This is a genomic window from Tistrella sp., assembly GCF_002684955.1.
GTDB lineage: Bacteria > Pseudomonadota > Alphaproteobacteria > Tistrellales > Tistrellaceae > Tistrella > Tistrella mobilis.
This window is the reverse complement of sequence record NZ_NYWI01000068.1, coordinates 1-56,698: the sequence shown is the minus strand read 5'-3', so window position 1 is coordinate 56,698 and position 56,698 is coordinate 1. Positions and strand designations below refer to the sequence as shown.

The window sequence follows — 56,698 nt, the reverse complement described above, 5'->3', positions numbered from 1 at the left end:
CCGCCCCCCTCGGCAACACCGGCGCCTCATGGTAGAATGCGCCCCACGACCCGCGCGCCAGGGCCTCGTCAAGAAGCCGCCCGGCGCGCCGCGAGAGGGAGGTTCCGCAGCCCATGCCCCCCACCGATCAGCCGCAGCACTACGCCGAATTCTGGCCCTATTACCTGCGAGAACATGCCGACCCGCGCTGCCGGGCGCTGCATTACGTCGGCAGCACGGCGGCCCTGCTCTGCCTTCTGGCCCTGATCGTTACCGGATCCTGGTGGTGGCTGGCCGGCGCGCTCGTCTCCGGCTACGGCTTTGCCTGGATCGGGCATTTCTTCATCGAGAAGAACCGCCCCGCCACCTTCAGCTACCCGCTCTGGTCGCTGGCCAGTGACTGGCGGATGTACGGGCTGTGGCTGGCGGGGCGGCTTCGCCCGGAACTCCGGGGTGCCGGCCTGACCGTCTGACCGCAGCTGTCACCGTCCGACCACACCCGGTCGTCAAAGCCTCATATGCGAATGCGACGCCTTCGCAATTGAACTGTGACAGCCCGTCCGGGGCCGGCTATGCTGGCCCGGCCGGGCGGCTCCGCCCGTCTCCACCCCGCCGGGCCGCGGTTGCGGCCTCGCGGATGCGCGAACGGGTAAGCCACCGCGGATGACCACCACCCTCACCGAGATCTTCCTGCACAGCCGGCAGACCCTGATCCGGCGGGTGCGGCGCATCGTCTGGGATCCGCAGGTCGCAGAGGATCTTGCTCAGGAGACCTATATCCGCGCGGCCCACGCCGCCCGGACCGGAACGGTGGAGCAGATGGAGGCCTATCTGCACCGCACCGCCCGCAATCTGGCGCTGGATCATCTCCGCCGGCGGCAGACCCGGTCGGCGGTCGAACGGCCTGAGACGGCGGACCACGACATCCGCGACGTTGCCGCCGATCAGCCGGCAGCGGATGACCGTCTGGCGGCACGGGAAGAGCTGGATCATGTCCGCGCCGCCCTCTCCCGCCTGCCCGAGCGCACACAGAAGGTGGTGGTGCTGGCGCGGATCGAAGGCTGGAGCAATGCCCGCATCGCCCGCCATCTCGACATCTCGGAACGCACCGTCTTCAACGATCTGAAACTCGCCCTCGGCCATTGCCGCGATGCGCTCGCACGGCTGGAGCGAAAATGAAGCTGACCGATGGCGATCTTTTTTCCAGAATTGGGCCGCTCGAACGTCTCATCAAAAGGGACGGCGAAAGACGGCAGACTGGAACCCCCGCGTGAGACGAGACCCCCCTTCCCCGGACGCGACCGGTCCGGAGCCCCATGACGACCCGGCGGCCGATCAGGCGCTCGACTGGTTCCTGACCCTGCGCGACGGCACCGCCGATGCCGCGACGCGGGCGGAATTCGCCCGCTGGCGGGCCCGGGATCCGCGCCATGCGGCCGAATTCCGGCGGGTCACGGCCGCATGGGGTGCCGAGAGTTTCGCAGCCGCCGTGCAGGAGCTGCCGGCCGCAGCGACTGCCGCTGCACCACGCCGCCGGCCGATGCTGCGCCGGATGGCGGGCCTTGCCATGGCCGCCGGCTTCGCCGCCCTCGCCCTCTGGCAGGGACCGGCGCTGATGATAAGGCTGGAGGCCGATCACCGCACGGCGACGGGGGAGCGCGCCACCATCACCCTGCCCGACGGCTCGACCATGATGCTCGACACGGCCTCTGCCGTGACGGTGGATTTCGACGGCGGCCGGCGCCTGGTCACCCTGCTCAAGGGCGAAGCCTGGTTCGATGTCCGCCACGACCCGGATCATCCGTTCAGGGTGACCGGCCGCTTCACGACCGTCACCGTGCTCGGCACCGCCTTTGCAGTCGAGGCCCGTGATGATCGCGACGAGATCGTGCTTGAGCGCGGCCGGGTGGAGGTCGCCCGGCGCGACGGGCTGGGCGCGCCGGTGGTGATGGTGCCGGGCCAGCAGGTCATCGCCTCGGCGGCCGGTCTCGATCCCGCCCGCCCGATCGATACAAGCCGCGCCCTGGCCTGGCGCGAGGGCCGGCTGGTCTTCCACGACCGCCCGCTGGGAGAGGTGGTCGACAGCCTGGCCCGCTATCACCCGGGCTATGTGGTCCTGGCCGACCGCGAGGCCGCCGGTCTCGCCGTCTCGGGCAGCTATCGGCTCGACGATGTCGGCGCCGGCTTCGCCGGGCTGGCCGATGCCGCCGGTCTCTCGCTGCGCACATTGCCCGGCGGGATTCTCGTCCTGGAGTGAAAACGCCACTTTTTTTGCCGGATCCCGATCCCTGCCGCGTCCAACCGGTCAGAAGGCCCGCAACACGAAACGCCGGGCCGCTGACCAGCGACGAAGAAAGGGTTGGGCATGGCACTCCGGATGGCGGCATCGCCTGTGGCATCACGACGGCGCGGGGTCGCCGGTCTTACCCGGCTGCTGCTGACCACCAGCATGCTCGGCTGTGCGGTGCTGGTGCCGGCTGGCGCCGGCGCGCAGCAGACGGCACCCGCCGCGGCGGCCGAGACCCGGGCGTTCGCGATCCCCGCCCAACCCCTCGCCGCCGCGATCGACGCCTTCATCGGCGCCTCAGGCTGGCAGATCAGCTATTCCTCGGCCCTGGTGGCCGGCAAGACCTCGGCCGCGGTCTCGGGCCGCATGACGGCCGAAGAGGCCCTGCGCCGCCTGGTTTCGGGCAGCGGAATTTCGGTGCGGATCAGCGCCCCCGGCTCCGCCGCCCTCTTCGCCGGGACCGGCGCCGCTGCCGGCGAAACGGTGCTCGACCCGCTGATGGTGGAGGCGGGGCGGCGGGGTGGCCGCAATGATCCGGCGACCGCCACCACCGGCTATGTCGCCCGCAACGGCTCGGTTGCAACCAAGACCGACACGCCGGTGATCGAGGTGCCGCAATCGCTCAGCATCGTGACCCGCCAGGAGATGGACGATCGCGGCGTCACCGACCTGAACGATGCCATCGCCTATGCCCCCGGCATCCGCGCGATCGACTATCCGGGCGGCCAGGGCATGCCGCTCATGTATCTGCGCGGCTTCCGGGCCCAGAGCCAGCGCGACTTCTATCGCGACGGGCTGCGCAACGGTTACAACCCCTATGACTCCTTCGTCGAGCCCTATGGGCTGGAAAGCGTCGCCGTGCTGCGCGGCCCCTCGTCGGTGCTCTATGGCGATGCCGCCCCCGGCGGCCTGGTCTCGATGACCACCAAGCGGCCGACCGAGGATCCCTTCGGCGAAATCCGGCTCGAATACGGCAGCTTCGACCGCAAGCAGGTCGCGATCGATCTGGGCGGACCGCTGGACGAGGATCGCCATATCCTCTACCGGCTGACTGCGCTCAAGCGCGATGCCGACACCCAGATCGATCACTCCAAGGATGATTCGGTCTATATCGCCCCCGCCCTCCCCCTCGACAGCCGCGAAGGTACCCGGCTCACTTTGCTCGCCCAATACCAGAACTGGACCCAGGGCGGATCGGAACAGAGCCTGCCGCTCGACGACAGCGTCTATTCGAACGGCATCAAGATCCCGAGCGACTTCTATATGGGCATTCCAGGGCTCACGGACTGGAACGTCGAATCGAGCACGATCGGCTATGTCTTCGAGCAGGAGATCGACGACACCTGGACTTTCCGCAACAACCTTCGCTACACCCATGCGGAGCTTGACTATGTCAGCGCCTTCAATTGGGAGTGGCCGATCGCGGTGGTCGATGGCCACTATGTGAATGTCGGTGTGCAGAATCGGCCGCGGACCTCGGACACTCTGGTTGCCGACGCCAATGTCAACGGCGTCGTCGAAACCGGCCCGCTTGCCCATGATCTGACCTTCGGCGTGAACTACGGCTATTCACGCATCCGCGAGACCCGGACGAATTCGACCAACAACGCCCATATCGACATCCTGAACCCCAACTATGATTTCGACCCCGTCTATGGCCTGCCGTGGTCTGATGATAAATCACTGATCAGCCAGATCGGTGTCTATGCGCAGGATCAGATCCGCTGGGACAAGTGGATCGTCACGCTGAGCGGCCGCCAGGACTGGGCCGACATCTCAGAGTACGATTACTATTCGAATACGCTCTATGCTGCCTACGGGTACGACGACACGGTCACCAAGCGGCGGCAGAACGCGTTCTCCGGCCGCGTCGGGCTTGGCTATCTGTTCGATAACGGCTTCGCCCCCTATCTGTCCTATTCCACGTCGTTCGAACCTGTCTCCGGTTCCTATTCCGACGGCCGGCCCTTCGATCCGACCACGGGTGAACAGTACGAGGCAGGCCTGCGCTACCAGCCGCCCGGCACCGGGCTGATGTTCAGCGCATCGGTGTTCCAGCTGACCCAGCAGAATGTCGTCACGCCTGACGCGCAGCGGCCGACCCTGTCGACCCAGGAAGGCGAAGTCCGCTCCCGCGGCCTTGAACTTGAAGCCAAGGGTGACCTTGGCGATGGCTGGAGCCTGGTCGCCAGCTATGCCTATACCGATTCCGAAGTCACCAAGGACAATCCGAACGCATCGGGCATCAGCAAGGTCGGCACCCGCACCCAGGCGGTGCCCTATCACACCGCTGGTCTCTGGGTGAACCACGACTTCCAGACCGCCACACTCGCCGGGCTGCGCATCGACGCGGGGCTGCGCTATGTCGGCAGTTCCCTGACTGCAATGGACACGGGGACGGGCACTCAGGCCAACATCGACGGCTACACACTGTTCGATGCCTCGGCGAGCTATGACCTGTCGCAGGTCCATCCCGGTCTTGCCGGCCTGTCGCTGGGGGTGAGCGGCACCAACCTGACCGACGAGGAATATTACACCCCCGGCTTCTATTCGAACTCGGTGCTCGCCGGTAAGCGGCGGACGATCAAGGGCAATCTCACCTACCGGTGGTGAGCATGACGGCCCGCACGCCAAGCCGCCGCACCGTGCTGGGCGGCCTCGTCGCCACCGCGCTTACCGCCCCGGTTCCGGCTTTTGCCGGGGCCGGGGTGCCGCGCATCGTGGCGCTCGACTGGGTGAGTGCCGCCAGCCTGGCGGCGCTGGGCGTGATGCCGGTCGCCGCCCCGGAACTGCCGCGCTACGCCCAGATCGTGGTCGAACCGGCGCTGGCGCCCGGGGTGCAGGAGCTTGGCCTGCGTGCCGAGCCCAATCTGGAACGCATCGCGCGGCTCAGGCCGGATGCCATCCTGACCGATGGCGAACTGGCACCGCTGGAGGCCCGGCTCAACCGGATCGCGCCGGTCCACCGCTTTCAGCCCCATGCCTTCGACGGCCGCGACCAGATCGCGACCGGCATGGCGGCGCTCGACGGTCTGGGGCGCACGGTCGGGCTGGAGCGGCAGGTGAACGACTATCTGGCCCGGGCGCAAGCCGCCTTCGATGGCGCAGCCCGCCTGCCGGCTATCGATCGGCGGCCGGCCTATGTGATCAGCCTGATCGATGGCCGCCGCTGCCTGGTCTTCACGGCCGACGGCCTGTTCCAGGCGGTGCTGGACCGGCTGGGCATCGCCAATGCCTGGACGGGCACGGGATCGGCCTTCGGCCATCTGACCGTCACGCTCGACCAGCTGACCGCCCGGCCCGAGGCGCGGCTGATCAATATCGGCCATGTGCCGCTGGTGCGCGCGGCACTGGCCATGCGCCAGCCGGTGCTGTCCAGCCTGCCCGCCATCCGGGCCGGCCGCGTCACCCTGCTGCCCGAGGTGCTGTTCTATGGCGGCATCCCGGCGGCGCTGCGCTTCCTGCATCTGCTGACCGATGCCCTGCAGGCGGAGCATGCCGCATGACCGCCCCCTTCCGCCGGCCGCCGATCCTGCTTCCACTCGCCATCGCCGGCTTTGCGGTCGCGGCGCTGCTGCTGGTCAGAACCAATCTTGCCGCCCTGGTGCCGCCCGCCCTCTGGCCCGATGCGCTGCTCGCCCCCGACCCTGCCGACACGATGCAGGTTCTGGCCCATTACGCCTTTCTGCCGCGGGTCAGCGTGGCGCTGCTCTCAGGCGCCGGACTGGCGCTGGCGGGGGCGATGCTGCAATACGTGTTGCGCAACCCGCTGGCGGAACCCGCCACCCTCGGCATTTCCGCCGGGGCGCAGCTGGCGCTCACCCTCGCCACGCTTCAGGCGCCCTGGGCCTTTGCGATCGGGCGCGAGGGCGTGGCCCTGCTCGGCGCCGCCCTCGCCTTCTGCCTGGTGCTGGTGCTGTCCGCCGCACGCGGGCTTTCCCCCGTTTCGGTCACGCTTGCCGGGCTGATCGTCAGCCTGTTCTGCGGCATGGCCGCAGCCGTGGTCACGCTGTTCAACCACGATCTGCTGATCGGGCTGTTCCTCTGGGGCGCCGGCTATCTGGATCAGGGCGACTGGCAGACGACACGAAGCCTGGTCGGCCAGACGCTGCCGCTGGCCCTGCTCACCCTGCTGCTGATCCGGCCGATCACCCTGCTTGGGCTGGATGATCGTGCCGCGCGCGGGTTGGGCTTGAATGTCGCCTGGTTCCGGCTGGCGGCGATGGGGGCTGCCGTCGCGCTGACCGCGGTGATCGTGGCCGCGGTCGGCATCATCAGCTTCATCGGGCTCGCCGCCCCGGCGATCGCCCGGCTGGCCGGGGCGCGGCGCCCGGTCGCCCAGCTGGTGGCGGCCCCGGTGATCGGCGCCCTGCTGCTGCTGATCACCGATCAGCTGGTGCTGCTGCTGCCCACCACCTATCGCGCCTTCCCGACCGGCGCCATGACCGCGATCCTGGGCGCGCCGCTGCTGCTGATCCTGCTGCCCCGGCTGGCGGCGGCCGAGCCGCCGGTGCTGCGCCGGCATGCGCCCGTCCACCGGGCCGCCCACCCCTGGCGTCTGGTCGCCCTGATCGCCGGCCTCAGCCTGATCGTCTTTGCCGGCGCACTGCTGATCACCGGCGATACGACAGGGCCGGTCGCCGGCCATGTCGGCGAGATCATCGCCTACCGCCTGCCGCGGGCGCTCGCCGCCTTCGCCGGCGGGCTGTCACTGGCCATTGCCGGCACCATCCTGCAGCGCATGACCGGCAACCCGCTCGCCGCCCCGGAAGTGCTCGGCATCTCCTCGGGCGCCATGCTCGGCATCATCGCGGTGATGTTCCTGGCGGCAAGCCCCACCCGGCCTTTGCAGATCGCCGGCGGGGCCGCGGGCGCCGTCCTGATGCTGGGGACGATCCTGGCACTCACCCGACGTCAGGCCTTTTCGGGGCTGCGCCTGCTGCTGGCCGGCATTGCCATGGGCTCGATCACCGGGCTGGTCGTCGCCGTGCTCAAGACCTTTCAGGATCCGCGTCTCGGCCAGCTGCTCGCCTGGCTGTCGGGCTCGACCTATGCCACCTCGCTGACCGAAGCCGTGCTGGCGCTGGGCCTCGGCCTCGCGGCGCTGGCCCTCACCCCCCTGATGCTGCGCTGGCTGCACCTGCTGCCGCTGGGCGGCCGGTTCGCCCGCACGCTCGGCATGTCCGTCGCCCGGGTGAATGCCGGGCTGCTGCTTCTGGTCGCCCTGCTCTCCGCCAGTGCCACCATCCTGGTCGGCCCGCTCGCCTTCGTCGGCATCATGGGGCCGCATTTCGCCCGTCTGGCCGGGCTGGTCCGGCCGGCGGAACAGCTGGTCGGCGCCGCACTCTTCGGCGGGCTCACCCTGCTTGCCGCCGACTGGGCCGGGCGGGTGGTCATCTTCCCCTACCAGATCCCCGCAGGCCTGCTCGCCGCCCTGATCGGCGGGCCGGTGCTGCTGCTGCTGATCGGACGCCGCGCATGACCGATACCCCCGATGACGGTTACCGTCTGCTCCGGGTGACCGCGATCGCCGATCCCGGGCCGCATCTGCGCCGCCTCCGGCTGGAAGGGCCGGATCTCGCCCGCTTCGCGACGGATGACGATCTCCATGTCCGGCTCTGGCTTCCGGCCGAAGCCGGTGCCGCACCGCCGCGCCCGACGCTCGGCCCCGACGGCCGGCCGCTGGGGGTGGCCCGCGGCATGGCCGGCGCCATGCGCTACTACACCATCCGCCGGATCGACGCGGCAGCCGGCTGGCTGGAGGTCGATGTCGTGCTGCACGACGCCGCCGGCCCGGGCGCGGATTTCGCCCGCCGGGCGGTGCCCGGTGCCATCTGCGGCATGTCGGGCCCCTGCGGCCACGGCGTGCCGTCCGCCCGCCGCCTGCTGCTGGCGGGGGACGAAACCGCCCTGCCCGCCATCGCCCGCATCGCCGAAGGGCTCGGGCCCGATGTCGCCGGCATCGCCCTGATCGAGGTGGATGGCCCCCGGGACGTGCTGCCCTTCGATCATCCGCCGGGGCTGGCCGTCAGCTGGATCTTCCGCCGCGATGCCGGCCGCCATCCGCTGGCCGCGGCCCTCGGGCCCCTGCTGCCCGGTTTCGGCGGCGCCGATGATTTCGTCTGGATCGCCGGCGAATTCGATCAGCTCCAGACCCTCAAACCCGGGCTCGCCGCCCTGCCGCGGGCCCGTCAGCTCTGCGTGCCCTATTGGCGCCGATCCGAAGCCGGGACGCCCCGCTCATGACCTCCGCAAGCCTGTTCGCCAGCCTCGTCGCCAGCCACTGGCGCCGCCTGGCCCTCGCCATCCTGGCCGGCGGCCTGTCCGCGGCGGGGACCATCCTGCTGCTTCACCGGGTGAACGACGCCATCGCGCGGGATTTCGCGCTGCCCGCGGGCTTCGTCGCCGGCTTCCTGGCCATCGCCGCCGTCACCTTCGCGGCCCGTGCCGCATCCGATCTCGCAACCAACGCCGCCGGTCAGGCGGTGGTGGCGGATCTGCGCGCCCGGCTTGCCCGACGGATCATCGACGCCCCGGTGCCGGCGCTGGAAGGCTGGGGCCGCAACCGGATCCTGCCGGTGCTGAACCACGATGTCGACATGATCAGCGATGTCGCCTTCGTCGCGGCCCCGCTCGCGATTTCGGCGATCACCGTGATCGGCGCCTTCGCCTATCTGATCTGGCTGTCGCCCGCGCTCTCCGCCGCGGTGATCCTGGTGCTGGCCGCCGGCGGCTGGCTGCAGTACCGCGCCCGCCGCCGGGCGGTGCGCGGTTTCGACGAGGCGCGCGAGGGCGAGGACCGGCTGCATGCCGCCTATGCCACCATCACCGGCGGCGCCAAAGAGCTGAAGATCTACAAGCCCCGGCGCGAGAAGATCCATGGCGACATCCTGGCGACCATCGCCGATATCCGCCGGATCAACGGCCGGGCGATCGCGATTTTCGTCATCGCCAATGCGCTGGGCTCGGCCCTGGTCTTCGCGGTGATCGGCGTGCTGCTCGCCTGGGCCGCCTTCAGCCCCGAAGATCCCGCCGTCTATTCGGGCTTCCTGATCCTGCTTCTGTTCCTGCGCGGGCCGGTGGAGCAGATCATGACCTCGATGCCGGCGATCACCCGGATGCAGATCGCGCTCCGCCGGATCGACGAGCTGTCGGGCCGCTTCGCGACCGCAGAACCCGCCGCCGCCGCATCGGCGGCGATGCCGGCGGAACCGGCCGAAATCCGCCTCGACGGTCTCGCTTTCGCCTTCCCCGCCACAGAAGACGGTCCCGGTTTCCGGCTGGGACCGCTCGATCTCGGCTTCGCACCCGGCCGGATCACCATGATCGTGGGCGATAACGGATCGGGCAAGACTACGCTGATCAAGCTGCTGCTCGGTCTCTATCGCCCGGATGCCGGCCGGATCATCGTCGGCGGCCAGGCGGTGGACGATGTGACACGCGATGCCTATCGGCAGATGTTCTCGGCCATCCTCACCGATTATCACCTCTTCGACGAGGTGATGCCCGGCGCCGGGATCGGCGATGACGAGCTCCACGCCCATCTCGACCGCCTGCGCCTCGGGACCAAAGTCGATGTCGCGAATGGCCGGTTCTCGACCACCGATCTCTCCACCGGCCAGCGCAAGCGGCTGGCGCTGATCCATGCCTGGGTCGACCGCCGCCCGGTGGTGGTGTTCGACGAATGGACCGCCGATCAGGATCCGGGCTTCCGCCATGTCTTCCATACCGAACTGCTGCCGGCGCTGAAGGCCGAGGGCCGGACCCTGATCGTGATCTCCCATGACGACCGCTATTTCGACACCGCCGACCGGATCATCCGCATGAAGGACGGCCGGGTGACCGAAATGGTCGACCTCACCACGCCCCGGAGGGATGGTTGATGGCAGCCGGGACCAGCGGCTTCACCCTGGACGGGGTCGGCCTCACCGTCGGCGGCCGGCCGATCCTGGCCGATATCACCCTCGATCTGGCATGCGAGGGGCTGACCGCGCTGATCGGCCATAACGGATCCGGCAAATCCACCCTGCTCGACATCCTGTCGGGCCAGACGGCACCGACCACCGGGCAGGTGCAGTTCGCGGGCCGGCCGATCGGCCGCTGGCCGGCCCGCGACCTCGCCCGACATCTCGCCCTGTTGCCGCAGGCGACCCCGGCCGCACCGGGCATGCTGGTGCACGAACTGGTCGCCCTCGGCCGCTTCCCCTGGCACGGTGCCCTCGGCCGCTTCTCCGCCGCCGATCGCCGGGCGGTGGACGAGGCGATCGCGCTCACCGGCATCGGGGGCTTCGTCGATCGCCAGGTCGACACGCTGTCGGGGGGTGAGCGTCAGCGGGTCTGGATGGCAATGATGATCGCCCAGGATGCAAGCTGCTGGCTGCTCGACGAGCCGACCTCGGCGCTCGACATCGCCCATCAGGCGGAGGTGCTGGGGCTGATCCGCGATCTGGCCCGCACGCGTGGCTTCGCGGCGGTGCTGGTGCTGCACGACATCAACATGGCCGCCGACCATGCCGACCGGATCGTCGCACTCCGGTCCGGCCGGGTGATCGCCGACGACACGCCGGCGCGGATCATGACCCCGGCGCAGCTGCGGGCGATCTATGGCATCGAGATGGAGGTCACCCGATCGGCTGCCGGCAGGATCCGGGCCTTCGCGGCCTGACCGCACCCGGCTATCCTGTCCCCCCCACTCATCCGCGGAGGCAAGATGACCGACGCCGCGATCTGCATCCCCGTCCTGGCCTCGCTCGACATCGCCGAAAGCCAGGCCTTCTACCAGGACCAGCTGGGCTTTGCCGCGGAACGCCATGGCGACTATCTGCTCATCCGCCGCAACCGGATGGAAATCCATTTCTGGCTGGCCGACGACCGCCGCTATCCGGAAAACACTTCCTGCTATATCCGCGGCGGCGAGATCCTGGACCTGCATGCCGAATTCAGCGCCCGCGGCGTGCCGGGCCTGTCCGCCATCGAGGACAAGCCCTGGGGGATGACCGAATTCCACATCCACGATCCCCATGGCAACCTGCTGCGCTTCGGCGGCTCGACCCGCGAGCTGCGCGGCTGATCAGCGCTCCAGCATGTCCCGCACCCGGTATGCCTCGATCATCGCGGTGGCATAAAGCGGGTGCAGGCCGTGCACCGGCATCGGCCTGATGGCCGAGAGCGCCAGCGGCAGCGGGTTGGCACCATCCAGCAGATGGGCGCCGATCGCCCGGCCCATGGCGCTCGCCAGCGCCACGCCCCGGCCGTTATAGCCGAGCGCCATGGTCACACCCGCCGCCGGCTGGTGGATATGCGGCAGGTGATCACGGGTCATCGCCACCCGTCCGGCCCAGCGAAAATCCACGGGCAGGCGCGCGGCTTCGGGATAGAAAGCGGCGAGCGCCGCTTCGATCCGGCGGTAGTCGGCGGCATCCCGCGGCTCGCGGAAGGCGCCGCGGCCGCCCATCATCAGCCGGCCTTCCGGGCCGATGCGGAAATAATTCGCGATCCGCCGGCTGTCGGAGACCACCGGCCGGCCCGGCAGGATGCGGGCCCGCAGATCCTCGGGCAGCGGCGCCGTCGCCACCTGGATGCTGTTGGCGGGGATCACCGTCGCCTTCAGCCCGGGCCAGAGCCGGCCGGTATAGCCATTGGTTGCGATCACCACCTGATCCGCGGTCAGCCGGCCGCCATTGGCGAAACCCAGCACCCAGCCGCCGGTGCCTCTGGTGATCGACACCGCCTCGGCGTCGCGGAAAATCTCCGCCCCGGCCTCTAGCGCCGCCCGGGCCAGCCCACGGGCATAGGCGAGCGGATGCACGCTGCCGCCGCGGCGATCGATCCAGCCGCCGACGAAACCCCGCCCGCCGGTCGCAGCCGCCATGCCCGCGGCATCGAGCATCTCGACGGCGGCCCCGCGCGCCCGCCACTGCGCCATCCGGCTTTCCAGCCGCGGCAGGTGCAGATGTTTCACGCTGGCCTGGATCCAGCCGCCGCGCACCGGGTCGCAGTCGATACCAAGCTCGTCTATCAGCGAAAACACCAGATCGGCGGTGCCGCCGGCAAAGGCGGTGGTCGCCTCGCCGAACACCCGGTCGAGCGTATCGGGATCGTCCTTGAGCCCGGGGATCACCTGGCCGCCATTGCGGCCGCTGGCCCCGAAGCCCGGCTCGACCATGTCGACCACGATCACCGAGGCCCCGCCCCGGGCAAGGGTCAACGCCGCGACCAGCCCGGTGAACCCGGCACCTACGATCGCGACATCGGCCCGCCGCTCGCCGGTAAAGGCAGGCAGATCAGGCCCCGGCGCCGCAGTTGCAGCCCAGACGGAAGCGGCAGGAGAGAAGGATGGCATGGATGCCCCCGATGCTCAGACAACAATCCCGTCCCGCACCCCGGTGCGGGACCAAGCCGCCATTGCGGCGGCGGCCAAGGGTGCGGTAGCACCCGCCCGGCGAGGGCCAAACAGACTCCCAGCGCGCAGCGCCAGGCCGCCATTGCGGCGGCGGCCAAGGGTGCGGTAGCACCCGCCCGGCGAGGGCCATACAGACTCTCAAACAGGATGGGTTACGCGGCGGAGGAAGTCCTGCGTGCGTTCGTGGCGCGGATTGCGCAGCACCTCGGCCGCCGGGCCCTGTTCGACGATGCGGCCTCCATCCAGGAACAGCACCGCATCGGCGACCTCGCGGGCGAACTGGATCTCGTGGGTCACGACCAGCATGGTCATGTCCTCGTCGGCCAGAGAGCGCATCACCTGCAGCACCTCGCCCACCATTTCGGGGTCGAGTGCCGAGGTCGGCTCGTCGAACAGGATCGCGTCGGGCCGCATGGCCAGCGAGCGGGCAATGGCCACACGCTGCTGCTGCCCGCCCGACAGCGCGCCCGGATAGGCGTGGAACTTGTCGGCCAGCCCCACCCGCGCCAGCAGCGCCTCGGCCCGGGCGCGGACCTCGGTTGCAGGCTCCCGCAGCACGTGGATCGGGCCTTCCATCACATTTTCCAGCGCCGTGCGATGGGGAAACAGGTTGAAGCGCTGGAAGACCATCGACACCCGGGTGCGCAGCCCGTGAATGGCGGGCCCCTCGGCATCGACCAGGGCGCCGTCGATGGTGATCCGGCCACGCTGATAGGTCTCGAGCCCGTTCACGCAGCGCAAGAGGGTCGATTTGCCGGAGCCGGACGGGCCGATCAGGCAGACCACCTGGCCCTTGGCGACCTCGGCATCGATGCCCTTCAGCACCTCGTGGCTGCCATAGGATTTATGCACGTCCTCGAAGCGGATCATCGCGCCTTCCCCATCCGAAGTTCGACCCGGCGCATGACCATGTTCAGCGGAATGGTCAGGCACAGATAGAGCAGCGCCACCAGGGTGAAGACCGTCATGTTGTCGAAGGTCGACGAGGCCAGCATCTTGCCCTGCATGGTCAACTCCGCCACCGAGATGACCGAGACCTGCGAGCTGTCCTTCAGCAGCATGACCAGATTGTTGGCATAGGGCGGCACCACGATCCGGAAGGCCTGGGGCAGCACCACCCGGCGCATCATCAGCGGCCGGCGCATGCCGATCGATTTCGCAGCCTCGATCTGGCCCTTGTCCACCGCCTCGATACCGGCGCGGAAGGTCTCGCCGATATAGCAGGAATAGGTGAGCGCCAGACCGATCACCCCGGCCTGAAAGGCGGTGAGATCCAGGCCGATCTCGGGCATCACGAAATAGATGTAGAACAGGATGACCAGGATCGGGATGCCGCGCACGAACTCGACCAGGATCCGGGTCGGCACCGCCAGGGCCCGGACGCCCGAGGTGCGCAGCAGCGCCCAGACCAGGCCCAGCAGGGTGGCGAGGCACAGCGCCAGCAGGGTCACCGCCACGGTCCGCCACATGCCTTCGAACAGCAGCGGCATGTAGTCGGCGGATCGGCTGAGGAAGTCGCTCATCGAAGATCCCTGGGTGGTGGGGAGTGGCGTGCCGGAGCGGGAGGAAGGTCAGGCGGAGAGCCGCCCTGCCGCACCGCCCGACGCCCGTCCGGATCGCGTTTGCGAAGATCTTCGCAACGCCTGGCGCTTACAGCCCGTATTTTGCGAAGATCTTCGCAAGCTCACCGCTCTCCTTGAGCTTCGCGATCGCGGCGTTGACCTTCTCCAGCAGGGCCGGGTTCTCCTTCGAGACCGCCAGCGCAACGTCGCCGGCCTTCAGCGGCTGATAGCCATCGACCAGGCGCAGGCCGATCTTGGGGTTCTGCGCGATCTGATAGGCCACGATCGGCTTGTCGCCGAAGCCGGCCTTGATCCGGCCGAGTTTCACATCGCGCATGATGTCGGCGATGCTGTCATAGAGCTTCACCTCGCCGAAGGTGCCGCGGGCGTTGAGCGCGTCGGCGAAGGTGGTGCCGACCTGGGCGCCGATGGTGGCGCCCTTCAGATCGTCGAGCGTGTAGTTCGCCGGCTCGTCCGCCGGCACGAACATCGTCTCGCCATAGGTGTAGACCGGGGCCGAGAAATCCACGACCTCGCGCCGCTTGTCGGTGGCGAGCATGCCGGCCGAGATCAGGTCGATCTTGCCCGTGGTCAGCGACGGGATCAGCGCCGAGAAGGCGACCACCTCGAATTCGGTGGCAAGCCCCGCCTCGGCCCCGATCGCCTGGGCCAGATCGACCATCGCGCCGGTCGGCTTCTGGCTCGACGTGTCGACGAAGGTGAAGGGCACGCCCGTGGTGGTCACGCCCACCTTCACCGTCTCCGCCGCGAAAGCCGGCGCCACCGCACCGATGGCCAGTGCCGTGATTGCGGCGGCAAGCGTCTTCAGCCTCATGAAATGTCCCCTGTTCGTTGTCCTGCCGACCATCGCAGGGCACCGCGGCGCCGGGCTCCCCCCGGCAACCACGCACACCACCGGCAGTCCCGTGCTGGTGGCGCAGACCCCCGCCCTGCGATGCGGATCGGCTTCGGCGTTGACTGATTTTCATGGTAGTGAAATTATCGAGAGGCGCAATGAAATTGGTCAGCCGATTTCATTTTCGTGAAAAGGCCTGCACGACAGGCGATTCCGTTCGCCTGCCGCGGTGGCTACCGGCGGTCGGGGCGTTGCGGAACGCATGGTCGGGCTGGAAATTCGTGAAAAAATATGGCCCTCCTTTCAACAGAGTGAACCTGAAGGTATCCACCACCGATGACACCCCCTGAGTCGCCTCCGGCCTCCATCCCAGAGACGCCCGTCGTCGAGCCACTGACCGAAGAGGACGATCTCAGCCTCGGCCTCGCCGTGCGGCGGGCACGTCAGGCGCGGGGGCTGTCGCTGAAACAGGTGGCCGATGCCGCGAATGTGTCGGTGGGCTTTCTCAGCCAGATCGAGCGCGGGATCTCCTCGCCCTCGGTTCGCGCGCTCAGGGCGATCTGCGCCATTCTGGACGTGCCGGTGCTGGAACTGCTGGGTGGCGGCGAAAGCGATCCGAACAACGAGGCCCGGCGCATCGTCCGCGCCGGCCAGCGCCGCCGGGTCGATTTCGGCGCCAAGGGCATGGTGAAGGAATTCCTGACCGTCCACGACCAGGGCATGCTGCAGGTGATGGAGCTGACGCTCGATCCCGATGGCGGATCGGGCGAGGACGCCTACAACCATGAAGGCGAGGAATGCGGCGTGGTGCTGGAAGGCCGGCTGGAGCTGTATGTCGACGGCGCGGTCTACCGCCTGGGCGAGGGCGACGCCTTCCATTTCGAAAGCGCCTCGCCGCACAAATTCCGCAACCTCGCCAATGGCCGCACCCGGATTCTGTGGATCACCACCCCGCCGGTCTGGTGACGGGGGACGGGGCGCGCGCACGGGGTTCACGTCACGGACCGCCGGTTTGCGATGGTCTGCGGCCACGCCTATGATCGCCCGACCATCCCGTCAGGAGCCGCCATGTCCCCCGCCCCTATCCAATCCCCCGCCCGCATCCAGTCGCGCCGCAGCTTCATCTTCACCCCCGGCACCCGGCCGGACATGTTCCCCAAGGCGCTGGCCTCGGGCACCGATATCGTCTGCGTCGATCTTGAGGATGCGGTGGCGCCGAAGGACAAGCCCGAGGCGCGCGACAGGGCCTTCGCCTATGTGCCGGTGACCGAAGGCGACCCGCGGGTGGAGCGGATGATCCGCATCAACTGCCTGCGCACGCCCGAAGGCATGGCCGACGTCAAGGCGCTGATCGAGGCGGAACACCCGGCGCCGGCCGTGATGCTGCCCAAGGTGAAGGGGCCGGAAGAGGTCCGCAACCTCGCCGACCTGCTGGACGACTACCAGCGCCCCACCCGGCTGCATGTGATCATCGAGACCAATGAGGGCCTGGAAGCCGCGGTCGAGATCGCGACCTCCAGCGAGCGGATCGAGGCGCTGTTTTTCGGCGGCGTCGACATGGCCGCCGATCTGCGCTGCCGCAATGTCTGGAACGCCCTGCTCTATGCCCGCTCGCGCGTCGTCCACGCGGCGGCCACGGCTGGCGTCGACGTGATCGACGTGCCCTGGCTCGACCTGGAAGACGAGGCCGGCATGATCCGCGAGGCCGAGACCGCGGCCGACCTCGGCTTCTCGGGCAAGGGCACCATCCACCCGAAGCAGATCCCGCATATCAACCGGGTCTTCACCCCCGACGACGCCACCGTCGCCCATGCCCGCAAGGTGCTGGATGCCTTCGCCGCCGCCGATAGCGGGCTGCTGGTGGTCGACGGCAAGCTGATCGAAAAGCCGGTGCTGCGCAGCATGACCCGGATCGTCAACACCTGGGAGGCGGCGCAGCGGGGTTGATACACATCCCCGGACCCGCCATACTCTGCCGATCCTTCAACCGTCCGAGGGGGCGACCGATCATGACCGCCATCGTGCCGCACATGATGTCCTGCGTCGTCCCCCCGCCGGCCATTGCCCGGGCCGGCACCCCGCCGCCGCCCGCCGGCCGCGCCGCCGCCTGACCGGCGGCCGCCTTTTCACGACCCCGCCCCTCGGATCCTGAACCATACGGTTCGATCGGTCCCGGCTGACGGCTGATGCAGCCGGGCCGGCAGGGTCGTCGTGACATCCGGCAAAGACGGTTTTTCCAGATCCGATGACCGGTTTCCTTCGTGCCGCGGGCCGTTTCGGCCCGACGGCGGCGTTCGTCTGCCTGTGGAGCAGCGGCGCCATCTTCATCCGGCTCGGGCTCGATCATGCGAGCCCGCTTGCCTTCCTCAGCCTGCGCTTTGCGCTGGCCCTGCTCGCCATCACGGTGATCCTGCGCCTTCAGGGGCGCCGCTGGCCGCAGCTCCGGGCCTGGCCGCGGCTGCTCGCCACCGGCCTGCTGCTGGTCGGCGCCTATGCCGTCTGCTACATGGCCGCGATGGACCAGGGCATGACGCCCGGTGCCGTCGCCACCGTCATGGGGCTGCAGCCGGTGCTGACCCTGGTGGTCAGCGGTGGCGCGCGCAGTCGGCGCCGGGTTGCGGGGCTCGCACTCGCCCTCGCGGGGCTCGTCGCCGTGGTCTGGCAGAGCCTGGCCGCCGCCAGCCTCACCCCGGCAGGCGCCGGCCTCGCTCTCGCAGCACTGGCCGCGATGACCGCAGGTGCCCTGCTCCATAAGCGTTCCACCATCGACCCGCTCACGGCCATGCCGGTGCAGTATCTGGCCGCTCTCGCACTCTGCCTGATCGTCCTGCCGACAGAAGCGGTGCGGTTCGACGCCGTGCCGGCCGTGGTACTGCCGCTGCTCTGGCTCGCTCTGGTGATCTCGGTCGGTGCCCAGCTGCTGTTCTACCGGCTGATCCGGGCGGGCGATCTCGTCAACGTCACCAGCCTGTTCTATCTGGTGCCGGCCGGGACCGTGCTGCTCGATTTCGCGGTCTTCGGCACGGTGCCGGCCCCGCTCGCGCTTTGCGGCATGGCGGCGATCCTGGGCGGGATCGGGCTGGTCTTCGGTCGCGGTCAGCCGGCGGCGGCAAAAGCCTGAACCGCCGCGCGCGCCGCATCGAAGCGCGCGCGCAGACCGGGCGGCAGCGGCCGGGGGTCGATCCTCCGGCCGCGGCGCGGGGTGGCGATCGCGCCCCCCACCGCCTCGCCGGCCAGTGCCGCAGTGCCGACCGCGGTCAGCTCCGGCTCGTCGGAGACGATCACCGGCCGTTCCAGACAATCGGCCAGCATCCGGCAGAAATAGGCATTGGCCGCCATGCCGCCATCGATCGGCACCGGGTCGGTGAGCGGCTGATGGCGGCCGATCACCGCCACCACTTCGGCCATGCGGAGCGCGATGCCTTCAAGCAGCGCCTGCATCATCCGGCCCGGCCCGGTATCGAGCCCCAGCCCCAGCCAGGCGCCGCGCGCCCGCCGGTCCCAATGCGGACAGGCGAGCCCCGCCAGCGCCGGCACGAAGACCGGACCGTCGAGTGTGGCCGGGGCGCCGTCGAAGGCCCCGATATCGTCATGGCCGGCAAACAGCCCCAGCCCCTGTGCCCAGTTCACCGCCGAGGCGGCACAATAGACCCCGCCTTCCAGCGCATGCACCGGCGCCTCCCCCGCCTTCTGCCAGGCGATGGTGGGCAAGGGCCCGTCACGTCCGGCCGCCATCCGCCGGCCGGTCACGACCAGGGCGAAGCCGCCGGTGCCGAAGGTGATCTTGGCATCGCCCGCACGCCTGCAGCCATGGCCGTAGAGCGAGGCCTGCTGGTCGACCAGGCTTGCGGTCAGACGAAGGCCGGTGCCGGCCAGGGTGCCGAAATCGCCGGTGCTGGGCCCGATCGGCGGCAGCGCCTCGATCGGCACGCCGAACAGCCGGCACAGCTCAGGGTCCCAGTCGCAGCTGTCGAGGTTCATGAGCGCGGTGCGCGAGGCGGTGGTGACGTCGGTTTCGAACCGCCCGGTCAGCCGGTCGCGAAAGAAGGCATCGGTGGTGCCGAGCCGGAGCCGCCCCTGCCCCGCCAGACGCCGTGCGGCGGGGATCTCGCGCAGGATCCAGGCGAGTTTGGAGGCCGAGAAATAGGGATCGAGCGGCAGGCCGGCCCGCGCCAGCACCATGTCCCCGGCCCCGTCGGCGCGCAGCCGGTCAACGACGTCGCGGGTCCGGTCATCCTGCCAGACCAGCACCGGAGAGATGGCCTCGCCGGTGGCCGCATCCCAGGCGAGGCAGCTTTCCCCCTGATTGTCGATGCCGACCGCAAGCGGCGCGCCCGCCGCGCGGGCCGCATCCAGGCAACTGCGGAGGTTCCGGATCAGCTCTTCCGGGTCGTGCTCGACATGGCCGGGGGCCGGGTGGATCTGGCGATGGGGCAGGCTCGCCACGATCCGGGTGCCGCCATCGGGCCCGACCAGCACGGCGCGGGTGGTGGTGGTGCCCTGGTCGATGGCAAGGATGGTCATCACCGCGCGTCCCAGCCGAAGGTGTAGCGGCCCGACCGCACCGCCGGCAGGGCGTCGATCGGCACCAGGATCCGCCGTTCCGGCCGGCTGCGCAGGCGCTGCGACCAGATCTCCCGGCCATCATCGGTCAGGACCAGCCGTCCCGCCACCCGGCTGTCGACCCGGAACTGAATATGGTCGTGAACGCGCAGGCCCGGCCTGCCACCGGCGATCAGCTGCGGCAGGGCGAAGCGGAGCGGCGCCCCCGCGACGCGGACCTCAAGCCCGCCGGCCGCCGGCAGCCGGCCGGCCAGGTCGAGCGCGATCGCCCGGCCGGTGCGGCGGCCTTCCTTCCAGCTCCAGCCCGCGGTTTCCACCGGACGCAGCAGATTGCCGGCGGCAAAGACGGTGGGGTCCGAGCAGCGGCCGAACTCGTCGATCACCGGGCCGCCGGTCGCCGGATCGCGGGCCAGATGGCTGCCGGCGAAGAGCGTCGCCTCGGGCCGGAAGCCGCCGGTCACGACGACGCCGTCGGTCTCGATCACCCGCTCGGCGCCGTCGGCATCGCGCAGGGTGACGGCGGTGACCCCGTCCCGCCCCTCGATGGTCCGAAGCCCGGTCCCGGTCAACAGTTTCACCCCCAGCAGCCGTGGCAGCAGACCGGCCGGCCAGCGGGCGACGGTGCCCTGGCCGGGCTCGATCATCGCCACCGGCCGGATGCCCGCCTGGATGCAGGTGATCAGGGCCGAGAACGAGACCAGTTCGGTGCCCAGCACCACCGGCCGGCTGAAGGGTTTCAGATGGTCCAGATGCACCAGCCCCTGAAGCGCGCCGGTCGAGAGCACGCCGCCGGGCTTCGTGCCGCCGATCAGCCGCTGGGCGCGGCTGGTCTCGCGCACGCCGGTTGCCACCAGCACACGCCGGGCATGGATCACCCCCAGCCCAGCGTCCGGGGTGGAGACGTCGAGCTCAGGGCCGGACGCCCCGGAACCCGGACGGATCGCGGCCACGGTCACGCGGGTGCGGATCTCGCCCCCGGCGGCCGCGGCGGTGCGCACCAGCCGGCGGGCATAGGCGGGACCGGTCATCAGGCGGCGGAATTCGCGCAGGCCGAAGGGCGAATGGGCGCAATGGCGGGGGATGCCGCCGGCCTCGGCCTCGCGGTCCAGCACCAGCACCCGGGCGATACCCTGGCGGCGCAGCTCGGTCGCGGCGGCGAGCCCGGCGGGGCCCGCGCCGATCACCACCACATCCCAATGCTCCGCGGTCATGGCTCTCCTCCCGCAGTTGCCGATGGGGCGGTCCTCGGATCGGCCGTCATCGGCACCGCCAGCCGGCCGGCGGTGATCGCCGCCAGGGCCGCTGAACAGTAGAACCCCTGACAGCGGCCCATGGTCACGCGGGTGCGCCGCTTCAGCCCCGCCAGGCTGCGGGCGCCGGTCGGGCCGTCGAGCGCGGCCTCGATCTCGCGCCGCGTCACCCGCTCGCAATGACAGACCACGCCGCCATTGCCGGGGCATTGCCAGTCACGGGTCTCGTGCTCGGCCAGCATCGGCATGCGCGGCCAGACCGGATCGGCGATCGCCTGGTGGCCCGCCAGCAGGCCGGCCACCAGGCGATGGACATGGGCGGCGGTGCCGAGCGCCGAACTCAGGCCCGTGGAGCGGATGCCGCCGACGGTCACATAGCGCCGTGCCGCCTCCACCCGGATCCGGTAGTCCTTGAATTCGGTGGCGGGGCGGAGCCCGGCATAGATCGCGGTCACCTCGTGATCCTTCAGCGCCGGCAGGATCTCGGTGCCGCGGCGGATCAGCGCCTCCAGGGTTTCGGGCACCAGCCCGGCACGTTCGCGATCCTCCTGCTCCTCGGCGGTCGGGCCGACCAGAAGATTGCCGAAGGCGGTGCGGCAGACGACGATGCCCTTGGTCACCTTGTTCGGCACCGGCAGCAGGATATGGCCGGCAAGGGCCGCCGCCGGCTTGTCATAGACCACGAACTGGCCCTTGCGCGGCCGGATGGTGAAATCGGTGGTGCCGGTCAGCAGATCGTCCACCCGGTCGCCCCAGAGGCCTGCGGCATTGATCACCAGCCCGGCCCGCACGGTGCCCCGCGGGGTTTCCAGGCACCAGAGGCTGCCATCGAACACCCCGGCGGTGACGGGGGCCGCAGTCATCAGCCGGGCGCCGTTCTCCACCGCCTGGCGCAGATAGGCATGGGGGGCAGACCAGGGGTCGATCACATATTCCCGCGGCACCCGGAAAGCGGCGCGCACCCCCGGCCCCAGCGCCGGCTCCAGCCGGCGGGCCTCGGCCTCGGTCAGCGGCTCGACATCGTCGACGCCGTTCGCCCGGGCCTGGGCGATCAGATCGGGCAGGGTCGCCGCCTCTTCATCCGTCCAGGCGACGACCAGGGCGCCGGTCTTCAGCAGCGGCAGGTTCAGCCGCGCGCGGATCTCAAGATATTCCCGATAGCCCGCGGCGATGCAGGCCGCCTCTACCGATCCGGGCGGGGCGTCGAAGCCGGTATGCAGGATGGCGCTGTTGCCCTTCGACGCGCCGTCGAGAACATCGGCCGCCTTTTCGATCAGCACCACCCGGGCGCCTTCCAGCGTGAAACGGCGGGCGAGCGCGCAGCCGATCACCCCGGCGCCGATGATCGCGACGTCGAAGGTGCCGTCGCCGCTTCCGTGGCGGGATGCGTCACCAGCCGGGGCCATGCCTGTCCTCCTGCGGTTCAGGGTTTCCTCCTGCGGTTCAGGGCGGTCTACCCTGCGATCAGCCTGCCCTAAAATGCCCGAATGGTCAACTTATCCACAAAATTATGACCGTTCGGGCATTCATGCCGGCACATGCACCTTGACTCGGGCATTGGCCGATGTCCTACTTTGATGAACGGAGGACGGGAATGCGACGCAGGGAACGGCAGGCGCGGATCGCGGACATGATCTGGCAGCAGGGCGAGATGTCGGTCGACGCGCTCGCCCAGGCCTTCGAGGTTTCGGCGGAAACGATCCGCCGCGATCTGGCCGGGCTCGCCAGTGACGGCGTGCTTCAGAAGGTCCATGGCGGCGCCCGCCGGCCCAAGCTTCATGCCGAGGGCAGCTTCAAGGACCGCATGGCCGAAGAGGCCGAGGCGAAGCAGGTGATCGCGGGCCGGCTGGTGCCGCTGATCGAGCCCGGCGACACGCTGTTCATCGACACCGGCTCCACCACCCTCGCCTGTGCCGAGGCGCTGGCGGGCATCGGCGGGCTGACGGTGATCACCAATTCGCTGCGCATCGCCCGGGTCTTCGGCGCGGCGCCGCAGCCGGGCCGGGTCTATCTGCTGGGCGGCACCTTCATGGGCGACAACGACCAGACGGTCGGCCCGCTGGTGATCGAGCAGATTCGCGACTTCCAGGCCGATCACGCCATCCTGACGGTGGCGGCGATCGATGCCGAGGTGGGGGCGATGGATTCCAATTTCGACGAAGCCCAGGTGGCGCGCGCCATGATCGGCAATGCGCGCAGCCTGATCCTGGTGGCGGCGCGGCCCAAATTCGGCCGCAAGGCGGCGTTCCGGGTCTGCGGCCTGGACGAGGTGGATGTGGTCGTCACCGATGCGCCGCCCGGCGCGATACATGAAGCCGCCCTGAGAGCGGCGGGAGCCGAGCTGATCTAGGCAAAACCGGGCGGCCGGCCACTGGGGAGGGGCAGGCCGCCTGACGAGACGGGGGACGGACTGGCCGATGCCGGCTGCAATCAGATGGTATGTGCGGGTCGTCGACCGATTGTCCGATTATGTCGGCATCGTGGCGATGGCTCTGGTCTTCGTGATGATCGGCGTCCTGCTGCTGGACGCGGTCACCCGCAACGCGCTCGACATCCCGCTGCACTGGTGTGTCGAGGTCGCCCAGTTCACGCTGCTCGCCTATTTCTTCATGGGCGGCGCGATGACGCTGAAGAATGACGATCACGTCCGCATGGACCTGATCTATCAGCATCTTTCCACGCGCGGCAAGGCGATCCTGGACCTGATCACCTCCGCCTGCCTGATGTTCTACCTGGTGGTCATGACCATCGGCTCGGTGTCGAGCCTGCAATATGCCATAGAGACCAATGAGCGCCGGTTCTCGATGTGGAACCCGTCGATGATCCCGATCAAGGCGCTGCTTGTGGTCTGCCTGGTGATCATGCTGCTCCAGACACTGTCGCTGGTGTTCAAACACATCGCGACGATCCGCCGGGTGGACGTAGCATGAGTTATGAACTGATCGCGATCCTGATGTTCGCGACGATGGCCCTGATGCTGCTCACCGGGCAGCGGGTCTTCGGCGCGATCGGCTTCGTGGCGGCGGGCGCCGCCCTGCTGCTCTACGGCAACGGCGCCGTCGAGATGCCATTCAATGCCACGTTGAAGCTGTTCAACTGGTTCCCGATGCTCACGCTGCCCCTGTTCATCTACATGGGCTACATCCTGTCGGAAGCGGGCATCGCAGAGGATCTCTACAAAGCCTTCCACGTCTGGTTCGGCCGGCTGCGGGGCGGGCTCGCCATCGGCACGATCGTGCTGATGGTGGTCATTTCGGCTATGAACGGGCTTTCCGTAGCCGGACTGGCTATCGGTGCCACCATCGCCCTGCCTGAAATGCTCCGCCGGGGCTATGACAAGGTGCTGATCACCGGCGTCATCCAGGGCGGATCCTCGCTCGGCATCCTGATCCCGCCGAGCGTGGTGCTGGTGCTCTACGGCATGATCGCCCGGGCGCCGGTGGGCCAGCTCTGGCTGGCGGGCATGGTGCCGGGGCTGATGATGGCGGCGATGTTCACCGCCTATGTCGTGGTGCGCTGCCGGCTGAACCCCGCACTCGCCCCCACCGTCACCGACGACGAGCTGAATATGCCGATCGGGCAGAAGCTGAAGCTGCTGCGCGCCGGCCTCATCCCCTTCGTGATCTTCTTCACGATGATGGGGCTGTTCGTGATGGGCTATACCAGCCTGGTCGAAAGCTCGGCGATCGGCGCCACCGGGGCGACCATCGCCGCCGCCCTGAAGGGCCGGCTGAACTGGCGCCTGATCAAGGAGACGTCGAAGAAGACGCTGTCGATCTCGTGCATGTTCATGTGGCTGATCCTGGCCGCCCTCGCCTTCGGCGCGGTGTTCGACGGCATCGGCGCGGCGCGGGCGATCGAATCGCTGTTCATCACCAACTGGGAACTGACCCGCTGGCAGGTGATGGCGATGATGATGGCCTCCTTCATCCTGATGGGCATGTTCCTGGACGACACCGCCATGCTGGTGATCGTGGCGCCGCTTTATGTGCCCCTGGTCAAGGCGCTGGAATTCAACGTCATCTGGTTCGGCGTGCTCTACACCATCACCTGCCAGATCGCCTATATCACCCCGCCCTTCGGCTACAACCTGTTCCTGATGCGGGCGATGGCACCGAAGGAAATCACCCTGATCGACATCTACAAGTCGATCATCCCCTTCGTGATCATGATGGTGATCACCATCGCCCTGCTGATGGTCTTCCCCGGGATCGCGCTCTGGCTGCCGAACCTCGTCTACGGAAAGTAGTCTTCACCCACACCCCCGACACGGCCATGGCGGGCGCATGGGGAGACATGCGTACCGCTTCCAGGAGACGAACGACATGAGCGACATCGAGAAGAAGACGTCCTCGGCCGATCCGGTCGCGGGAAGCCGGCGACAGTTCCTGAAGACCGCCGGCATCGGCGGCGCGGCGCTGGCGGCCAGCACCACCTTCGCCGCCCCGGCGGTGCATGCCCAGTCCAAGATCCGCTGGCGGCTGCAGACCTATTCGGGCGCGCCCCTTGGCGCCCATGTGATCAAGCCGCAGATCGAGGCCTTCAATGCGGCGGCCAATGGCGAGATGGAGATCGAGCTCTATTACGCCGATCAGCTGGTGCCGACCGCCGAGCTGTTCCGCGCCCTGCAGAACGGCACCATCGATGCGGTGCAGTCGGATGATGCGACCATGGCCTCGCCCGCCGATGTGGCGGTGTTCGGCGGCTATTTCCCCTTCTCCTGCCGCTTCAGCCTGGACCTGCCGGTGCTGTTCCAGCGCTATGGGCTGAACGAGATCTGGAAAGAAGCCTATGACGAGATCGACGGCGTGGAATGGCTGTCGGCCGGCGCCTGGGATCCGCTGCATGTCTTCACCAAGGAGCCGATCCGCTCGCTGGCCGATATGCGCGGCAAGCGCGTCTTCGGCGTGCCGACCGCCGGCAAGTTCCTGTCGCGCTACGGCCTGATCCCGGTGACCGTGCCCTGGGACGATGTCGAGGTGGCGATCCAGACCGGCCAGCTGGACGGCGTCGCCTGGTGCGGCTTCACCGAGGCCTATGAGGTGGGCTGGGCGGATGTCTGCAATTACGCGCTGACCAACAATATCTGCGGCGCCTGGTGCGGGTCCTATTTCGCCAACAGCAAGAGCTGGGAGAAGGTGCCGCCGCATCTGAAGCAGCTGTTCCTGACCACGATCGACCAGTCGCATTACTATCGCCAGGTCTGGTACTGGGGCGGCGAGGCCGATCTGCGCGTCAACGGCAAGAAGATGGAGCTGACCTCGATCCCGCGCGAGGAATGGTCGCAGGTCGAAAAGGATGCCGAACAGTTCTGGGACGAGATCGCCGCGACCAGCCCGCGCGCCGGCAAGGTGGTGCAGATCCTGAAGGATTATTCGGCCCTGATGGAGAAGGCCGGCTTCCCCTATCGCTGATCGTTCCGCCGACCGGGGGAGGAAACCTCGCCTCCCCCCTCATCCCCTGCGCCGGAGCCCGCCCAGGGCTTCGGCCAGGCCCATGACCGCACAGCAGACCGCCATCAGCACCACCGAAGCCGCGGCCGCCGCCGGCAGATCGGCGCCGGTTTCCGAGATCTTCGAGAACAGCAGCAGCGGCAGGATCTGCACCTGGGTGCCGACCAGGGCGAGCGCCGTGCCATAGGCACCGATCGCCACCGCCGCGGTCAGGCAGAAGGCGGCGATCAGCGCCGGGGTCACCTGGGGCAGCAGCACGTCGCGGAAGGCGGCGAAGCGGCCCGCCCCCAGGCTTTCGGCCGCATCCATCTGGCGCGTGTCGAAATTGACCAGCACCGGCAGCATCACCAGCACCACGCGCGGGATCAGGTAATAGCAATAGGCGAAGCCGAGCCCCGCGGGCGTGAAGATCATCGCCCCCACCACCGCCGGATCGGCGCCCAGTTCGGCCAGCAGCAGGGTGAAAAAGCCCGCGCGGCCGAAGACCAGGATGAAGCCGTAGGCGACGATGAGCCCTGAGAAGGTGAGCGGCAGGGACAGCAGGAACAGCAGCCCCTGGCGCCGGCCCTCGGGCAGCCGCGCCAGATGCAGCGCCACGCAGAAGCCGACCACCACCGACAGCGCCGGGGCCACCGTGCCCAGGACCAGCGTGCCCTTCAGCCCCTGCCAGAACACCGGGTCGTCGACGAGCCTGAGATAGGCGGCACCGCCCCCCTCGCCCGTTTCCCCCACCAGCACGGCGAGCGGCAGCACGAAAAACACCGCCATCGTGACGAGCGCCGGCAGCGACAGCAGAATCAGGAGCCGGGGCGGCAGGGTCATGGGGGCTGGTCCTGGAGAAGAGAGACGGTTGAAAACGCCGGCGGGCACGGCACCGGATCGGCCGGCACCGTGCCGCAACAGGCGTGAGGACGTGGGCGGATTACTGGCCGAGCACGGCCTTGGCCCAGCCGGCATCGATGGCGGGCTTGGCATCACGCGCCTTGGCGACATCCACCGGGCGGATCTGCGGCGCCTCGGGCAGCTTGGCCAGCACCTCGTCGGGCAGCTTCACACCCGGCACCGACGGGCGCACGAAACCCTCGGCAAAGGTGGTCTGGCCCTTGTCGGTCATGATGTAGTTCAGCCAGAGCTTGCCGGCATTCGGGTTCGGGCCGTCCTTGACCAGGCTGATCGCATAGGGTGCCGCGGCCGAGGCTTCGGCGGGGATCACCACCGCGACGTCGTCGCCCATGCCGTCGACATATTTGGCCTTCAGACCGTCATTCTCATAGCCGATCCAGATCGGGATCTCGCCCTTCACGAACTGGGCGTAAGGCGTGGTGCCCACGGTGCGCAGCACGTTGCCGGCCTTGTGCAACCGGCCCAGATAGTCGATGCCCGGCTGGACGTCGTCCATGCTGCCGCCATTGCCGAAGGCGGCGGCGATGGTCACCACCTGGCCCTGACCGGCCGTGCGCGGATCCAGATAGACCACCGAATTGCGATAGGCCTCGCCCAGCAGATCGGCCCAGCTCTGGGGGACCTGCTTGACCAGCTTCGTATTCACCAGGAAGGCCACGTTCAGGGTGTGAATGGTGAACCACTGGCCGGCCGGATGACGGAAGGGTTCGGGCAGACGGTCGAAATTCACCGGCGTGAAATCGGCGACCACGCCCTTCTCGGCGGCATCGAGGGCCGAACCCGCGAAGTAATAGGCGGTGTCCGCCTGCGGTCGGTTGCGCGACTTGTCGAGTGCCACCACGGTCGCGGCCGAGCCGAGATCGTTATAGACGATCTCCACACCCGGATAGCGGGCCTTGAAGGCCTTGAACTGCGCGGCCCAGTTCGCCCAGGTCGGGCCGGTGTCGAACGAGACCACCAGCCCCTCGTCGCGCGCGGCGTCGTAGAGGGCCTGCTCGCCCTGATAAAGCTCGCCGCCATCCAGCGGCTGGGCGAGGGCCGGGGTTGCGGCGGTGGTGGCGGCGAAGGTGCCGGCCGCCATCATCAGGGCGGCGGCCGTCTTTTTCCAGAGGCTCATGGTCATCGGATCGGTCCCGTTCGACTGGTGCTGTGGTCGGGTGCTGGGGGATCAGCGTGCAGGGAGACGGTGACGGTCAGAAACCGGCCGGCAACAGCCGGACGGCCTCGGGCGCGATGGCGACCGCATCGATCGCATCGCGACGGCGGGTCTCGACCTTCACCAGCCCGCCCGGAACCTCGAGGTCCAGGCGGCGGAGATTGCCGAGGAAACGATCGGCCGCGATCCGGCCGGCGAAGCGGTTGGCGGCATCTGCGGCGGGCTCGGCCGAGACCTCTTCCGGGCGGACCATCACGGTGACGGCATCGCCCGGGGCGAAACCGCCCGTGGCCGTGCGGATCGGCCCGATCGCGGTCTCGACCAGCCCGTCGGCCGCCACCCGGCCCGGCCAGAGATTGGCGTGGCCGACGAAGCCCGCCACGGTCGCATCCACCGGCCGCTCGTAAAGCCCGCGGGGCGTGTCGACCTGAAGCAGGCGGCCATCCTTCAGGACGGCGACCCGGTCGGCCATCGACAGCGCCTCTTCCTGGTCATGGGTCACGAACAGGGTGGCGATGCCGGCCGCGCGCTGGACGCGCAGGATCTCGTCGCGCATGCCGGCCCGAAGCCCGGCATCCAGCGCCGAGAGCGGCTCGTCAAGCAGCAGGGCCCGCGGCCCGAAGACCAGCGCCCGGGCCAGGGCCACGCGCTGCTGCTGCCCGCCCGACAGCGACGCCGGCTGGCGGTTCGCGAAACCGCCGAGTCCGACCTTCTCCAGCGCCTCACTTGCGCGGGCCATGCGGTTGGCACGGTCCACCCCGCGCAGCTTCAGCGGATAGGCGACGTTCTCGGCCGCGGTCATGTGCGGGAACAGCGCGTAGGCCTGGAAGACCACGCCCAGCGCCCGGTCCTTGACCGGCACCCGGGCGACGTCGCGACCGTCGATCAGGATCCGGCCCCGATCGGGCACCACGAAGCCCGAGAGCAGGCGCAGCAAGGTGGTCTTGCCCGAACCCGACGGCCCGATCACCGCCAGCAGCTCGCCATCGCCGATCTCCAGATCGATGTCGGAGACACCGGCACCGCCCGAGGGATAGCGGAAGGAGACGGCGTCGAAATGCACGCTCATGGGATCACCCTCCCGCCCGGGCGCGCCGGCCGCCGGCGGCGGCAAGCGCGGAAGCACCGGCCGCCAGCGTCGCCAGCGCCAGCAGCACGACGGTCGCGGCACAGACAAATCCGGTGGCGCCGTAGAAGGCCTGGAGCAGCACGATCGGATAGGTCCGGTCCAGGAAGCCGGCGACCAGGTTGGAGAGCTGGAATTCGCCGATCGAGAGGGCGGCGACCATCACCAGCCCCGAGGTCAGGCTGTGGCGCAGCGACGGCAGCACGATGTCGACGAAGCGATGGCGGAAGCCGGCGCCGAGCGTTGCCGCCGCCGCCTCGATCCGGGCGAGGCCGAGCGTCTGCATATCGGCGAGAAGCGTGTTCATGAGGTAAGGCAGGGTCAGGACCACATGGGCCGCCACCAGCAGCTCAAAGGTGCCGAGCCATGGCAGGGTCGAAGAGGAGAACACCAGGATGAAGCCGAAGCCCAGCACCAGTTCCGGCACCGCCACCGGCATCAGCGAAGCGATGCGCGCCGCGGTGCGCACGCCGCGGCTGGCGGCGGAATGGATGGCATAGGCTGCGGGCACGGCGATCAGCGCATCGATCACGGCCGTGGCCGCCAGCACCTTCAGGCTGGTGAAGAAGGCGCGGCGGAAGCTGGCATCGGCGAGCAGATCTTCATACCAGCGGGTGGTGAAACCCGAGGGCAGCAGCGTGCCGGTCCAGCTGTCGCCGAACGAGCCCAGCACCAGCAGCGCGATCGGCGCCGCCAGATAGAGCAGATAGCATGCGGTGACGAGCGCCATGGAAACCGTCCGGTGCCGGGAAACCCCGCCACGCCCGGGTCACCGGACATGAGACCGGCGGGGCGAGACCGGCGTATTATCGTTTTCTTCCATTCCAGCCGCCAATGATCGTTTGATTACAGATCTGGCGACGGAACGACGACGGGAGGAGCGATGCCCGGGCAGGGCCGGTCAGAGCGGCCCGTCGAGGGCGAGCATGCGCCGGGCGATGCGGGCGCGGATGTCGGCCACATCGCGGCAGATGACGGCGCCGTCCACCACCGGCGCGTCGGCGATGGTCAGCACCAGCTTGTCGAAATGCAGGCCATAGGCGATTTCGGACAGCGTGCCATAGCCGCCACCGACCGCGATCAGCACCGGGCAGGCGCGGGCGATCAACGCATTGCGCACGGGGCCGATGCCGGTGGCGAGCGGCACGGTGACATGGGGGTTGGCCATCCGCCAGTCTTCATCCGGCACGTAACCCAGCACCAGGCCGCCATTTTCCGCGGCACCGCGGCTGGCCGCGGCCATCACGCCGCCCTTGCCGCCGGTGAGCAGAACCAGGCCCAGAGAGGCGATCGCCGCACCGACGGCGGCGGCGGTGGCTTCCTGGTCGCCCACCGGTTCGCGCGGGCCGATCACCGCGACCGGCAGGCGGCGGATGCGGTTGGCGGCAGCCAGTTCGGCAAGCGCCGCCTCGGCCGCGATCGCACGGGCCCCTGCCGGCAGGGCATCGGCCGGCTGCCAGATCAGGGACCAGGGGTCGAACACCCGGCATTGCGCATCATCATTGCGCCACAGCCTGCCTTCTGCCACGAAGAGCGACGGTTCCATGAAGATCTCCGGTCGGAACGGAACCGGGCTCGCGGCCCGGCGGGGGTCGGTGTAAATTATCTTCCAATTCTGTCGCCGTCCAGTGCGGCGACGCCATCGGTGACGAAGGATGCACGGCAGGTGCCGACCGGAGAGAACGTGATCCTGGACAGCGGCGAGGCGGTGAGCCAGCGCCAGTACGACATCCTGCGTATCGTGCGCGAGCAGGGCTTCGCGACCATCGATGCACTGGCGCGGCAGTTCGACGTCTCGGCCCAGACCATACGGCGCGAGATCATCCGGCTGGATGCGCTGAAACTGCTGCAACGCTTTCATGGCGGCGCGGGTGTGGTGGAGCCGGCGATCCGCCCCGCCTATGCCGAAAAGCGCCTGAGCCAGACCGACGCCAAGCACGCGATCGGCCGGCGCGCGGCCGAGCTGGTGCCCGACGGCGCCGCGGTTTTCCTGGATGTCGGCACGACGGTCGAAGCGGTGGCGCGCGCGCTGGCGCCACGCAGCGGGCTGACCATCGTGACCAACAGCCTGCCCGCGGCGATGCTGCTGGCGGCGGGCCGGCCGGAGAACGGCCCCCGGTCCGAAATCTTCGTCACCGGCGGCAGCATCCACGGCCCCGACGGATCGCTGATCGGCGACACCACCCAGACGGGGCTTGCGCGCTTCCGCTGCGATGTCGCGATCATCGGCTTCTCAGGGATAGATGAAACCGGCGCGCTGATGGATTTCGACCTGCACAAGGTGGCCGCCAAACAGGCGATGATCCGCGCCGCCCGCATGGTGGTGGCGGTGGGGGCGGCGTCCAAATTCACCCGCAGTGCCCCGGTGCGGATCGCGGATCTGCCCGAGATCGACCGGCTGGTCACCGACCGCGCCCCGCCGCGGCATCTGAGCGAGGCGGCGGAACAGGCGGGAACCCGGATCGTGCTCGCCTGAAGAACGGAACCCCGGCTGACCGTATCGTCAGGCCGCCGCCGCCCGCTGGCGGACCACCAGCCCCTGCATGGCGATGCCGATCTCACCCAGTTCATCGACCAGGCGCGAGGTGGTCAGCCCCACGCCGTGGGGCTGCATGACGGTGGTCGCATCCACCCCCACCCATTCGCCCACCGGCGCGCGGTGGAGATGGACGGTCAGATCGGTGTTCACGAAGGTGAACCGGTCGGGCGGCAGCACCCAGCTGATGCCGTTGCCGAAATCGGCCGCCGCCATCACCCGCATGGCTGGCGAGTTCTCCACCCCTTCGACCAGCGGCACCGCCAGACGAAACCAGACCGCCGCAGGGCCGGGACGGACAACCGAACCTGCCGCCACCCGCGATTCCATGGCCGTGTAATGAAATGAACGGGTGTCCGGCATCCCCGGGATCCGCACAGGCTCCGTACAGCTGGCCGGCAGTGGCAGCCCCGGACCGCCAACGGCCGGATCCCCCAGGTCTATGGCTTCCTCGCGCATCAGCACCGCCACGCCCTGTGCAACCTCGGACCCGTCGGCGATCAACGCCATGTCGGCGCGACGCACCGACCGGCCGCGCCGGCTGCGGATCACCAGACGCAGGGGGGCCACCGGCACCGGGCGCAGCAGTTCCAGCGTCATGCGGCTGAGCAGCCACCCCGGCTCCCCGAGGGCCCTTTCCGCAGCATGAACCAGCAGGGCCGCCGGTGCGCCCCCATGCTGAGCCATCTCGCTCCATGGACCACGGGCGAGGATGGTGGGCAGCACCTCGCCTTTCCCACGCCACAGGAAGACACTGTCCCCATCGACTGATTCGAGCATGTCGGCGATGTCCATGACTTTGGCGACGGCATGTCAGACCCGGCCCCGGGGGCTTCGCGAGCCTGACCGGGATAGCGGGAGATGCTCCCTCCCCCCCCGCAATCGCGTCGGGCGGATGCCCTCGACGATCATCAGATGGGACGGCGAGGCACGTCTCCCGCCCGACACACCATCCGTACATACCGGATTCGACTTGATTGCATACGAACGCGATCGTTTCGTCAACTCGTATGCATTTCTTCTTTTCGTTATAATTTCAGCAACCATAGGGCACGGCCTCAGGCGCTTGCAATAAGAAATGAAAGGTGGTTCAATTTTTAAGAATGGCATACCGACGCACAAAAATGATGGAGGAGCGGCTTGCCCGCACCCGGGAGGAGATCGTGACCGCAGCCCTCGCGCTGGTCGCGTCGGGCGGCTATGCGGCCGCCAGCATGCCGGCCATTGCAGCCCGGGCCGGCGTGTCGACCGGCCTGCTCTACCGGTATTTTCCCTCCAAGGCCGATCTGTTCGAAGAGGTGTTCCGCAGGGCCAGTCAGCGCGAGATCGATGCCTGCGCAAGGCGCGCGGCCCAGCCGGGAACCGCGCGCGAGCGACTGGCCGGCGTGGTTGAAACCTTCGCACGACGGGCCCTGAAGGGACCACGCCTCGCCTGGGCCCTGCTCGCCGAGCCGGTGGATCCGGCGATCGAAGCGGAACGGTTGCGCTATCGCCAGCCCTATCGCGACATCTTCGCACAACTTGTGCGTGAAGGGATCGCCAGCGGTGAGATTGCACCACAGGACGCGGACATCGTCGCTGCCGCGATCGTCGGTGCGATTGCCGAGGCCATGGCCGGCCCCCTGACCCAGCCCCCGGAAGCATCGGCCGCAGACCCGGAAAGAGACGCCCGGCTGGGTGCTGCGATTGCGCGCTTCTGCGTTCAGGCATTGGGACCCCATCCACACAGCGGTGCCGGTTGAGCCCGTGCTGCCGCGCCCCTTGAGGACATTGTCCCGATCATCACGGCCCGAACGGCCGCCCCCCGGAGGAAACGCAAGAATGTGGACGCTGGACGATGTGCTGCGGAGCGCCGCCCGCAAATTCGCCGGCCGCGAGGCGCTGGTCGGCGGCGGCCGGCGGCTGAGCTTCGCCGATCTCGACGCCGCGGCCGACGATGCCGCCGCCCGGTTGCAGGCGGCAGGGGTCACCAGGGGGGATGCGGTTGCGATCCATGGCCGCAACACGGTGGAATGGGTGACGGCCTTCTTCGGCGCGGTGCGGGCCGGGGCGGTCACCGTGCCGGTCAACCACAAGCTGGCAGCACCCGAGACCGCCTATATCCTGGAGCATTCGGGCGCGACGCTCTGGCTGGTGGATCGCGATCTGGCAGGCGACGGCTCGGCGGCGGGGACGGCGCGCATGCTGATGCTCGATGACGGCGACGGCGGGCTCTTCGCCGGCCCTGCCCCGGCCGCGCCACCGGTACCGGTCGCGCTCGATGCCGGAGAGCCGGTCGAGATCCTGTACACCTCGGGCACGACGCGGCGGCCCAAAGGCTGCCTGCATTCGCATGCGAACGTACTGCTCGCCGGCACGGGCTCCAGCCTGGTTTACGGGCTGGGCCCCAGCGACCGGGTGCTGCTGGCCATGCCGGTCTGGCACAGCTTCCCGCTCAACAACATGCTGATCAATGCGGTCTATGTGGGGGCTGCTGTGGTGCTGCTGCCCGAATACCATCCGTTGCATTTCGTCCAGACCATGCAGGATGAGCGCTGCACCCTGTTCTTCGGCGCTCCGATCGCGTTCCTGATGCCGCCGCGCCTGCTGCCGCATTTCGACAGCTTCGATCTCTCCCATGTCCGGGCCTGGATCTATGGCGGCGGGCCGATCGATGCGGTCACCGCCCGGATGCTGGCGGAGCGCTACCGGTCGGACCGGTTCTACCAGGTTTTCGGCATGACCGAGACCGGCCCGACCGGCACCGCGCTCTACCCGGAGGAACAGGTCGCCAAGGCCGGCTCGATCGGCCGCTACGCCGTGGCAGGCGCCGACCTCAAGGTCATGCGCGACGAGGTGACCGAGGCCGGCCCCGGCGAGACAGGCGAGATCTGGATGCGCTGCCAGTCGATGATGCTGGGCTATCACGACGATCCCGAAGCGACCGCCGCCGCCTTCCATGACGGCTGGTACCGCTCGGGCGATCTGGCCCGGATCGACGCGGACGGCTATCTGTTCATCGTCGACCGGCTGAAGGACATGATCGTGACCGGCGGCGAGAACGTCTATTCCAAGGAAGTCGAGGATGTGCTGGCCGCCCACCCGGCCGTCGCCGAGGCGGCGGTGATCGGCACCCCCCACGAGGAATGGGGCGAGACGGTCACCGCCTTCATCGTGCCCAAGGCCGATGCCGCCCTCGACGAGGCGGCGATAACGGCCCACTGCACCGCCGCCCTCGCCCGCTACAAGATCCCGCGGATCATCCGCCTGGTCGACAGCCTGCCACGGACGCCGACCGGGAAGCTGCAAAAGTTTCTGTTGCGGGAGGGGGTGTGAGGGATACGGCAAGTACCACGCCAGCCCGTCACCTATCTTCAGTCAAGTGATCCATTCATCGGGGATCAGCAACAGATTGTAGTCACGGGCGCCATGGAGTACGCGGAGCACGACAACCCGATCCTGCATGACGCGATAGATAATCAGGTAGCCACGCCACGACCGACGACGGATGCCGCGGTGCTCGAACTCAGGCAATAGAGGAAAGGCCCGCGGCATATCTCCCAGCTCAAATACCGCAGTGATCAAGGCAGAGACAAATCTCCTGCCACGCACGGGATCAAACGCCGCGATGTAGTCGCCAATGCCGCGCAGATCAGCACGCGCCGCTAACGATATGGCGACATTCACCGACTTCCGCGCTGCTCAATCATCGCGGCATATCGGGCATCAAGTTCCTGAGACACATCTTCAATATCGTACAGACGGCCGAGCCGTTCGTCCTCCAGGCCTTCTTCGATGGCAGCCGCCAGTGCGGCCCGCTGCCGGTCCCGTGCCTGAAGCAGCCGCAGCCCCTCATGCAGCACGGCGTCAGCGCTGTCATAACGTCCGCTGGCGACCTGCGCCTGCACGAATTCGTCATATGACTTGTCGAGGGTATAGCTGCCGGACATGGGCTGCTCCTCCATTGCCAACCGCTTCAGTCTAGCAACGGAACGGAAGCTGAACAACTGATCGTAATCAGCTTCCGCGTGAAGCACGCCCCGGCACCGCGCTCGATGCCACCGGGCGGGGGGCAGAGCGGCCGTGGATCAGCATCCGGTCGTACATCACCAGCGCGCCGGCCATGGCCGGGTTGAGGGCGAGCCGGCCCGGCAGGCGGATCACGGCCGAGGCGCGGCTGCGCGCGGCCGCCGAGAGCCCGTCCGCTTCCGGCGCGATCAGATAGACCGCCTGATCGGGATGGGGAATGTAGGGCATGGTGTCGAGCGCATCATCGATCTCAATCCCGATCAGCAGCGCGCCTTCGGGCATCGGCAGGGCGTCGATCGAGGGAAAGCGGAAAAAGGGCAGATGGCGGGCCGAGGCCGAGGTATCGGCCTGGGCGGCCCGCCGGCCCAGACGGTCGTCCGAGAGGGCGAAGGCATAGGAGGCACCGAAGGCATAGGCGGCGCGGAACAGCGTGCCGGCATTCATCGGCCGCGTCACCGCCTCCAGCCCGATCGCGAAGAAGCCCCGCATCTCCATCTCCGTCACCCTTCCGATCGTTCCGTCATCCTGCGGCCGGCATCCGGCCATCCAAAGTGAGGGCCTCCCGATAGCGCGCATGGCCATCGGCGCGCAAGCGGCAAGCCGGGCAGCTGCCGCAGCCATGGCCCCAGTCATGCAGCTCGCCCCGCATGCCCAGATAGCAGGTATGGCTTTCGGCGACGATCAGATCGACCAGCGCCGTGCCGCCCAGCCGCTGGGCCAAGGCCCAGGTTTCGGCCTTGTCCAGCCACATCAGCGGCGTGTGCAGGACGAATTGTTTCGCCATGCCCAGGTTCAGCGCCACCTGCAGCGCCTTGATCGTATCGTCGCGGCAGTCGGGATAGCCCGAATAATCGGTCTCGCACATGCCGCCCACGACATGATCGAGCCCGCGGCGGAAACCGAGGGCGGCCGCGAAGGTGAGGAAGACCAGGTTCCGGCCGGGCACGAAAGTATCGGGCAAGCCGTCATCGCGCAGGCCGATCGCCACCTCGCGGGTCAGGCTGGTTTCCGACATCGCCCCCAGCACCCCCAGATCGAGGGTGTGATCGGGGCCGAGCCGGGCCGCCCAGCGCGGATCGAGTGCGGCCATCCGCTCGCGCAGGGTGCTGCGGCAATCGAGTTCGACCCGGTGGCGCTGGCCATAGTCGAAGCCCAGCGTCTCCACCCGCTCGAACCGGTCCAGCGCCCAGGCGAGGCATGTGGCGCTGTCCTGCCCGCCCGAGAACAGGACCAGTGCGCCGGCATTCCGCGGGGACCCGGTCATGCCGCCACCCCGCTGCCGGCATCCGGTCCGAAACAGGTGCAGATGTCGCCCGTGCTGTCGCGGTGGACGATCACCCGGGCAAGGCCGGGCAGCTGACCGGCCAGCCGGCGCCAGATCCAGGCGGCCAGGTTCTCCATGGTCGCCGGTCCCAGATCCGGCACCTCGTCGAGCAGGCGATGATCCAACCCGTCGCGGGCGCCGGCCAGGGCGCGTTCGAACAGGCCCAGATCCAGCACCATGCCGGTCACGGGGTCGGGGCGGCCGCGGATGACCACCTCGGCGCGGTAGGAATGGCCGTGAATGCGGCGGCTGGGCTCGGCATCGATCACGCGATGCAGGGTGTGCGCCGCCTCGAAGCGAAACTGCTTGGAAAGCTCGAACATCAGGGGATTCCGATGAGCTTATGGGTCTGTAGGCTGAGGCGCCAGCGCGGATGGGCCAGGCACCAGGCGACCGCGGCTTCGGTGTTCACCGCCCGGTCCGGCCCGTCCATGGGCTGCACCCACATCACCCCGAAATCGAGCGCTTCCAGCGCCGCGGGGTCGAGCCCGTCCTGCGGATGGACCAGCTTCAGCTCGTGGCCGCGGCGCTGGACCAGTTCGGTCCCCGCCTTGGGGCTGACGCAGATCCAGTCGATGCCGTCGGGTGCCGCGATGGTGCCGTTGGTCTCCACCGCGATCTCGAAGCCCCGCGCCTTGACCGCGCGGATCAGCGCCTCGTCCAGCTGCAGCAGCGGCTCGCCGCCGGTGAAGACGACATAGCGGCGCGACCGCCCCGCCCCCCAGCAGCCCTCGATGGCCGCCGCCAGATCCTGTGCGTCGCGGAAGCGTCCGCCCCCGTCGCCGTCGGTTCCCACGAAATCGGTGTCGCAGAACCGGCAGAGGGCCCCTGCCCTGTCCCGTTCCCGCCCCGACCACAGATTGCACCCCGCGAAGCGGCAGAACACGGCGGTCCGACCCGCCTGTGCGCCTTCGCCCTGCAGGGTCAGGAACAGCTCCTTGACCGTGTAGCTCATCTTGTCCTCGTTGCTGCGGGCGTCAGCGATGCGACCGGCAAGGGTCGCGCGCCGGTGACTCCGGCTGCCCATGGGCGGAGTTGAAGCACATCCGGCCCCCGCGGTCCACCATGCGGCATTCACATGCCGCTCATGCGCATTCTTTCCTTTCAACATCGGCGAGCGCTGATTATCCTCCGGCCAATGGCGCCGATTTGAGGCTTCAGCTTGCGGGGCGCCCATACAAATGCCGCTAAAGAGAGGCGGATCGACCCGCCGGCAGCCGCTCCGCCCGCGGGTTTTCCGTATCCTGTCGCGGGCATTGCGGCCGCCTGCCGTCCGATCCGCGCAACGGATGACGGAAGGACATGCGCGCATGACCGCCATGGTCACGCTGGAAGCTGTCGCGAAGACCTATGCCGCCCGCGGCACCGCGACCGCCGTTTCAGCCCTGGACGGGATCGATCTTCGGGTCGAGCCCGGAGAAATCTTCGGCATCATCGGGCGCAGCGGTGCCGGCAAGAGCACGCTGGTGCGCTGCATCAACCTGCTGGAGCGGCCGAGCACGGGCCGGGTGACGGTCGACGGCACCGATATGACCGCGCTCGACGATGCCGGGCTGATCAAGGCCCGGCGGCGGATCGGCATGGTCTTCCAGCATTTCAACCTGCTCTCGTCGCGCACCGTGTTCGACAATGTGGCGCTGCCGCTGGAACTCGCCGGAGTCGGCAGGGCCGAGCGGCGCCGCAAGGTCGAGCCGCTGCTGGAGCTGGTGGGCCTGGCCGACAAGGCCGGGCGCTACCCGTCGGAACTGTCGGGCGGCCAGAAGCAGCGGGTCGGCATCGCCCGCGCCCTGTCGAACGAGCCCCGTCTGCTGCTCTGCGACGAGATCACCTCGGCGCTCGACCCCGAGACCACCCAGCAGATCCTGACCCTGATCGCCGATCTGAAGCGGCGGCTGGGGCTGACGGTGGTGGCGATCACCCATGAAATGGGCGTGATCCGCGAAATCTGCGACCGCGTGGCGGTGATGGAAGCCGGCCGGGTGATCGAACAGGGCCCGGTCTACGACGTGTTCACCGCGCCCGAACACCCGACCACCCGCAGCTTCGTGTCGAGCGAAGTGGACCTCGCCATCCCCTCGGGGCTGAAGCGCCGCTTCGAAGAGGGCGCGGCCAGGGATGGCGGCCGCAATGCGGTGGTGCGGATCGTGTTCAAGGGAGCGGCCGCTTTCGAGCCGGCGATCGCCCGGCTCGCGACCGAACGGGGGGTGGCGGTCAATATCCTCCATGGCCGCATCGAATACATCCAGGGCAAGCCCTTCGGTCTGATGCTGGTCGAGGTGCCGGGCGGCGAGGCCGCCGGCGCCTCGGTGGTGGATTTCATCAACGGCCTCGGCCTCGACGCACGGATTACGGCTCATGTTCCAGTGGCTTGATCAGCTTTTCCCGCCCCAGCTCATCGACCTGCTGCTGCGGGCGACCGGCGAGACCGCCTATATGGTGGCGGTGGCGACCCTGATCGGCACCGCGATCGGCCTGCCGATCGGCGTGTCGGTGGCGGTCACCGGCCGGGGCGAACTCTACGGCGCGCCGGCCTGGAACCGGATCGCGGGCGCGGTGGTCAATGCCACCCGCTCCATCCCGTTCATCATCCTGGCGGTCGCCATCATCCCCTTCACCCGGCTGGTCGCCGGCACCTCGATCGGCACCTCGGCCGCGATCGTGCCGTTGACGGTGGCCGCCATCCCCTTCATCGCCCGGCTGGTCGAGGGGGCGATCCGCGAGGTCGACCGCGGCCTGATCGAGGCGGCGCAGGCGATGGGGGCAAAGCCGATCCAGATCGTGCTGAAGGTGCTGCTGCCCGAAGCCATGCCCGGCATCGTGCACGGGCTGACGCTGGCGGTGGTGTCGCTGATCGGCTATTCGGCCATGGTCGGCGCGGTCGGCGGCGGCGGCCTGGGCGACCTTGGCATCCGCTACGGCTATCAGCGCTTCATGCCCGAGATGATGATCGCGGTGGTGGTGCTGCTCATCGTGCTGGTCCAGCTGGTCCAGTCGGCGGGCGACCGGATCGCGCGGGCGGTGAACAAGCGGCACCGGTGACGGGCACGCCCGGCCTGGTCAGGCGGCAGCCCCTGACCAGGCCGGGCGTCCGCGATCAGCCGTCTACCAACGGCCCGAGAAGGTCACCTCCAACACGACATCGTCCAGATGCGGCCTGAGTGCCTGGACATGCCGGGTCGCGGCGTCATGCCATGCCCTGGTCCGGCCGGCACCGTTCTTATGGCGCCTCAGTTCAAGCACCGTCGGCAGCACCAGATGCCAGCGCGACGAGACCCCGGTGTTCTGAAAGCGCTTCAGACTGCCTTCGGGGTAAGCCAGCGTCGCCGTGTCGATGGTGGGCGTGCTGATCACGATGCTCTGCAAGGCATATCTGTCCTTGCGGATCCGGCCCCCGCGCCTCGGGTCGCGTTCCCGGGTGGCATAGCGCGTGTTGGCGATCTGGGTCAGCCGGGCATGCGGGCTGAGGCCGACGCTCTCAAGCCCTGGAAAGCGCACGCGCAGGCTCTGGATACGGCGGTCATACTGGCCTGGATAGAGCGCGTCGAACATCTCGTCGGTGAGGTCGAAATAGGTCTCGCCCTGTTCGATCAGGGTGGTCAATGCCGATCCATCGCCACCGGGCGCCGGAAGCTCGCTGATCGCGACGCGCATGGTGGCACTCTGGCTCTGATGATCCAGGACCGAGCGGAAATAGGCGGCCTCAAGCCGCTCGACATCAAGGGCAAGCCAATAGGGGGCATTCAGGCGCTGATAGTCGCCGCCGAAGCTCGTCGTCTTGATGAAGCTGGCGCCGTCGGTCTCTTCGGTCTCATATTCATAGAGCCTCACCAGCAGCTTGCAGAAATCCTGTGTCGTCGCCCATTCCTCCTCGAAGAGCGATTTGAGGTCGTCGACCAGCCATTTGTAGAAATCGAGATTGGCGAAACTATTCGCCTTCACCGTCCGGATATCCTCGAGGTCGGCAAGGTCGGCATCCAGCGCCTCTCGCTTCTTGCTCTGCTCATCACGAGCATCCTTCGCCTTCTGAAGCTCCAGAGAGGCGGAAGCCACCTTCGTGGTGAGATCGGTGGTGTTTTTCATCTGATCGATGAGCTTCTGGCCGCTCTCCTTGTATTTATCGATGGCTGATTTCTTCGAGTCGTACAATATCTCACTCGTCAGCATCCCGAGTATATTCGCGATCGCCCCCTGTTCAGCCCGCTGCCCGCCGGTTGCCAATCCAAAGATATTCGGAACGCTCGAAAACGCCACGGCCCTGATCATGTCGTATCGAAGCTTCGACTTGTTGTAGACAAATTCGACGCTCTTCTTCCCGGCATCGATGGCCGCGAAGGAATTCAGCGCCCCCAATGAAACCAGAACCGATCCAAGATGAAAGGCGAGCGCGCTGTTGGCGCCGCCCAGATTGGCCTGCTTTATCTGAACCTCCTTATCTGCCGCCGCCAGTGTCAGATCCTGTATGGCGGCGGATCTGAGGATTTTCTTCTCCTCGACATCCTTCTCGGCCCGGCCGACCGTCGCCCCATCGAGCTTCTCCAGCGCGGCCAGCAGGCGATTGCTGGTGGTTTGCAGATTGCCGATATACAGCTTGGCCGATCTGGCGAGGGTGGTGAAGTCGACGCGAGGGTCCTGCTCCGCCTCCTCCTGGCTGTCGCGCTGGCCCAGGGTCAGCGCGGCTTTCGCCGCCTTCTGAAGCGCCCGGGGGTCGATCGGCGCCGACAGCAGGGGGACGTTCAGCGGATTGCCGTCGATGTCGAGCCACTGTCTGAGATTGGCGAGGCGCGCCTCGATCGCGTCATAGAGGTCGCGAAGCGCCTGATTATATGGCGGCAGGAAACCACCATAGCCATTGACCGAAACCTCGCCCAGGGTCGGATTGGTCCATGGCCGGTTCGTCACGGCATCCAGGATCTCGGGCAACCTCTCATTGAAGATCTGCTTCGCCGCGACATAGATGGCCTTTGCCTGTTGCAGGGTCTCCTGACTTTGCTGCTCATAGGCCGCATCACCGTCGGCAAGCATGGCCTCCAGGTAATGGCGGATCGCCGCCTGCTGATAATAAAACGGATAATCGGTGGCGATCCGATCGGGATCGACGATGACATCACCGGTATCGAAGGCTGAATAATTCGCTGGCATGGTGGCACCGATCAGTGGCGCCACTCTCCAGGGCTGGCCCGCGTCGGGATCGAAGATCTTCTCCAGCCAGCCGATAGCCTTGTCATATTGTCCGTCGTTCACATAGCCGGCGGCCAGGGTCGACGGAATATGGTAGAAGATTTCCCAGCCATAGCCGCCATAGGCGCCGTCGAAGTCGAACAGGGGCGCGGGCGTGCGGGCCGGATCAAGCGACGTCGCGTCCTTGGGATAGACCTCCCGCAGGGTCTGGCCGAACGCCTCGACAAACGATCCGAGGTCTTCCGAGAGCGCCTGATTGCCCGCGGTGAACAGGCTGGCACAGCCGCCGGGCCGGGGCATCGTCTCCGTCAGGGAACGAAGCGCCGGCGATGCGTTCAGAAGAAGAAATGTCCCGGCGTTCGGCGTGTCTTCCCGATCCATGATATGGACAAAGTTGTGGCTGCCATGGGCATTGCCGAGCGCCCAGCCGGTGTTTGATTTACCCTCGGCCGGACGAAGGTTGAATTTTCCCGCAAAGGCGTCGAGATACGAGACGTCCGATGTGGGTGAACAAGCGAGATTGACCGGCTCCCCCTTCACAAGCAGCGAAAACACCAGGTCACTGGGTATTATTCTGATCGTGACATTCACGGTCAGCACAGCGTTCGTCGCAGTCCCGAACGACCATTCAGAAGGCAGCGCCACGATGCCCTCAATCGTCTCGTCGCGAATATGCTCGGTTTCCGCCGTCGCCATGTCCTTGAAAGGCATGTCGGGAAAATCATCTTTGTAGGGTGCTGTGGGCCCGCCCAGCCAATCGCTCTCCGACGTCTTTGGCGGCGCCCCCGGAACCTCATATGTCATCGTCATTTTCATGTGGATCTCGGCCGGACGCGTTTCTCGCAGCGCCGTCCAGCTACCGTCCTGCGCCGTCGAGTTGTAGACCCGTCTCAGATATCTGCGGTGCCCCAGATGGGCATTCACCCTGACCGTGCCGAGCGTCGAACTGCCCAGTGGGGATGGTGAAAAATTCGTGGTCACGGTGACATCTTTCGATTCACCGTAATTAATGACCACACTAAGAGAAACATTCTGTCCGGCCGGCCTATAAAGATCATAATAATTTCCAAGAAACTGAGCGCCCACATAGGTATTCGCCACGGTATATTGATCGGCAACCACCGGATCTTCGGCAGCGATGCGGGGATAGATACTCTTATATCCGGCAGGTGCCGCATCCTGAAACATCGTATCGATATCATCATCGAGAACGAGAATGGCATCCGCCCATTTCTCGGTCAGGCGCATGTGAAGCACGGTCTGCCGGACAGTCTGCGGATCATCCACCATCGGGTCACCCGCAAGACTGACACCGAAGCTGACCAGGACCGCGCCACTCTCGCCATCGACGGCATCGGCTGCCAGGACGCCATAGGAAAACACGTTGGACAGGCCCAGCGGCTGATAGGTGCCTTTGAGCCTGGGCTTCTGCCCCTGCCAGTGGAACGCGCCGTCGATCATCAGCGCCCCATCGCCGCCGGCGGTGTCACCGTCGATGAAAAGGCCCGGCACATGGGTCGCGCCGGTCAGGGCATTCGCATCGCACCGCATGTAGCGTGGGTGTATCCGCCAGGAAACCGCATCGCTGTCGCTGGTCTGACCTTTCCGCTCCTCAATCTCCAGCCAGAAGAGGTAATACCTGTTCAGGAAGAAGCAAAGTGTCACATCGGAGAGAAGATCATGGGTCTTCGGAACCGTGACTTCCTGCCAGAATGTCCAGTCGAGCGCCTTGAGGTACTGCGACGGGTCCGCCAATGCGGCGATCGCCGTGTAATCCGCCTCAAGCTTGCGATAGAAGAAGCGCCCCGATTCCCAATGGGCCGTGGCGAGAAAATGATAAATGGCATGCCCTGGCGTGCTTTTGCCCCCGCGCTCGACATAGGTGCTGCACAGGCTCAGATCGCAACAGCCGGCAAGGCCCGTCATATAGGCGTTCACCGCCGCCTCGACGCCGTCCTCACTGACATCGCCGCCCGAAATGGCGCGCAGCAGATCGTCGAATTCCGGTGAGGTGATCTGGCGCAACTCCGGCTCGATATAATTCTGCGGATAGAGCAGCAGCTTCTGGTTGGCCTCCCATTGCCGGTAATACCTGTTCAGGCGCCATTCTGCGGCCAGGGCCGGACGGTCGACGAAGCCGACCCCGCGCTCAAGCCCATTGAGCGCGCGGCTGATATAGAGCTGCAAGGCACTGGTCGCCTCGATGAGCCGGCTGGTCGGAACGGCACTGGTCACCTGCACATCGAGCAACAGATGGCCGTAGAGGGCCTCGCGGTCGGTGACCTCCGCCGCAAGGTCGGGATCGGCGGCGATGGTGGTGCACATATAGGCCGCGACCAGTGCATCGCGCTTGACCTCGGCAAGGGCCCGGCGAAAGCCGGCCATCTGGCTGCCGCCCTTGAAGCGCGCCAGTCCGGCCTGCGCTGCGGTCGCGGCTGCCATCCAGTCGCCGCATGCGCGCGGGCTGCTCCCCTCCCCGAACACGACCAGATCGGGGCCGCCGATGCGGAGATCCTCGGCCAGACGGGCGTGTCGTGCCACGGCGTCGATGGTCACCAGGTCGTCGGCCACACCGTCCGGGCCGGCGAGGACCGCCAGATAGTCCGGGACATCCACGGCCGGGCAGCCGAGCAGGATCGCGAGCATGTCCTTGCAGGCCGTGCGCCAGATCGTCAGATCCTCGGCCGTGGCCGCAGTCCCTGGCCGGCCATCACGCGCGACCGTCAGATAGCCGAGCCAGGCATCATCCGTCGCGGCACCGACCTGAAGCGTCGCGAAGCGGTGACATGCGACAAGCTGCTCAAGGCAGAGCGCCCGGGGGCGCCGCCGATCAGGCCCGATGTCAGCCGCCTCCGGCGCCAGCCAATCCGGCCTCCAGGCGATGATCTGCAAGTCGACATCGCCCAGCGCCAGGGCATCGATCGCCGCGGCATGGCGCCGCAATTCCTGAAGCTGGAGCAGCGCGTTGTCGTCGTCAGCGCCGGCCAGAAGGGCATCAAGTGCGTCGAGCGAGGTGGTCTGCGCCCAGATCACCAGGGCGCCGGCGCCCGAGGCGGTCAGCGTGGTGCCGAAGGTTCTGAGGGCACGCTCAAAGGTGAGGGCCTGCGCGTCACGGGCCTTCTCAAGAAGCGTAAGCAGCCGCTCCAGCCGGACGGCGTTGCCGTCCAGATCGGGATCGACGGCGTGGCCGTTCCGCAGAAAGTCGCGGCAGATCGCCGACATGGCCGCGCGATCCATACCGGGATGAAACACGCCCGTCCCCCGATAAAGGGCACCCGCCGCCCGCATATGCTGGTGCCAGGCCTCGGCTGGGATGGTGACCGGCGGCGCATCCCGACTGTCCCAGGTCTCGAAGCCGCGAAAGCTGTCGGCGCGCCCGAGCACCGGCGCGACCGCCGCGGCCAGATCGCCAAGCCACCTGCGGTCGGCATCGCTCGCCCGCGGGCCGGCGGTGGTGGCCGGCGTCAGCAGCGCCAGCAGCGCATCCGGCGTCAGCTCCGCCTCCGTCATCCAGCGGGCCAGTTCGATGATCTGGTCAAGGGCCGTACACAGACGCGCGGTCCCGTCGGCGGTCTCGTTCCTGACCGTCAGGCCGCGCAGGAGCTGGTTATCCGGGGTCGATTGCCCGCTCACCAGCGTCACCAGCCGCAGACCGGACAGCAGCGGCCATCCGATGATGCGAAAAACCGTCGCAAGCCGGTACAGCGCGCCGAGGCCACGGGCATCGACAGCCATTTTCAGGGCGAAATCGGCATCGAGCGCATCCACCAGCGCATCCAGCTCAACCGCGGAAAGCCTGAGCCCGCGGCACACCATGTCGGCAAGGCCGGTGTCGTCGATCGGGGTTGCGGCCTCGGTGATCATCTGGTGCAGGGCGGTCGCGTCCTCCCCGAACAGCGTGCGCAGGAACGAGATCTCGGTCTGCTCCAGCCCGGGGGTCACGCCCTCGGAGCCGGCGGCCACCATGTCTGCCCGCCAGAAGGGGCAGATCTCGCCGAAGAGCGCCGCATAGGCCTCTGGCCCCAGATCGAAGGCATCCCGGTACAGCCGATAGCCCGCCAGCACCCGCAGACCGGTCGCGGTGAGATGCCGGGGGGCGACCCTGTCCCACGCCGCTCCGGGATTGCCCGCCTCACTCGCGCCCGGACAGGCCAGCAGCCAGTTGAGGTGATGAAAGTCCAGCCCGGTCGCGTGATGCAGGCGCGCGAGATAGTTGAACCCACGCAGCTCGGGCGGCGCCACATCGATGCTGTTCAGATAGACATAGCTATGGCCGCCCCGGGTGATGAGCTGGAAGGGCGCCTTGTTGTCGAGAAATGACGTCGCATAGTCCTTCTGGGCAACCGGCCGGCCATTCTCCTGGTGAACGACATAGAGCCCCAGCAACTGGACAAGCCGGTCGAAGTCCAGGTCGAGGCGCGACATCAGCTTGACGGCCGTACTGGTTTCCAGCTCGTTCGTCACATGGTAGAGGCCGCCCAGAGTGGTCGGATGGCTCTCAGGGGGAATGTCGGTATCCTCGGTGAGCAGTGCAATTTCGCTGCCGCCACCCGATGCCTCGTCCACAGCACCGGTCAGCCCCAGAAGCCCCGCCTGATCGCTGGCGAGGCAGACATCGGCGCGGAGCGGGAACACGCTTCGGGATGTCCGCGCAGCGATGTCGTTGAGCGTCGTGCCGCCGATCCGGGCGAGCGCCGCCCGCGTCACCGAGGCCTGTTCATCGAAGGGCAGCGCGATCGGATAAAAGGTCGTGCGGATATCGATCTCGCCCAACCCCGCCGCCAGCACCTCGTCGACCAGCTCGATGGTGGCGATTTCCTGCTTGAGACTGGTTTCGCTCAGCACGAGCCGGGCAAGATCCGGCCGCCGCATCTCCAGCCGGCGGGCCCGCGGCTCCGGCGGTGTGATGCCGATCTCTTTGTTCAGCCCCATGGCGATGCGATAGAGATAGCGCAGATAGGCAGCGGGTGACTGGCTCGATTGCAGGCTCGACGGTCTGGCATAGACCTGCCCGCCCGCCGACCTCACCACCTGCTCCATCTCCGCCGGCAGATCGGAGCTTGTATGGCGCAGCCCCAGGTTCATCGGGTCTTTCACCGCCAGCATATGCCGCGTCAGCCGATAGCCGCGGATCGCCTCCCCTCGGGCCCGGTCGAAAAACGCCTGCGTCGCCTCGCCCGGCGCCTCTCCCTCGCCCGCCCGACGCGACAGACGCCTGTTGAGGCCGGAGAGCGAGTTGCAGGCCGCCACCTCGGCCGCATTCTCCAGGCCGAACCGTACAAGATCTGCCTTCAGAGCCTCCGGACAGGTTGCGGCGGCGATCCGCCGATAAAGCGGATCCGCGGCCATCTCGGCGAAGGGAATTGCCTGCGAGGCCTTCAGACCGCTCTGCCGCAATGCCCGCTTCTCGGCGACCCTGGCCGCCCGGCTCTGATATCGCCGAGGCGACGACGCAGTCTCCACGGCCGAACGCGCCAGATGACGCTCGGGAGTCCCGATCGGGCTATTCATATCCATCCATCCGCTATCAGGCGATTATGATGGATCAAGCCTAATGCAGTGGTTGCAGGATTTCACGGCTGAAGTCGTTTTGGACAGAAATTTCAACAAAACTGCTGCGAAGCGGCAATCATCTTCCAGACCGGATGACGACGATATCAACGAGTATTGTCGTCCGGGTGATGGGCCGATCAGGCCCGCGGCGAAAGCCGCTTCTCCATGACGATCGTGCGTTCCGCGCCGTGCCATTCGTCGCGCAAGGCAACGAAGCCCAGCCTGGCGTAGAAGCCTTCCGCCGTGACCGACGAGGGCACGAGCAATCGGGGAGATGCCACCGCCCGCGCAAGCGCCTCGATAGCGGCCATCAGGGCCATCCCGATGCCGCGCCGTTGACAATCAGGTGATACGAAGACGCTGCGCACCACAGCGCCATCAAGGCTGGCCGTGCCGACGACGTCATCCGCATACACGGCAACCAGAACCCGGCGTCCGGCCATGAGCCGGGTGATCGCCTCCGGCGAAAACCCGGCCGCCACGGCTGAGATGATCTCGGACGTGTAGTCAGCCGCGTTGGTTTCCCGCAGGGCCCGGAGGATGACCGCGGATATCGCCTCGGCGTCGCCGGTACCGGCCTGCCGGATTGTCGGCGCATCAGCAGTCATGATCTCCTCCGTGCCGTCGCGATCGGATCAATGCGCCGAATGATCCATCTTCTTCATGTCATGGCCCATATCGGCACCGGCGCCCGGCTTTTCGATCGCCAGTTCGACATCGATGGTGCCTGCCTTTTCGAAGGTCAGGGTGGCGGGGACCTTCTCGCCCGGCATGATCGCCTGCTTCAGCTTGATCAGCATGATGTGATAGCCGCCGGGGGCGAGCTTCGCCTCGCCGCCGGCCGGGATCTCGACGCCCTCGACCCGGCGCATGCGCATCACGCCCTTGTCCTCGAAGCTCTCGTGGATCTCGGCCACCTCGGCGACGGGGGTCGAGACCGCGACCAGGCGGTCGGGGGCGCTGCCATGGTTTTCGACGGTCAGGAAGGCGCCGGCGGTGCCGCCGACATTGACCGAGGCGCGGGCCCAGGGATGGCCGATATGCAGCTCGCCCAGCTTGTATTCATGGGCGGAGGCGGTACCGGCGGCGATGATCAGAACGGCGGCGGCGAGGCCGGTGCGGAGCGTGCGCGAGATGATCGACATGGAGATTGGTCCTTGTTCGAAAGCGTAGAATCCTGTGGGGGAAGCCTGTCGGGATCAGCTTTCGGACAGGGGCGGTGCGCGGGCCGGCACCGGCGAGACAGCCGCCGTCACGGCGGGCAGGCCCGCCGGCGGCAGCAGCGCGGGCAGGATGAAGCTGCCGATGCGCAGCGGCACCGGCGGGACATCGGCCGGCGGCATCGCCATCTGCGCCGCCAGGCAATCGTGACAGACCATGCCCGGCAGGGGCCCGCGATCATCCGGCCGGGTGTCGGGGGCGGTGGGCGAGCAGATCTCCAGCACCTGCCCCGGCGCCAGCTCCATGGCGATCGCCATGGGCAGATGCACGATCAGCCCCAGCACCTGGGCCAGCGCCGCACAAAGCAGCACCGTCACCGCCGCCGCTCTGCGGCGCGATCGACAGGGGGCTGTACGGGGCGAATGGCGGAGCATCGGGGGCGGTGCCCTGCGGTTGGGATGGCCTGGATCAGGACCATCGCCCGTCACGGCGGCGTTGGCAAGCGGCAGTGCCGCCCCGCGCGCATCGGTCGCGCAGAAGAAAGGCCCGGCCTCCCTGGGGAGACCGGGCCCTGATCATGCGCCGGCGTGCCGAACGGTCCTGGGCTCAGGCGTTCAGCTTGTCGTTCAGCAGCTTGTTGACCACCTGCGGATTGGCCTTGCCGCCGGTCGCCTTCATCACCTGGCCGACGAAGAAGCCGGCCAGCTTGGTCTTGCCACCCCTGTACTCGGCCAGCTTGTCCGGGTTGGCGGCGATGACCTGATCGATGGCGGCGGCGATCGCGCCCTCGTCCGAGACCTGCTTCAGCCCCTTGCGCTCGACCACTTGCCCCGCGGTCTCGCCCGTCTCGAGCATCTCGGCGAAGACTTCCTTCGCGATGCGGCCCGAAATGGTGCCGTCCTGGATCAGATCGACCAGACCGCCCAGCGCCTCGGCCGAAACCGGGCTCTCTTCGATGCCCTTCGACAGCCGGTTGAGCGCGCCGAACAGCTCGGTGCTCATCCAGTTGGCGACCAGCTTGGCATCGCGCCCCTTCGCCGCGGTCTCGAAGAAATCGGCCGAGACCTGCTCGCCCACCAGCACGCCGGCATCATAGGCCGAGAGCCCGTACTGATCCTGGAAGCGGGCCTTCTTAGCATCGGGCAGTTCGGGGAGCGCCGCACGCTGGGTCTCGACGAAGGCCTCGTCGAATTTCAGCGGCAGCAGATCCGGATCCGGGAAGTAGCGGTAGTCATGCGCCTCTTCCTTGGAGCGCATGGTCCGGGTCTCGCCCTTGTTGACGTCGTAGAGCCGGGTCTCCTGCGAGATGGAGCCGCCATCCTCGATGATGCCGATCTGGCGATGCGCCTCGAACTCGATCGCCCGCATGATGTGGCGGATCGAGTTCAGATTCTTGATCTCGCAGCGCGTGCCGAGCGGCCCGCCCGGCCGGCGCACGGAGACATTGGCGTCGCAGCGCAGCGACCCCTCTTCCATGTTGCCGTCGCAGGAGCCGATATAGCGCAGGATCGTGCGCAGCTTGCGCATATAGGCGCCGGCCTGCTCGGGCGAGCGCATGTCGGGCTTCGACACGATCTCCATCAGCGCCACACCCGACCGGTTCAGGTCGATCAGGGTCTCGCCGGGGCGCTGGTCGTGCATCGACTTGCCCGCATCCTGTTCCAGATGCAGGCGTTCGATGCCGACGGTCATGGTCTCGCCGTCGTCGAGATCGATGACCATCCGGCCCTCGCCGACGATCGGCTGCTTGAACTGCGAGATCTGATAGCCCTGCGGCAGGTCCGGATAGAAATAGTTCTTCCGGTCGAAGACCGAGTGCCGGTTGATCTGCGCATTCAGCGCGATGCCGGTGCGCACGGCCTGGGCCACGCACCATTCGTTGATCACCGGCAGCATGCCCGGCATGGCCGCATCGATCAGCGAGACCTGGGTATTGGGCTCGGCGCCATAGGCGGTGGCAGCGCCCGAGAACAGCTTGGCGTTGCTCGACACCTGGGCATGGACCTCAAGACCGATCACGATCTCCCAGTCACCCGTGTTGCCGCGGATCAGGCTCATCCCCGCATCTCCCGCACCATGGCCGGCACGCCGTCGAAGCCCGAGGCTTCCTCGATCGCGCGGCCGACGGCCAGCACCGTCTCTTCATCGAAGGACCGGCCGATCACCTGGAGGCCCAGCGGCAGCCCGCTTTCGCCGATGCCGCCGGGGACCGAGATGGCCGGCAGACCGGCCAGGCTCGCCGGCACGGTGAACACGTCGGTCAGATACATCTGCACCGGATCGTCCATCTTCTCGCCGAAGCGGAAGGCGGCCGAGGGTGCGGTCGGTGCCAGGATCGCATCGACCTGATCGAAGGCCGCCGCGAAATCCGCCGCGATGCGGGTGCGGACCTGCTGGGCCTTCAGATAATAGGCATCGTAATAGCCGGCCGACAGCACATAGGTGCCGATCATGATCCGGCGCTTGACCTCGCGGCCGAAGCCCTCGGCGCGGGTCTTCTCGTACATCTCGGCCAGGCTCGACACATTGGCCTTGGTGCGGTGGCCATAGCGCACGCCGTCATAGCGGGCGAGGTTCGACGAGGCCTCGGCCGGTGCCACGATGTAATAGGTGGCGAGCGCGTATTTCGTATGCGGCAGGCTGATATCGACGATCTCGGCACCGGCCGCCTTCAGCATGGCGACGCCGTCGGCCCAGAGCTTCTCGATCTCGGCCGGCATGCCGTCGACCCGGTACTCTTTCGGGATACCGATCTTCAGCCCCTTCACGCCCCGGTTCACCGCGGCGCGGAAATCCGGCACGGCGATATCGGCCGAGGTCGAATCCTTCGGGTCATGGCCGGCCATGGCGCCCAGCATGATCGCCGCATCCTCGACCGTGCGGGTGATCGGGCCGGCCTGATCGAGCGAGCTTGCAAAGGCGATCATGCCCCAGCGCGAGCAGCGGCCATAGGTGGGCTTCAGCCCGACCAGGCCGCAATAGGCGGCCGGCTGGCGGATCGAGCCGCCGGTGTCGGAGCCGGTGGCCGCGATCGCGCTGCGGGCAGCGACCGCCGCGGCCGAGCCGCCAGACGAGCCGCCCGGCACCAGGAAGGCGTCGCCCTCGGGGCCCCAGGGGTTGCGCACCGGCCCGGTCGCCGCGGTGATGTTGGCCGAGCCCATCGCGAACTCGTCCATGCTGGTCTTGCCCAGCATCACCGCACCCGCGGCCTTGAGGTTCGCGCTGACGGTCGATTCATAGGGCGGCACGAAGCCGTCGAGGATCTTCGAGGATGCGGTAGTCTCCACACCCTCGGTGCAGAACAGATCCTTGATCGCAACCGGCACGCCGTCCATCGGGCCCAGGGCCTCGCCGCGCGCGCGACGGGCATCGGCCTCGTCGGCACGGGCGAGCGCAATTTCGGGCGTCTCGACGACGAAGGCGTTGAGCGACCGGGTCGCCGCCATCGCATCCAGATGCGCCTGGGTCAGGTCGCGCGAAGAGATGTCGCCCTTCGCCAGCGCCTCGGCGGCACCGGCGATGGTGAAATCCGTCGGTCTGGTGGTCATGTCGATCACTCCACGACCTTGGGGACGACGAAGAAGACGGGGTCGCCGGCCGGATTGTTGGCCATCACCTTGTCGCGGCAATTGCCGTCGGTCACGACGTCGGGGCGCTGCGGCAGCCCCTTGTCGGCGGCACCGGTCATCGGCGCCACCCCTTGCGTGTCGACTTCGCGCAGCTGCTCCACCCAGTCGAGGATGCCGCCCAGCTCGCGGGCATAGCCGTCGAGTTCGTCTTCGGGCACATCCAGACGGGCGAGGGTGGCGATCTTCCTGACGGCGGCTCGATCGAGCGTCATCGTCGCTGCCCCACTCCAATGGTTCCGGCGGCCGGTTTCGCGAGAACCGGCAGTCAATCTGACGACGGCCGCTTCCCGGGCCGGTCGACGGGCACCCCGTGCACCTTCGCGCAAGGCACAGGTCCCCGTGCTTGACATTCCTGGCGGAAAAGCGGCCAGATGGCGGCTCTCGACACACCCGTTCAGCGGCAGCGAGGCCGCAAGGTAACACCCGCCATGACGAACCGCAACCCCGCCTCAGAGGCCGATTCCGAGGCAGATTCGGAGGCCGGACCCGAGGCGCCGTCCAAGCCTGCCCCCAAGCCCGACCTCACCCCCTGGCAGCTGGCCCGGATGCTGCCCGCCAAGGGGCGGATCATGGGGCTGGACGTCGGCACCAAGACGGTCGGCATCGCGGTCTCGGACGAGCTGCGCCGGGTGGCGACGCCGATCGAGCTGATCCGCCGCACCAAGTTCCGCGTCGATGCCGCCCGCATGGCCGCGATCGTGCGCGAACGCGGCGTGGTGGCGGTGGTGCTGGGCCTGCCGGTCAATATGGACGGCACCGAAGGCCCGCGCTGCCAGTCGATCCGCCAGTTCCGCGAGAATCTGGCCCAGTTCCTGACCGCCGACGGCATCGACCTGCCGATGATGTTCTGGGACGAGCGCTGGTCGACCGCCGCGGTGCAGCGCTACATGATCGACGCCGACATGTCGCGCAAGCGCCGGGCGGAACTGGTCGACAAGGCCGCCGCCGGCTACATCCTGGACGGTGCGCTCGACGCCATGAACCGCCCGCCGCCGATCTGGGCGCGCGAGGAGGACGAGGACGCCGGCGACAGTTGAGCCCGCGACTGCGGCAGCATTGCGACACCCGGTGCGCGAAGTGGCGCAAAGGCTGCGGACACCGGCTGTTCTCCGCCATTTCCGATGACGGGAACCCGGGTGTCGTGTAGCGTCTCGGCATGGCGAGCGAGACGTCCAGCGACATCGACCAGCCGGCCGCACGGCCGGCCGTGACCCCGATCCGGCGGCTGCGACGGCCGATGGCCGGCTGGGTGGCGCTGACCGCCTATGCCCTGGTTCTGGGCGCCGCCGGCACCGGGCTGATGGTGCAGTATCAGGACCGGCTGAACCATCAGATCGACCTGCGCCAGACCCGTCTGCGAACCGGTGGCGACGTGATCACGACCACGGCCCGGATAGCGGCGGCCGAGATCGATGCCTTGGGCACGGCGGCGGCGCAGGCCATGGACCGCCCGCCGGTGCTTCGCCTGCCCTTCCTGCGCGAGAACGACCGTTTCGAGGTGCCACCCGGCCCCGGCATGACCGGGCGCCTGACCGGCCGCCTGCCCGACGACCCGTCGACCATGCCCGCCCTGCTCGACGAAATGTCGGCGGTGGCGACGATCGAGCCTTTCGTGCTCGGCGCCCTGCGCCAGCTGCCGGAAAGCGCCTGGATCTACTACATGTCGGCGCGGCGCTTTCTGCTGCTCTATCCCTTCGGTGCCGGAGAGACTGCCCGCTACAGCGATGCGCTGATGTCGGCCGAGTTGATGGTGCGCGCGCGGCCCGACACCAACCCGACCGGCCGGACCTTCTGGACCGCGCCTTATGAAGACCTGGCGGGCAAGGGGCGGATCGTGTCGATCGTGCGGCCGGTGATCGCCGCCGGCGCGACATTGCCGGCCGGGTTTCGCGGCGTCATCAGCATCGACCTGACCGAAGAAGCGCTCGCCCGGATGCTCGACGAGATGGACCTGCCCGACGGCACCCAGATGCTGATCGACGAGGCCGGCCATGTGATCGCCCTGTCGGCCGGCGACGGCGAACTGCCGGCCGTGGACGACACCGGCCTGCCCGACCGGATCTGGCAGGCGGCCGGCGGTACCGGCGGCCTTGTGGACCAGATGAATGCGCAGGCCCGCGGCGTTCTGAAGCCGGCAGGCGCGGCGGCGCTTTTCCACACCCGCATCGCCGGCACGCCCTGGTCGCTGATCCATATCGACGCGATGTCGGGGCTGAAGACCACCGTGCTGACGGCCATGTGGCCCGAGGCCCTCGCCGCCCTGCTGCTGATGATGATCCTGGGCGCTTTCGAATCGCATCGCCGGATGCTCCGCCGGTTGAGCCGCCACCGCACGGCGCTGGCGCTCCGCGTCGAAGAACTGGACCGGGCACGGCAGGATCTGGCCGCGGCACGCGACGAGGCCGAGGCCGCCAACCTCGCCAAAACCGCCTTTCTGGCGCATATGAGCCACGAGCTGCGCACGCCGTTGAACGCGGTCATCGGCATGGCCGAGACGCTGAAGGCCGAAGTGTTCGGCCCGCTCGGGCCCAAGCAGATGGAATATGCGGGCGATATCGCAGGTGCCGGCAGTCACCTGCTGGAGCTGATCAACGACCTGCTGGATCTGGCCCGGATCGAGGCCGGCGAAGCGACGCTCGACGAAGAGACCGTGTCGGTGGACGACATCGTCCGCCCGGCGATCTCGATCGTCTCGGCCCGGGCCCGCAAGGCCGGCCATGTGCTTCACCTGATGACGCCCTCCCGGCCGGTCGCGGTCTCGTGCGACAGCCGCAAGATGCGTCAGGTACTGATCAACCTGCTGGGCAATGCGGTCAAGTTCACGCCCGATGGCGGCCGCATCTCTCTGGTGGTGCGGCTGATGCCCGACCGGTCGCTGACCTTCACGGTCACGGATAACGGCCCGGGTATGCGCCCCGAGGAGATCCCCGAGGCCCTGAAGCCGTTCCGCCGGGTGGAGAGCGACCCGCTGGTCCGGCGGAAGGAAGGCACCGGGCTGGGCCTTGCGATCGTGGCGTCGTTCGTGAAGCTCCATGATGGAGAGCTGAGCATCCGCAGCAGGCCCGACGATGGCACCTCCGTCACAGTCTCGCTGCCGAACCGACGCGTGGTTACCGGGCGGATCGATTAGCCCCCGTTTATGACCGGTCAGTCCTCGGCCGATACCGCACGTGCGGGCCGCCGCGGACGCAGCCGCATCAACGGCCGTTCCACATATCGGTAGGATACCATCGACACTGCAATCGTCACGACCGGGACAATGAGAGCCCGTCCGGAAGGTTATTGAATCCGGTGAATCCGTTGTGATTCTCTGCCGCGCCAGAGGAAACGGGAGCGGACAGAATGTGGACGACGGAAACCCGCCGGGTTTATGAACGGCCTGGCCTGAGATATCCGAGCGACCTGACGGATGAAGAATGGTCGCTTGTCGAGCCGCTGATCCCGCCTGCGAAGCGGGGTGGTCGACAGCGCACGGTCGATGTCCGCGAAGTTCTCAACGGTGTGTTCTATGTGCTGATGACCGGCTGCCAATGGCGGGCTCTGCTCAAGGATCTGCCGCCCCGGAGTACGGTGCATGAATATCTGGGTCTGTGGGAATGGGATGGCACGCTGGCGCGGATCCACCATGCCCTGTTCGTGGATGTTCGCGATCTGGCCGGGAAAGAGGCCGGACCGAGCGCCGCAATCATCGACAGCCAGAGCGTCAAAAGCGCGGAAAAAGGGGGGCGCGGATCGATCCGTCGGGCTATGACGCGGGCAAAAAGGTCAAAGG

Annotated in this window: 50 protein-coding genes and 1 pseudogene; 25 read left to right on the top strand and 26 right to left on the bottom strand. The window is 67.9% G+C overall.

Annotation, left to right across the window (positions count from 1 at the left end; genetic code table 11):
- The first annotated feature begins 113 nt into the window (after nt 1-113).
- The 10 genes from CMO28_RS21390 (at nt 114) to CMO28_RS21345 (ending at nt 11,336) form a co-directional block, all read left to right on the top strand.
- Entirely contained in the window at nt 114-452 is a 339-nt protein-coding gene (locus tag CMO28_RS21390) for a DUF962 domain-containing protein (protein ID WP_296716763.1), read from the top strand.
- Nucleotides 453-642: 190 nt separating this feature from the next.
- The gene (locus CMO28_RS21385; protein ID WP_296716760.1) at nt 643-1,158 is read left to right on the top strand and encodes an RNA polymerase sigma factor; all 516 of its coding nucleotides are present in this window, start codon (nt 643-645) and stop codon (nt 1,156-1,158) included.
- 91 nt (nt 1,159-1,249) lie between these two features.
- Nucleotides 1,250-2,236, top strand: coding sequence for a FecR family protein (locus CMO28_RS21380; RefSeq protein ID WP_296716758.1), 987 nt, complete (start codon nt 1,250-1,252; stop codon nt 2,234-2,236).
- Between the two features lie 108 nt (nt 2,237-2,344).
- Nucleotides 2,345-4,879, top strand: a complete 2,535-nt coding sequence (locus CMO28_RS21375) for a TonB-dependent siderophore receptor (protein WP_296716755.1) — start codon at nt 2,345-2,347, stop codon at nt 4,877-4,879.
- Between the two features lie 2 nt (nt 4,880-4,881).
- Nucleotides 4,882-5,772 (top strand): ABC transporter substrate-binding protein, encoded by an 891-nt coding sequence (locus tag CMO28_RS21370; protein ID WP_296716752.1) that lies wholly within the window; start codon nt 4,882-4,884, stop codon nt 5,770-5,772.
- Nucleotides 5,769-7,748: a Fe(3+)-hydroxamate ABC transporter permease FhuB gene (gene fhuB / locus CMO28_RS21365; protein ID WP_296716750.1), complete on the top strand. Its 1,980-nt coding sequence runs from the start codon at nt 5,769-5,771 to the stop codon at nt 7,746-7,748. The genes CMO28_RS21370 and fhuB overlap by 4 nt, the downstream gene beginning before the upstream one ends.
- Entirely contained in the window at nt 7,745-8,512 is a 768-nt protein-coding gene (locus tag CMO28_RS21360; RefSeq protein ID WP_296716747.1) for a siderophore-interacting protein, read from the top strand. Before fhuB ends, CMO28_RS21360 begins: the two co-directional genes overlap by 4 nt.
- On the top strand, nt 8,509-10,149 hold the full coding sequence (locus CMO28_RS21355; protein WP_296716743.1) for a cyclic peptide export ABC transporter: 1,641 nt from the start codon (nt 8,509-8,511) through the stop codon (nt 10,147-10,149). The genes CMO28_RS21360 and CMO28_RS21355 overlap by 4 nt, the downstream gene beginning before the upstream one ends.
- Nucleotides 10,149-10,931: an ABC transporter ATP-binding protein gene (locus CMO28_RS21350; RefSeq protein ID WP_296716740.1), complete on the top strand. Its 783-nt coding sequence runs from the start codon at nt 10,149-10,151 to the stop codon at nt 10,929-10,931. Before CMO28_RS21355 ends, CMO28_RS21350 begins: the two co-directional genes overlap by 1 nt.
- A 45-nt stretch (nt 10,932-10,976) precedes the next feature.
- Nucleotides 10,977-11,336: a bleomycin resistance protein gene (locus CMO28_RS21345; protein WP_296716738.1), complete on the top strand. Its 360-nt coding sequence runs from the start codon at nt 10,977-10,979 to the stop codon at nt 11,334-11,336.
- Here the strand turns inward: CMO28_RS21345 and CMO28_RS21340 are convergent, their stop codons facing one another.
- The 4 genes from CMO28_RS21340 to CMO28_RS21325 form a co-directional block, all read right to left on the bottom strand.
- The gene (locus CMO28_RS21340) at nt 11,337-12,608 is read right to left on the bottom strand and encodes an NAD(P)/FAD-dependent oxidoreductase (protein WP_296716736.1); all 1,272 of its coding nucleotides are present in this window, start codon (nt 12,606-12,608) and stop codon (nt 11,337-11,339) included.
- A 198-nt stretch (nt 12,609-12,806) separates the two neighbouring features.
- Nucleotides 12,807-13,538 carry an amino acid ABC transporter ATP-binding protein gene (locus CMO28_RS21335; RefSeq protein ID WP_062761845.1) on the bottom strand — a complete coding sequence of 244 codons (732 nt, stop codon included), beginning with the start codon at nt 13,536-13,538 and terminating at the stop codon, nt 12,807-12,809.
- Nucleotides 13,535-14,191 carry an amino acid ABC transporter permease gene (locus CMO28_RS21330; protein ID WP_296716730.1) on the bottom strand — a complete coding sequence of 219 codons (657 nt, stop codon included), beginning with the start codon at nt 14,189-14,191 and terminating at the stop codon, nt 13,535-13,537. Before CMO28_RS21330 ends, CMO28_RS21335 begins: the two co-directional genes overlap by 4 nt.
- 127 nt (nt 14,192-14,318) lie before the next feature.
- Entirely contained in the window at nt 14,319-15,065 is a 747-nt protein-coding gene (locus tag CMO28_RS21325) for a substrate-binding periplasmic protein (protein ID WP_296716727.1), read from the bottom strand.
- A 357-nt stretch (nt 15,066-15,422) separates the two neighbouring features.
- Between CMO28_RS21325 and CMO28_RS21320 the strand changes: the two genes are divergently transcribed.
- From CMO28_RS21320 to CMO28_RS21310, 3 genes are all read left to right on the top strand, one after another.
- Nucleotides 15,423-16,052 carry a helix-turn-helix domain-containing protein gene (locus CMO28_RS21320; protein ID WP_296716724.1) on the top strand — a complete coding sequence of 210 codons (630 nt, stop codon included), beginning with the start codon at nt 15,423-15,425 and terminating at the stop codon, nt 16,050-16,052.
- Nucleotides 16,053-16,154: 102 nt separating this feature from the next.
- A complete protein-coding gene (locus CMO28_RS21315) occupies nt 16,155-17,033 on the top strand; it encodes an HpcH/HpaI aldolase/citrate lyase family protein (RefSeq protein WP_296716721.1) in 879 nt (292 codons plus the stop codon).
- Between the two features lie 298 nt (nt 17,034-17,331).
- Nucleotides 17,332-18,207, top strand: a complete 876-nt coding sequence (locus CMO28_RS21310; RefSeq protein WP_296716718.1) for a DMT family transporter — start codon at nt 17,332-17,334, stop codon at nt 18,205-18,207.
- On the opposite strand, the gene CMO28_RS21305 is transcribed toward CMO28_RS21310, so the two are convergent.
- From CMO28_RS21305 to CMO28_RS21295, 3 genes are read right to left on the bottom strand one after another with little or no spacing between them, the layout of a single operon-like run.
- Nucleotides 18,183-19,610: an FGGY family carbohydrate kinase gene (locus tag CMO28_RS21305; RefSeq protein ID WP_296716715.1), complete on the bottom strand. Its 1,428-nt coding sequence runs from the start codon at nt 19,608-19,610 to the stop codon at nt 18,183-18,185. The genes CMO28_RS21310 and CMO28_RS21305 overlap by 25 nt on opposite strands.
- A complete protein-coding gene (locus CMO28_RS21300) occupies nt 19,610-20,860 on the bottom strand; it encodes an NAD(P)/FAD-dependent oxidoreductase (protein WP_296716712.1) in 1,251 nt (416 codons plus the stop codon). Before CMO28_RS21300 ends, CMO28_RS21305 begins: the two co-directional genes overlap by 1 nt.
- Nucleotides 20,857-22,305: an NAD(P)/FAD-dependent oxidoreductase gene (locus tag CMO28_RS21295; RefSeq protein WP_296716709.1), complete on the bottom strand. Its 1,449-nt coding sequence runs from the start codon at nt 22,303-22,305 to the stop codon at nt 20,857-20,859. Before CMO28_RS21295 ends, CMO28_RS21300 begins: the two co-directional genes overlap by 4 nt.
- A gap of 188 nt (nt 22,306-22,493) precedes the next feature.
- Between CMO28_RS21295 and CMO28_RS21290 the strand changes: the two genes are divergently transcribed.
- The 4 genes from CMO28_RS21290 (at nt 22,494) to CMO28_RS21275 (ending at nt 26,313) form a co-directional block, all read left to right on the top strand.
- The gene (locus tag CMO28_RS21290) at nt 22,494-23,249 is read left to right on the top strand and encodes a DeoR/GlpR family DNA-binding transcription regulator (protein ID WP_296716707.1); all 756 of its coding nucleotides are present in this window, start codon (nt 22,494-22,496) and stop codon (nt 23,247-23,249) included.
- A gap of 67 nt (nt 23,250-23,316) precedes the next feature.
- Nucleotides 23,317-23,829 (top strand): TRAP transporter small permease subunit, encoded by a 513-nt coding sequence (locus CMO28_RS21285; RefSeq protein WP_296716704.1) that lies wholly within the window; start codon nt 23,317-23,319, stop codon nt 23,827-23,829.
- Entirely contained in the window at nt 23,826-25,148 is a 1,323-nt protein-coding gene (locus CMO28_RS21280) for a TRAP transporter large permease (protein WP_014748574.1), read from the top strand. The genes CMO28_RS21285 and CMO28_RS21280 overlap by 4 nt, the downstream gene beginning before the upstream one ends.
- 76 nt (nt 25,149-25,224) lie before the next feature.
- Nucleotides 25,225-26,313: a TRAP transporter substrate-binding protein gene (locus CMO28_RS21275; protein WP_296716699.1), complete on the top strand. Its 1,089-nt coding sequence runs from the start codon at nt 25,225-25,227 to the stop codon at nt 26,311-26,313.
- A 39-nt stretch (nt 26,314-26,352) separates the two neighbouring features.
- Here the strand turns inward: CMO28_RS21275 and CMO28_RS21270 are convergent, their stop codons facing one another.
- The 5 genes from CMO28_RS21270 to CMO28_RS21250 all read right to left on the bottom strand — a co-directional run bounded on the left by CMO28_RS21270 (nt 26,353) and on the right by CMO28_RS21250 (nt 31,083).
- Complete coding sequence (locus CMO28_RS21270; RefSeq protein ID WP_014748572.1) at nt 26,353-27,174, bottom strand: ABC transporter permease; 822 nt, start codon at nt 27,172-27,174, stop codon at nt 26,353-26,355.
- A gap of 100 nt (nt 27,175-27,274) precedes the next feature.
- Nucleotides 27,275-28,372: an extracellular solute-binding protein gene (locus CMO28_RS21265; protein ID WP_416370978.1), complete on the bottom strand. Its 1,098-nt coding sequence runs from the start codon at nt 28,370-28,372 to the stop codon at nt 27,275-27,277.
- A 76-nt stretch (nt 28,373-28,448) separates the two neighbouring features.
- On the bottom strand, nt 28,449-29,480 hold the full coding sequence (locus tag CMO28_RS21260; protein WP_296716691.1) for an ABC transporter ATP-binding protein: 1,032 nt from the start codon (nt 29,478-29,480) through the stop codon (nt 28,449-28,451).
- A 4-nt stretch (nt 29,481-29,484) separates the two neighbouring features.
- Nucleotides 29,485-30,267 (bottom strand): ABC transporter permease, encoded by a 783-nt coding sequence (locus CMO28_RS21255; RefSeq protein ID WP_296716688.1) that lies wholly within the window; start codon nt 30,265-30,267, stop codon nt 29,485-29,487.
- A gap of 171 nt (nt 30,268-30,438) precedes the next feature.
- Nucleotides 30,439-31,083: an LOG family protein gene (locus CMO28_RS21250; RefSeq protein ID WP_296716686.1), complete on the bottom strand. Its 645-nt coding sequence runs from the start codon at nt 31,081-31,083 to the stop codon at nt 30,439-30,441.
- 120 nt (nt 31,084-31,203) lie between these two features.
- On the opposite strand from CMO28_RS21250, the gene CMO28_RS21245 reads away from it, so the two are divergent.
- Nucleotides 31,204-32,013, top strand: coding sequence for a DeoR/GlpR family DNA-binding transcription regulator (locus CMO28_RS21245; RefSeq protein ID WP_296716683.1), 810 nt, complete (start codon nt 31,204-31,206; stop codon nt 32,011-32,013).
- Between the two features lie 27 nt (nt 32,014-32,040).
- Here CMO28_RS21245 and CMO28_RS21240 read toward each other — a convergent pair whose 3' ends face one another.
- The gene (locus CMO28_RS21240) at nt 32,041-32,799 is read right to left on the bottom strand and encodes a thioesterase family protein (protein WP_296716679.1); all 759 of its coding nucleotides are present in this window, start codon (nt 32,797-32,799) and stop codon (nt 32,041-32,043) included.
- A 377-nt stretch (nt 32,800-33,176) separates the two neighbouring features.
- Between CMO28_RS21240 and CMO28_RS21235 the strand changes: the two genes are divergently transcribed.
- Both CMO28_RS21235 and CMO28_RS21230 read left to right on the top strand, forming a co-directional pair.
- Complete coding sequence (locus CMO28_RS21235) at nt 33,177-33,815, top strand: TetR/AcrR family transcriptional regulator (protein ID WP_322111400.1); 639 nt, start codon at nt 33,177-33,179, stop codon at nt 33,813-33,815.
- A gap of 79 nt (nt 33,816-33,894) precedes the next feature.
- Nucleotides 33,895-35,388, top strand: a complete 1,494-nt coding sequence (locus tag CMO28_RS21230; RefSeq protein WP_296716675.1) for a class I adenylate-forming enzyme family protein — start codon at nt 33,895-33,897, stop codon at nt 35,386-35,388.
- Between the two features lie 42 nt (nt 35,389-35,430).
- Here CMO28_RS21230 and CMO28_RS21225 read toward each other — a convergent pair whose 3' ends face one another.
- The 6 genes from CMO28_RS21225 to queE all read right to left on the bottom strand — a co-directional run bounded on the left by CMO28_RS21225 (nt 35,431) and on the right by queE (nt 38,360).
- Nucleotides 35,431-35,739, bottom strand: a complete 309-nt coding sequence (locus CMO28_RS21225; RefSeq protein ID WP_296716672.1) for a type II toxin-antitoxin system RelE/ParE family toxin — start codon at nt 35,737-35,739, stop codon at nt 35,431-35,433.
- Nucleotides 35,736-36,002: a type II toxin-antitoxin system ParD family antitoxin gene (locus CMO28_RS21220; RefSeq protein ID WP_296716670.1), complete on the bottom strand. Its 267-nt coding sequence runs from the start codon at nt 36,000-36,002 to the stop codon at nt 35,736-35,738. The genes CMO28_RS21225 and CMO28_RS21220 overlap by 4 nt, the downstream gene beginning before the upstream one ends.
- Before the next feature lie 67 nt (nt 36,003-36,069).
- On the bottom strand, nt 36,070-36,570 hold the full coding sequence (locus CMO28_RS21215) for a TrmH family RNA methyltransferase (protein ID WP_296716667.1): 501 nt from the start codon (nt 36,568-36,570) through the stop codon (nt 36,070-36,072).
- A gap of 31 nt (nt 36,571-36,601) precedes the next feature.
- Nucleotides 36,602-37,345, bottom strand: a complete 744-nt coding sequence (queC, locus tag CMO28_RS21210) for a 7-cyano-7-deazaguanine synthase QueC (protein ID WP_296716665.1) — start codon at nt 37,343-37,345, stop codon at nt 36,602-36,604.
- Nucleotides 37,342-37,728, bottom strand: a complete 387-nt coding sequence (locus CMO28_RS21205) for a 6-pyruvoyl trahydropterin synthase family protein (RefSeq protein WP_296716662.1) — start codon at nt 37,726-37,728, stop codon at nt 37,342-37,344. Before CMO28_RS21205 ends, queC begins: the two co-directional genes overlap by 4 nt.
- The gene (gene queE, locus CMO28_RS21200) at nt 37,728-38,360 is read right to left on the bottom strand and encodes a 7-carboxy-7-deazaguanine synthase (RefSeq protein ID WP_296716660.1); all 633 of its coding nucleotides are present in this window, start codon (nt 38,358-38,360) and stop codon (nt 37,728-37,730) included. Before queE ends, CMO28_RS21205 begins: the two co-directional genes overlap by 1 nt.
- Before the next feature lie 364 nt (nt 38,361-38,724).
- On the opposite strand from queE, the gene CMO28_RS21195 reads away from it, so the two are divergent.
- Together CMO28_RS21195 and CMO28_RS21190 are read left to right on the top strand one after the other, a co-directional pair.
- The gene (locus CMO28_RS21195) at nt 38,725-39,777 is read left to right on the top strand and encodes a methionine ABC transporter ATP-binding protein (RefSeq protein ID WP_416370977.1); all 1,053 of its coding nucleotides are present in this window, start codon (nt 38,725-38,727) and stop codon (nt 39,775-39,777) included.
- Nucleotides 39,761-40,444, top strand: a complete 684-nt coding sequence (locus CMO28_RS21190; protein ID WP_062764631.1) for a methionine ABC transporter permease — start codon at nt 39,761-39,763, stop codon at nt 40,442-40,444. The genes CMO28_RS21195 and CMO28_RS21190 overlap by 17 nt, the downstream gene beginning before the upstream one ends.
- A 63-nt stretch (nt 40,445-40,507) precedes the next feature.
- Here CMO28_RS21190 and CMO28_RS21185 read toward each other — a convergent pair whose 3' ends face one another.
- The 7 genes from CMO28_RS21185 to gatC all read right to left on the bottom strand — a co-directional run bounded on the left by CMO28_RS21185 (nt 40,508) and on the right by gatC (nt 53,138).
- Complete coding sequence (locus CMO28_RS21185; protein WP_296716654.1) at nt 40,508-47,689, bottom strand: neuraminidase-like domain-containing protein; 7,182 nt, start codon at nt 47,687-47,689, stop codon at nt 40,508-40,510.
- A 584-nt stretch (nt 47,690-48,273) separates the two neighbouring features.
- Nucleotides 48,274-48,744, bottom strand: a complete 471-nt coding sequence (locus CMO28_RS21180; protein WP_296716651.1) for a GNAT family N-acetyltransferase — start codon at nt 48,742-48,744, stop codon at nt 48,274-48,276.
- A gap of 27 nt (nt 48,745-48,771) precedes the next feature.
- Nucleotides 48,772-49,281 carry a copper chaperone PCu(A)C gene (locus tag CMO28_RS21175; RefSeq protein WP_296716648.1) on the bottom strand — a complete coding sequence of 170 codons (510 nt, stop codon included), beginning with the start codon at nt 49,279-49,281 and terminating at the stop codon, nt 48,772-48,774.
- 54 nt (nt 49,282-49,335) lie between these two features.
- A complete protein-coding gene (locus CMO28_RS21170; RefSeq protein WP_296716644.1) occupies nt 49,336-49,674 on the bottom strand; it encodes a hypothetical protein in 339 nt (112 codons plus the stop codon).
- A gap of 229 nt (nt 49,675-49,903) precedes the next feature.
- A complete protein-coding gene (gatB, locus tag CMO28_RS21165; RefSeq protein WP_296716642.1) occupies nt 49,904-51,355 on the bottom strand; it encodes an Asp-tRNA(Asn)/Glu-tRNA(Gln) amidotransferase subunit GatB in 1,452 nt (483 codons plus the stop codon).
- Nucleotides 51,352-52,845 carry an Asp-tRNA(Asn)/Glu-tRNA(Gln) amidotransferase subunit GatA gene (gatA, locus tag CMO28_RS21160; RefSeq protein WP_296716639.1) on the bottom strand — a complete coding sequence of 498 codons (1,494 nt, stop codon included), beginning with the start codon at nt 52,843-52,845 and terminating at the stop codon, nt 51,352-51,354. Before gatA ends, gatB begins: the two co-directional genes overlap by 4 nt.
- A 5-nt stretch (nt 52,846-52,850) precedes the next feature.
- Nucleotides 52,851-53,138, bottom strand: coding sequence for an Asp-tRNA(Asn)/Glu-tRNA(Gln) amidotransferase subunit GatC (gene gatC, locus CMO28_RS21155; protein ID WP_014748549.1), 288 nt, complete (start codon nt 53,136-53,138; stop codon nt 52,851-52,853).
- 333 nt (nt 53,139-53,471) lie between these two features.
- Here gatC and ruvX point away from each other — a divergent pair, with 333 nt between their 5' ends.
- The 3 genes and pseudogenes from ruvX to CMO28_RS21140 form a co-directional block, all read left to right on the top strand.
- Nucleotides 53,472-53,963, top strand: coding sequence for a Holliday junction resolvase RuvX (gene ruvX, locus CMO28_RS21150; RefSeq protein WP_062769520.1), 492 nt, complete (start codon nt 53,472-53,474; stop codon nt 53,961-53,963).
- Nucleotides 53,964-54,082: 119 nt separating this feature from the next.
- Complete coding sequence (locus tag CMO28_RS21145) at nt 54,083-56,056, top strand: sensor histidine kinase (protein WP_296716626.1); 1,974 nt, start codon at nt 54,083-54,085, stop codon at nt 56,054-56,056.
- Between the two features lie 212 nt (nt 56,057-56,268).
- Nucleotides 56,269-56,698, top strand: a pseudogene (locus CMO28_RS21140) (IS5 family transposase); the annotation flags it as partial.

Excerpts from the sequence above, each read along its gene's own strand:
- CMO28_RS21390 (WP_296716763.1), top strand. The coding sequence starts at position 114 with ATGCCCCCCACCGATCAGCCGCAGCACTACGCCGAATTCTGGCCCTAT.
- CMO28_RS21385 (WP_296716760.1), top strand. The coding sequence starts at position 643 with ATGACCACCACCCTCACCGAGATCTTCCTGCACAGCCGGCAGACCCTG.
- CMO28_RS21375 (WP_296716755.1), top strand. The coding sequence starts at position 2,345 with ATGGCACTCCGGATGGCGGCATCGCCTGTGGCATCACGACGGCGCGGG.
- CMO28_RS21370 (WP_296716752.1), top strand. The coding sequence starts at position 4,882 with ATGACGGCCCGCACGCCAAGCCGCCGCACCGTGCTGGGCGGCCTCGTC.
- fhuB (WP_296716750.1), top strand. The coding sequence starts at position 5,769 with ATGACCGCCCCCTTCCGCCGGCCGCCGATCCTGCTTCCACTCGCCATC.
- CMO28_RS21360 (WP_296716747.1), top strand. The coding sequence starts at position 7,745 with ATGACCGATACCCCCGATGACGGTTACCGTCTGCTCCGGGTGACCGCG.
- CMO28_RS21355 (WP_296716743.1), top strand. The coding sequence starts at position 8,509 with ATGACCTCCGCAAGCCTGTTCGCCAGCCTCGTCGCCAGCCACTGGCGC.
- CMO28_RS21350 (WP_296716740.1), top strand. The coding sequence starts at position 10,149 with ATGGCAGCCGGGACCAGCGGCTTCACCCTGGACGGGGTCGGCCTCACC.
- CMO28_RS21345 (WP_296716738.1), top strand. The coding sequence starts at position 10,977 with ATGACCGACGCCGCGATCTGCATCCCCGTCCTGGCCTCGCTCGACATC.
- CMO28_RS21340 (WP_296716736.1), bottom strand. The coding sequence starts at position 12,608 with ATGCCATCCTTCTCTCCTGCCGCTTCCGTCTGGGCTGCAACTGCGGCG.
- CMO28_RS21335 (WP_062761845.1), bottom strand. The coding sequence starts at position 13,538 with ATGATCCGCTTCGAGGACGTGCATAAATCCTATGGCAGCCACGAGGTG.
- CMO28_RS21330 (WP_296716730.1), bottom strand. The coding sequence starts at position 14,191 with ATGAGCGACTTCCTCAGCCGATCCGCCGACTACATGCCGCTGCTGTTC.
- CMO28_RS21325 (WP_296716727.1), bottom strand. The coding sequence starts at position 15,065 with ATGAGGCTGAAGACGCTTGCCGCCGCAATCACGGCACTGGCCATCGGT.
- CMO28_RS21320 (WP_296716724.1), top strand. The coding sequence starts at position 15,423 with ATGACACCCCCTGAGTCGCCTCCGGCCTCCATCCCAGAGACGCCCGTC.
- CMO28_RS21315 (WP_296716721.1), top strand. The coding sequence starts at position 16,155 with ATGTCCCCCGCCCCTATCCAATCCCCCGCCCGCATCCAGTCGCGCCGC.
- CMO28_RS21310 (WP_296716718.1), top strand. The coding sequence starts at position 17,332 with ATGACCGGTTTCCTTCGTGCCGCGGGCCGTTTCGGCCCGACGGCGGCG.
- CMO28_RS21305 (WP_296716715.1), bottom strand. The coding sequence starts at position 19,610 with ATGACCATCCTTGCCATCGACCAGGGCACCACCACCACCCGCGCCGTG.
- CMO28_RS21300 (WP_296716712.1), bottom strand. The coding sequence starts at position 20,860 with ATGACCGCGGAGCATTGGGATGTGGTGGTGATCGGCGCGGGCCCCGCC.
- CMO28_RS21295 (WP_296716709.1), bottom strand. The coding sequence starts at position 22,305 with ATGGCCCCGGCTGGTGACGCATCCCGCCACGGAAGCGGCGACGGCACC.
- CMO28_RS21290 (WP_296716707.1), top strand. The coding sequence starts at position 22,494 with ATGCGACGCAGGGAACGGCAGGCGCGGATCGCGGACATGATCTGGCAG.
- CMO28_RS21285 (WP_296716704.1), top strand. The coding sequence starts at position 23,317 with ATGCCGGCTGCAATCAGATGGTATGTGCGGGTCGTCGACCGATTGTCC.
- CMO28_RS21280 (WP_014748574.1), top strand. The coding sequence starts at position 23,826 with ATGAGTTATGAACTGATCGCGATCCTGATGTTCGCGACGATGGCCCTG.
- CMO28_RS21275 (WP_296716699.1), top strand. The coding sequence starts at position 25,225 with ATGAGCGACATCGAGAAGAAGACGTCCTCGGCCGATCCGGTCGCGGGA.
- CMO28_RS21270 (WP_014748572.1), bottom strand. The coding sequence starts at position 27,174 with ATGACCCTGCCGCCCCGGCTCCTGATTCTGCTGTCGCTGCCGGCGCTC.
- CMO28_RS21265 (WP_416370978.1), bottom strand. The coding sequence starts at position 28,372 with ATGAGCCTCTGGAAAAAGACGGCCGCCGCCCTGATGATGGCGGCCGGC.
- CMO28_RS21260 (WP_296716691.1), bottom strand. The coding sequence starts at position 29,480 with ATGAGCGTGCATTTCGACGCCGTCTCCTTCCGCTATCCCTCGGGCGGT.
- CMO28_RS21255 (WP_296716688.1), bottom strand. The coding sequence starts at position 30,267 with ATGGCGCTCGTCACCGCATGCTATCTGCTCTATCTGGCGGCGCCGATC.
- CMO28_RS21250 (WP_296716686.1), bottom strand. The coding sequence starts at position 31,083 with ATGGAACCGTCGCTCTTCGTGGCAGAAGGCAGGCTGTGGCGCAATGAT.
- CMO28_RS21235 (WP_322111400.1), top strand. The coding sequence starts at position 33,177 with ATGGCATACCGACGCACAAAAATGATGGAGGAGCGGCTTGCCCGCACC.
- CMO28_RS21230 (WP_296716675.1), top strand. The coding sequence starts at position 33,895 with ATGTGGACGCTGGACGATGTGCTGCGGAGCGCCGCCCGCAAATTCGCC.
- CMO28_RS21220 (WP_296716670.1), bottom strand. The coding sequence starts at position 36,002 with ATGTCCGGCAGCTATACCCTCGACAAGTCATATGACGAATTCGTGCAG.
- CMO28_RS21215 (WP_296716667.1), bottom strand. The coding sequence starts at position 36,570 with ATGCGGGGCTTCTTCGCGATCGGGCTGGAGGCGGTGACGCGGCCGATG.
- queC (WP_296716665.1), bottom strand. The coding sequence starts at position 37,345 with ATGACCGGGTCCCCGCGGAATGCCGGCGCACTGGTCCTGTTCTCGGGC.
- CMO28_RS21205 (WP_296716662.1), bottom strand. The coding sequence starts at position 37,728 with ATGTTCGAGCTTTCCAAGCAGTTTCGCTTCGAGGCGGCGCACACCCTG.
- queE (WP_296716660.1), bottom strand. The coding sequence starts at position 38,360 with ATGAGCTACACGGTCAAGGAGCTGTTCCTGACCCTGCAGGGCGAAGGC.
- CMO28_RS21195 (WP_416370977.1), top strand. The coding sequence starts at position 38,725 with ATGGTCACGCTGGAAGCTGTCGCGAAGACCTATGCCGCCCGCGGCACC.
- CMO28_RS21190 (WP_062764631.1), top strand. The coding sequence starts at position 39,761 with ATGTTCCAGTGGCTTGATCAGCTTTTCCCGCCCCAGCTCATCGACCTG.
- CMO28_RS21185 (WP_296716654.1), bottom strand. The coding sequence starts at position 47,689 with ATGCTGGCGGTGAAAGACCCGATGAACCTGGGGCTGCGCCATACAAGC.
- CMO28_RS21180 (WP_296716651.1), bottom strand. The coding sequence starts at position 48,744 with ATGACTGCTGATGCGCCGACAATCCGGCAGGCCGGTACCGGCGACGCC.
- CMO28_RS21175 (WP_296716648.1), bottom strand. The coding sequence starts at position 49,281 with ATGTCGATCATCTCGCGCACGCTCCGCACCGGCCTCGCCGCCGCCGTT.
- gatB (WP_296716642.1), bottom strand. The coding sequence starts at position 51,355 with ATGAGCCTGATCCGCGGCAACACGGGTGACTGGGAGATCGTGATCGGT.
- gatA (WP_296716639.1), bottom strand. The coding sequence starts at position 52,845 with ATGACCACCAGACCGACGGATTTCACCATCGCCGGTGCCGCCGAGGCG.
- gatC (WP_014748549.1), bottom strand. The coding sequence starts at position 53,138 with ATGACGCTCGATCGAGCCGCCGTCAGGAAGATCGCCACCCTCGCCCGT.
- ruvX (WP_062769520.1), top strand. The coding sequence starts at position 53,472 with ATGCTGCCCGCCAAGGGGCGGATCATGGGGCTGGACGTCGGCACCAAG.
- CMO28_RS21145 (WP_296716626.1), top strand. The coding sequence starts at position 54,083 with ATGGCGAGCGAGACGTCCAGCGACATCGACCAGCCGGCCGCACGGCCG.